This is a genomic window from Photorhabdus asymbiotica, assembly GCF_003634575.1.
GTDB lineage: Bacteria > Pseudomonadota > Gammaproteobacteria > Enterobacterales > Enterobacteriaceae > Photorhabdus > Photorhabdus asymbiotica.
In genome coordinates, this window is sequence record NZ_RBLJ01000001.1 from 230,686 (window position 1) to 288,356 (window position 57,671).

Annotated in this window: 42 protein-coding genes and 2 pseudogenes (2 of these 44 only partly in view); 23 read left to right on the top strand and 21 right to left on the bottom strand. The window is 39.9% G+C overall.

What is annotated here, in order from left to right:
* The 10 genes and pseudogenes from BDD30_RS00920 to BDD30_RS00965 form a co-directional block, all read left to right on the top strand.
* A protein-coding gene (locus BDD30_RS00920; RefSeq protein ID WP_015834239.1) for a baseplate J/gp47 family protein crosses the window boundary here: on the top strand, positions 1–2,738 show its 3' portion. 1,318 nt of this gene lie to the left of the window's left edge; the window shows 2,738 of its 4,056 coding nt (coding positions 1,319–4,056); its start codon lies off the left edge, out of view; it ends in the stop codon at positions 2,736–2,738.
* A gap of 28 nt (positions 2,739–2,766) precedes the next feature.
* Entirely contained in the window at positions 2,767–5,787 is a 3,021-nt protein-coding gene (locus BDD30_RS00925) for a hypothetical protein (RefSeq protein ID WP_015834238.1), read from the top strand.
* Between the two features lie 133 nt (positions 5,788–5,920).
* Positions 5,921–7,342 (top strand): contractile injection system tape measure protein, encoded by a 1,422-nt coding sequence (locus tag BDD30_RS00930; RefSeq protein ID WP_015834237.1) that lies wholly within the window; start codon positions 5,921–5,923, stop codon positions 7,340–7,342.
* 18 nt (positions 7,343–7,360) lie between these two features.
* Complete coding sequence (locus tag BDD30_RS00935) at positions 7,361–9,430, top strand: ATP-binding protein (RefSeq protein ID WP_015834236.1); 2,070 nt, start codon at positions 7,361–7,363, stop codon at positions 9,428–9,430.
* A 148-nt stretch (positions 9,431–9,578) separates the two neighbouring features.
* Complete coding sequence (locus BDD30_RS00940) at positions 9,579–10,469, top strand: Pvc16 family protein (protein ID WP_015834235.1); 891 nt, start codon at positions 9,579–9,581, stop codon at positions 10,467–10,469.
* A gap of 172 nt (positions 10,470–10,641) precedes the next feature.
* Entirely contained in the window at positions 10,642–12,270 is a 1,629-nt protein-coding gene (locus BDD30_RS00945) for a membrane-targeted effector domain-containing toxin (protein WP_015834234.1), read from the top strand.
* A gap of 71 nt (positions 12,271–12,341) precedes the next feature.
* Positions 12,342–13,256 (top strand): hypothetical protein, encoded by a 915-nt coding sequence (locus tag BDD30_RS00950; RefSeq protein ID WP_015834233.1) that lies wholly within the window; start codon positions 12,342–12,344, stop codon positions 13,254–13,256.
* 95 nt (positions 13,257–13,351) lie between these two features.
* Positions 13,352–14,326 carry a YopT-type cysteine protease domain-containing protein gene (locus tag BDD30_RS00955; protein ID WP_015834232.1) on the top strand — a complete coding sequence of 325 codons (975 nt, stop codon included), beginning with the start codon at positions 13,352–13,354 and terminating at the stop codon, positions 14,324–14,326.
* Between the two features lie 99 nt (positions 14,327–14,425).
* Positions 14,426–17,206: an RHS repeat domain-containing protein gene (locus BDD30_RS00960; RefSeq protein WP_015834231.1), complete on the top strand. Its 2,781-nt coding sequence runs from the start codon at positions 14,426–14,428 to the stop codon at positions 17,204–17,206.
* Between the two features lie 269 nt (positions 17,207–17,475).
* Positions 17,476–18,506, top strand: a pseudogene (locus tag BDD30_RS00965) (IS630 family transposase).
* Here BDD30_RS00965 and BDD30_RS23960 read toward each other — a convergent pair.
* Positions 18,503–18,787 (bottom strand): DUF6402 family protein, encoded by a 285-nt coding sequence (locus BDD30_RS23960; RefSeq protein ID WP_041381838.1) that lies wholly within the window; start codon positions 18,785–18,787, stop codon positions 18,503–18,505. The pseudogene BDD30_RS00965 and the gene BDD30_RS23960 overlap by 4 nt on opposite strands.
* Before the next feature lie 481 nt (positions 18,788–19,268).
* Here BDD30_RS23960 and BDD30_RS00975 point away from each other — a divergent pair, with 481 nt between their 5' ends.
* Positions 19,269–20,318, top strand: a complete 1,050-nt coding sequence (locus BDD30_RS00975) for a carbon-nitrogen hydrolase family protein (RefSeq protein ID WP_015834226.1) — start codon at positions 19,269–19,271, stop codon at positions 20,316–20,318.
* A 626-nt stretch (positions 20,319–20,944) separates the two neighbouring features.
* Positions 20,945–25,849 carry a putative adhesin gene (locus tag BDD30_RS00985; RefSeq protein ID WP_015834225.1) on the top strand — a complete coding sequence of 1,635 codons (4,905 nt, stop codon included), beginning with the start codon at positions 20,945–20,947 and terminating at the stop codon, positions 25,847–25,849.
* A 117-nt stretch (positions 25,850–25,966) separates the two neighbouring features.
* On the opposite strand, the gene BDD30_RS00990 is transcribed toward BDD30_RS00985, so the two are convergent.
* A complete protein-coding gene (locus BDD30_RS00990) occupies positions 25,967–27,316 on the bottom strand; it encodes a Fic family protein (protein ID WP_015834224.1) in 1,350 nt (449 codons plus the stop codon).
* A gap of 491 nt (positions 27,317–27,807) precedes the next feature.
* Here BDD30_RS00990 and BDD30_RS00995 point away from each other — a divergent pair, with 491 nt between their 5' ends.
* On the top strand, positions 27,808–28,170 hold the full coding sequence (locus BDD30_RS00995) for a helix-turn-helix domain-containing protein (RefSeq protein ID WP_015834223.1): 363 nt from the start codon (positions 27,808–27,810) through the stop codon (positions 28,168–28,170).
* On the top strand, positions 28,167–29,447 hold the full coding sequence (locus tag BDD30_RS01000) for a type II toxin-antitoxin system HipA family toxin (protein ID WP_015834222.1): 1,281 nt from the start codon (positions 28,167–28,169) through the stop codon (positions 29,445–29,447). The genes BDD30_RS00995 and BDD30_RS01000 overlap by 4 nt, the downstream gene beginning before the upstream one ends.
* A 133-nt stretch (positions 29,448–29,580) precedes the next feature.
* Here BDD30_RS01000 and BDD30_RS01005 read toward each other — a convergent pair whose 3' ends face one another.
* From BDD30_RS01005 to BDD30_RS22975, 7 genes are all read right to left on the bottom strand, one after another.
* Entirely contained in the window at positions 29,581–30,060 is a 480-nt protein-coding gene (locus BDD30_RS01005; protein ID WP_015834221.1) for a nuclear transport factor 2 family protein, read from the bottom strand.
* 24 nt (positions 30,061–30,084) lie between these two features.
* On the bottom strand, positions 30,085–30,690 hold the full coding sequence (locus BDD30_RS01010; protein WP_015834220.1) for a TetR/AcrR family transcriptional regulator: 606 nt from the start codon (positions 30,688–30,690) through the stop codon (positions 30,085–30,087).
* A gap of 385 nt (positions 30,691–31,075) precedes the next feature.
* A complete protein-coding gene (yciH, locus tag BDD30_RS01015; protein ID WP_015834219.1) occupies positions 31,076–31,402 on the bottom strand; it encodes a stress response translation initiation inhibitor YciH in 327 nt (108 codons plus the stop codon).
* A complete protein-coding gene (gene pyrF / locus BDD30_RS01020) occupies positions 31,392–32,138 on the bottom strand; it encodes an orotidine-5'-phosphate decarboxylase (RefSeq protein WP_015834218.1) in 747 nt (248 codons plus the stop codon). The genes yciH and pyrF overlap by 11 nt, the downstream gene beginning before the upstream one ends.
* Before the next feature lie 44 nt (positions 32,139–32,182).
* Positions 32,183–33,352, bottom strand: coding sequence for a lipopolysaccharide assembly protein LapB (gene lapB, locus BDD30_RS01025; protein WP_015834217.1), 1,170 nt, complete (start codon positions 33,350–33,352; stop codon positions 32,183–32,185).
* A gap of 89 nt (positions 33,353–33,441) precedes the next feature.
* Positions 33,442–33,783, bottom strand: coding sequence for a LapA family protein (locus BDD30_RS01030; RefSeq protein ID WP_015834216.1), 342 nt, complete (start codon positions 33,781–33,783; stop codon positions 33,442–33,444).
* Between the two features lie 295 nt (positions 33,784–34,078).
* Positions 34,079–34,354: a phosphatase PAP2 family protein gene (locus BDD30_RS22975; RefSeq protein WP_015834215.1), complete on the bottom strand. Its 276-nt coding sequence runs from the start codon at positions 34,352–34,354 to the stop codon at positions 34,079–34,081.
* A gap of 379 nt (positions 34,355–34,733) precedes the next feature.
* Between BDD30_RS22975 and ribA the strand changes: the two genes are divergently transcribed.
* Complete coding sequence (gene ribA, locus BDD30_RS01040) at positions 34,734–35,333, top strand: GTP cyclohydrolase II (protein WP_041382792.1); 600 nt, start codon at positions 34,734–34,736, stop codon at positions 35,331–35,333.
* 81 nt (positions 35,334–35,414) lie between these two features.
* Here the strand turns inward: ribA and acnA are convergent, their stop codons facing one another.
* Positions 35,415–38,090, bottom strand: a complete 2,676-nt coding sequence (gene acnA, locus BDD30_RS01045) for an aconitate hydratase AcnA (RefSeq protein WP_015834213.1) — start codon at positions 38,088–38,090, stop codon at positions 35,415–35,417.
* A 247-nt stretch (positions 38,091–38,337) separates the two neighbouring features.
* Between acnA and BDD30_RS01050 the strand changes: the two genes are divergently transcribed.
* Entirely contained in the window at positions 38,338–39,165 is an 828-nt protein-coding gene (locus BDD30_RS01050) for a hypothetical protein (RefSeq protein ID WP_015834212.1), read from the top strand.
* 50 nt (positions 39,166–39,215) lie between these two features.
* On the opposite strand, the gene cysB is transcribed toward BDD30_RS01050, so the two are convergent.
* Both cysB and topA read right to left on the bottom strand, forming a co-directional pair.
* On the bottom strand, positions 39,216–40,190 hold the full coding sequence (gene cysB / locus BDD30_RS01055) for an HTH-type transcriptional regulator CysB (RefSeq protein WP_015834211.1): 975 nt from the start codon (positions 40,188–40,190) through the stop codon (positions 39,216–39,218).
* Between the two features lie 304 nt (positions 40,191–40,494).
* Complete coding sequence (topA, locus tag BDD30_RS01060; protein ID WP_015834210.1) at positions 40,495–43,095, bottom strand: type I DNA topoisomerase; 2,601 nt, start codon at positions 43,093–43,095, stop codon at positions 40,495–40,497.
* A 423-nt stretch (positions 43,096–43,518) separates the two neighbouring features.
* Between topA and BDD30_RS24925 the strand changes: the two genes are divergently transcribed.
* Positions 43,519–43,686, top strand: a complete 168-nt coding sequence (locus tag BDD30_RS24925) for a DUF2498 family protein (protein ID WP_387794712.1) — start codon at positions 43,519–43,521, stop codon at positions 43,684–43,686.
* A gap of 190 nt (positions 43,687–43,876) precedes the next feature.
* Here the strand turns inward: BDD30_RS24925 and BDD30_RS01070 are convergent, their stop codons facing one another.
* Together BDD30_RS01070 and sohB are read right to left on the bottom strand one after the other, a co-directional pair.
* Positions 43,877–44,707, bottom strand: a complete 831-nt coding sequence (locus tag BDD30_RS01070; RefSeq protein WP_015834208.1) for an alpha/beta fold hydrolase — start codon at positions 44,705–44,707, stop codon at positions 43,877–43,879.
* Between the two features lie 404 nt (positions 44,708–45,111).
* Positions 45,112–46,158, bottom strand: a complete 1,047-nt coding sequence (sohB, locus tag BDD30_RS01075) for a protease SohB (protein ID WP_015834207.1) — start codon at positions 46,156–46,158, stop codon at positions 45,112–45,114.
* A 711-nt stretch (positions 46,159–46,869) separates the two neighbouring features.
* Between sohB and BDD30_RS01085 the strand changes: the two genes are divergently transcribed.
* A complete protein-coding gene (locus BDD30_RS01085; protein ID WP_015834205.1) occupies positions 46,870–47,241 on the top strand; it encodes a LecA/PA-IL family lectin in 372 nt (123 codons plus the stop codon).
* Positions 47,242–47,246: 5 nt separating this feature from the next.
* On the top strand, positions 47,247–47,399 hold the full coding sequence (locus tag BDD30_RS23345) for a hypothetical protein (RefSeq protein WP_170152932.1): 153 nt from the start codon (positions 47,247–47,249) through the stop codon (positions 47,397–47,399).
* Between the two features lie 70 nt (positions 47,400–47,469).
* Here the strand turns inward: BDD30_RS23345 and BDD30_RS24565 are convergent.
* A pseudogene (locus tag BDD30_RS24565) lies at positions 47,470–47,601 on the bottom strand (tail fiber assembly protein); the annotation flags it as partial.
* A gap of 139 nt (positions 47,602–47,740) precedes the next feature.
* Here BDD30_RS24565 and BDD30_RS01095 point away from each other — a divergent pair.
* The gene (locus BDD30_RS01095) at positions 47,741–48,505 is read left to right on the top strand and encodes a YciK family oxidoreductase (protein ID WP_015834203.1); all 765 of its coding nucleotides are present in this window, start codon (positions 47,741–47,743) and stop codon (positions 48,503–48,505) included.
* Positions 48,505–49,101 (top strand): cob(I)yrinic acid a,c-diamide adenosyltransferase, encoded by a 597-nt coding sequence (gene cobO / locus BDD30_RS01100; RefSeq protein WP_015834202.1) that lies wholly within the window; start codon positions 48,505–48,507, stop codon positions 49,099–49,101. The genes BDD30_RS01095 and cobO overlap by 1 nt, the downstream gene beginning before the upstream one ends.
* Before the next feature lie 42 nt (positions 49,102–49,143).
* On the opposite strand, the gene rluB is transcribed toward cobO, so the two are convergent.
* From rluB to rnm, 3 genes are all read right to left on the bottom strand, one after another.
* Complete coding sequence (gene rluB, locus BDD30_RS01105; protein ID WP_015834201.1) at positions 49,144–50,076, bottom strand: 23S rRNA pseudouridine(2605) synthase RluB; 933 nt, start codon at positions 50,074–50,076, stop codon at positions 49,144–49,146.
* Between the two features lie 455 nt (positions 50,077–50,531).
* Positions 50,532–51,152 (bottom strand): L-threonylcarbamoyladenylate synthase, encoded by a 621-nt coding sequence (locus tag BDD30_RS01110; RefSeq protein WP_015834200.1) that lies wholly within the window; start codon positions 51,150–51,152, stop codon positions 50,532–50,534.
* Positions 51,153–51,179: 27 nt separating this feature from the next.
* Positions 51,180–52,040 carry an RNase RNM gene (gene rnm, locus BDD30_RS01115; RefSeq protein WP_041381834.1) on the bottom strand — a complete coding sequence of 287 codons (861 nt, stop codon included), beginning with the start codon at positions 52,038–52,040 and terminating at the stop codon, positions 51,180–51,182.
* 368 nt (positions 52,041–52,408) lie between these two features.
* On the opposite strand from rnm, the gene BDD30_RS01125 reads away from it, so the two are divergent.
* Entirely contained in the window at positions 52,409–52,915 is a 507-nt protein-coding gene (locus tag BDD30_RS01125) for a helix-turn-helix domain-containing protein (RefSeq protein ID WP_015834198.1), read from the top strand.
* On the top strand, positions 52,915–53,757 hold the full coding sequence (locus BDD30_RS01130) for an IS3 family transposase (RefSeq protein WP_041381832.1): 843 nt from the start codon (positions 52,915–52,917) through the stop codon (positions 53,755–53,757). The genes BDD30_RS01125 and BDD30_RS01130 overlap by 1 nt, the downstream gene beginning before the upstream one ends.
* A gap of 117 nt (positions 53,758–53,874) precedes the next feature.
* Here BDD30_RS01130 and BDD30_RS01135 read toward each other — a convergent pair whose 3' ends face one another.
* From BDD30_RS01135 to BDD30_RS01145, 3 genes are all read right to left on the bottom strand, one after another.
* The gene (locus tag BDD30_RS01135; protein WP_015834197.1) at positions 53,875–54,171 is read right to left on the bottom strand and encodes a gp53-like domain-containing protein; all 297 of its coding nucleotides are present in this window, start codon (positions 54,169–54,171) and stop codon (positions 53,875–53,877) included.
* A 252-nt stretch (positions 54,172–54,423) separates the two neighbouring features.
* A complete protein-coding gene (locus BDD30_RS01140) occupies positions 54,424–56,310 on the bottom strand; it encodes a glycosyl hydrolase family 18 protein (RefSeq protein ID WP_015834196.1) in 1,887 nt (628 codons plus the stop codon).
* Between the two features lie 127 nt (positions 56,311–56,437).
* On the bottom strand, positions 56,438–57,671 hold the end of the coding sequence (locus tag BDD30_RS01145; RefSeq protein WP_015834195.1) for a Tc toxin subunit A-related protein. 2,858 nt of this gene lie beyond the right edge of the window; the window shows 1,234 of its 4,092 coding nt (coding positions 2,859–4,092); the start codon falls outside the window, past its right edge — the gene reads right to left on this strand; its stop codon occupies positions 56,438–56,440.

A 57,671-nucleotide genomic window follows, 5' to 3' on the forward strand; every position in this document is an offset into this window, starting at 1 on the left:
TAACTTTTACCTTACCTGCAATGGATTATTCCTTTGCAAACAGCCCATCATCTAATAACTGGCCCGCATCAATACGCATAGAACTAACCGAACAGGATTTTATGCATGCCCAATATTGGCAAAATCCTACGGGTAAAAAACAGCCCTATACCCCCAAAATGAACACATTACAAATTCAGTTCAGTGCCAAAGTTAAACCCGAACAATTTTCCGTTTATTCTCTCACGCCTTTTGGTTGGGGAAAAACAGGAGAAAATAGAACATCATTAACCCATGATACATTCTATTTAGGTTTTACCGATGTATTACCAGGACAAACTTTATCCCTGTACTGGCAGTTAGAAGGTATTAAAAAGCTCCCTTTATCCTGGTCTTATCTGAATCAAGAAAATACCTGGAGTCCATTGGATAATCAGGTGCATGACCAAACCCACAACCTATTTGATCGAGGAATCTGGCGTACCTCATTGCCACATGATGCTTCAAACCAAGCCTCTCAAATGCCAAAAGGACAATATTGGGTGAAGGCACACATTTTACAAACGAATCAAGCAACCCTGACTGATCTGTATTGGTATCGAAAAGATAATGATGTCTGGAAATCCGCAACACCTCTTAGCCTTTCAAATAACATGAAATTACCCGCAAACGGTATTCAGATTTTTAGCCCAACATCTCATGATGTTCCAGTTCGATACGGCTACCTAATTACTTCATCTTTATTCTCATTCCTCAAGAAAGGACGCAATATCACATTAATTTTAGCAGGAGATAGCTGGGAGGGTAATCCTGAAAACATCACCGCTAAAATCAGTTCAGGAAATCACTGGTTAACACTATCCGTCGAATATCTGAGTAATACTAATAGTCTTAAGTTGCAATTATCAGATAATAATAATGATCCCATCAGCCCCCCTAATGCTCTGGATAATATGACGTTTGACACGCCATTGTTAAAACTAGAAGCCACTCAGGATTTCACTTTGCCCTGGATTTATAAGGTATGCGTTAATAGCAACAATATACTCTCTACCTCTGACAGCTCAGATGCAGCGATTACTCGTTTCCCCTTTGGCCAATCACCATCGTTGGGTTCCAGCTTTAGTCCGAAAATCGTTTTCCCGGAATGGTTTGAATCTGAATACGCATCAGACACCACGATCACGATTACCCCTCAATGGGTTAACCTGCCCACAGAAAACTTTTCATCGTGGTATGACGGATATATTAATAAACCTGCCGATAATAGCGTATTTAAAATAGAGGGTTATTTACTTACTCATTATCAGGGAAAAATCAAACTCACAGAAGCTGAGACAGGAAGCGAAACCCAAGCATTATTCAATGGAAACAATGCACCACAAGGAAAAAGCCTGACTTTCACTTTACCTAATAGGTATAACTTCTATCCGCGCAACCATCAGTCAATGAAGATAGAAATAAAACTCGTTAAACAAGACTTTATGCACACTCAACATAAGAGCAATCCCACAGGCAAAAAACCACCCTATACCCCGCAAATCAGTGCCTTACAGGTGGAATTCAATGCTACAGCTTTCCATCGAAAATTCTCCGTTTATCCTCTCACGCCTTTTGGCTGGGGCAAAACAGGAGAAAATAGCACACCATTAATTCATGATACATTTTATTTAGGCTTGACCGATATATCACCAGAGCAAACTTTTTCTCTGTATTGGCAGCTAAAGGGCCTTAAAGAGCTACCTTTGTCTTGGTTTTATCTAAGTGAAGAAAATAGCTGGAAATCATTAAATAGATCAACTTACAACCAAACCCACAACCTGTTTGAATCAGCAGAACAAAGTATCCTATTACCACGGGATGCTTCAAACCAAGCCTCTCAAATGCCATTAGGACGGTATTGGCTGAAAGCACAGATAGAACAGGAGAAAAAACAGATAAAGATAGCGCTTCCTGATTATTATCCAAGAATCAGGGGGCTGTTGTATAACGCTACCATCGCCACTTTAATCAACGCTGAAGCTGTTGAGCAATCTCACCTTATCAACGGATTGGCTGCTAACAACATTAAACAACCGGTTAACTCATCCGTTGCCATCAACGAAGTTATTCAACCCTGGACATCCTGGAACGGTCGCCCAAAAGAAACCGAGTCAGCATTCCTGGCACGAGTTCCTGCCCGGCTCTCTCATCGTAACCGAGTGCTAAGCTGGGGTAACATTGCCACTTTATTAAAAGAGAATTTTAGTAGCTTATTCGATGTCAAATACCCTTCTGTCAGTGAATTAACCAAAATTCCAGCGCCAGAAAAGCGACAATTAACCATCATCCCCGACAACCGCTATAAAGATAATGATGATTCACTACGCCCAGTATTGAACCAAGCCAGACTGACCGAGATGGTCGAATGGTTAGATCGATTAAGTAGCCCTTGGACAACTATTGAAATTAAAAATCCCACATATGTTAACGTTCTGATCCACTATGAACTGATATTTACCTCGGATGTTAACCCCGATTATGGCCTCCATCAGCTACAACAAGAACTCAGTCGAAAATATATGCCGTGGGGAGAAAATGCAGCTATTGGCGTAACACCCGGTAATCGTATTGACTACTTCCAGTTATTAGCCTCAATTCAACAATCACCGCTGGTTGAACGGGTCACCAACTTAACGTTAAAAAAAGGCAGCCAGCCTACCGTAAGTGAAAGTATAGAAGCCGCCGATGATGAAGTACTGATTTTAGTCTGGTCATAAAAACTTCCCCAACCTAAGGAATTAACAAATGAATAATCGAGATATGCTATTTCCTATCATTAAAGACGATATTACCTTTGATTCTTTATTCGCCCAGGCAAAAGCCGTTATTGAACAACAATCGGGGCAGCTCTGGAATAATACAGGTGAAAATGATCCCGGCATTACTTTATTAGAAGCCTGTTGTTATGGCGCATCCGATCTGGCCTATCGCCACACATTGCCACTGCGAGATTTGCTTACTCCTCAAGAAAATGAACGAATAGATGATGGCATTTTTCCCAAAGAATTTGGTCCACAACAAATACTGACCTGCGGCCCAATTACCGCGGAAGATTACCGTCGAGCTTTGTTAGATTTGCGTAGTGATAACACCGTTGAAGGTTATTTTTTCTTTAATGATGCACAGCTCATTCGTGAACCGGAAAATCAACGCTATTCATATTGGTATAACAAAGAAAAACGCGAATACAGTTTTACTCAAGACCAATACAGCGAACAATTACAGTTAACACTGAGAGGAAACTATTGGCTCTATTTACTTCCCAGTCGGAAAACCCAGCTCGATAACACCCTGGCTGAAGAAAGACTCAACATTTTTCTGAAAGATAACCGAAACTTAGGAGAATCGGTCAGTAAAATTATTTGGCTAGAACCCATTAAACTGTCATTGAAAATTGATATTCAGCTTGATGATGACGCCAAAGATATTGCTGATATATTTGCTAAAGTTTATATGATTGCAGAACAAATGGTGCTTGAAAAACCATTACGTTATACCACTCAAGCGATGAAAGAACTGGGTTACAGTCAGGAACAAATATTTGAAGGCCCTTATTTACACCACGGTTGGATACCGAAATTACCTCAAACCAAAGATTATACTCACCCTACCGTATTAAATCTCAGTCCTTTAATTAATCAGTTACTGGCTATCAAAGGGGTGAAACATATTACCCAATTTACATTGGATAAGCCTGATAAAAAAATTTCTAAGTTACCAAATGATAATTGGTCTTGGGAAATCGCTCCGGGATATTACCCAAAACTATGGGGAGATACTCCATTAGAATTAATTACCTCACCAACAAGCCCACTCACCATCACGGCAAAAGGGGGAATTAAAATTGCTATTACTAAACAACAGATAGAAAAAAACATAATGACAGAACCACTAATTAATACACAGCCAGAATTATTGAACTGGGGTAAACATCGCAAAGTCCTGGATTACTATCCGATAAGCAATAAATTACCCGCTTGCTATGGATTACAAACTAATACCCAACAACAGCTACAGTTGCATCAATTTATGCTGCCTTTTGAACAAATGCTAGCGAATAACTGCGCTGAACTTGCTTTATTGCCAAGACTATTAGCTTTTAAACAACGAGGAAATACGGTACATGGCATTCAATGGCCTTTTAAAGAAAATACGGTTGGTCAACATGTTCATAAGGACATAGTATCTAATTTAAACAATAATGCTACGAAAATCGATAATAATGCCGATGACTACGACAAGGAACTCGTTATTCTAGATTATTTGTTAAGATATTTTGGGGCTCAATGTGCAATCCCACGACTATCACCAGACCCACCACAATCATCATTAACAGAACCTCAGACTAAAAAAGATTTTCTATCTACTCAGCGCGAATATCTGGCTCAACAGCCAAAACTGACTTATCAGCGTAACAATATTCGGATTGATAAAGTATCAGCACTGCAAAAACGTATCGCTGCCCGATTAGGTCTGGGAGGAGAATGTTTCAAAGCAGAGCCTGACTTAGCTCACCTTCCTTTCTACCTCATTGAACATCGTAGGCTCTTACCAGTAAAACCTGATATAAAATTCTATATTGAGCAACAACCTAATTCTCTGGAAATTGAAAATGATAAATTAAAAATCACACAGAAAGATTCAGCGGGTCGGTTACTGCAAGGTCAAGTTATTAACCTGGAATTTCGTGAGGGCTATGATGAATTTACATTGCTAAACTTAATGATAACTGAAGTGACAAGAGATACATTCACCATTAGCATTAATAATAGCCGTGATCTCAGAGACAATCTGGACAAAGTGCAACACGCGTTTGAACAAACGAATAATCTGAGCTGGCACAATAGCTTAATATGGATGGAAGATATGGATTATCAATTGGTTTATGCCAATGGAGAACAACTGGAAAAAGCGGAAAATGAACGATGGATTACCATTAACAATCAAAGTGCTTTCCCTGCTATGATCGGAGAGAATGATGAAATCACACTAAAAATTCAATCCGATTATGAACTTAAAACCAAAGTCGTGCGGCTTGATTATAACAACAAAAAAATTCTGATTATAAAAGATGCGACATCAATAAATAATTTTCCGCCAAAAAGAGAAGCATCATATTATTCTTGCTCTTCTCTAAAAGACAATGGGTACGGATATTCGGATGAATATAAATATGAACTTACTTATATTGATACAGATTCTACAAAAGAAAATGAGTGCTGGATTACTATCAGCGATCCAAATAATTTGTTTTCTCCTGATATCATCGCAGAGAATGACGAAATTATATTGAAAGCTAACCCTAATTATGAGTTTAAAACGCACGTAGTAAAATTTGATCGTATTAATAGACAAATATTACTTAGGAAAAATACAGACCTGGAAAATAATTTTCCATCAGAAAACAACACATCGCACTATCGCTGGCATTTCTCTGGTGAAAAATATGCCCAAACTGACCATTTTTCATTTGTTGTCAGTGCAGTACTGAATCGAGAATTAATTGAGAGGGGCACAGTCGATCTCTATAAATTAGAGTCTTGGGTAAAAACTGAGATTTTATCTGAATTACCCGCGCATATCTCACTCGTTATTCATTGGCTATCATCGGAAGAATTCGAAAAATTTGCCAGTACTTATAAAGTTTGGCAAAATAATGGCGCTCCTTTAGGTGATCACGCATATAAAATTCTAGAAACATTAACACTTGGGAAAAAACCTTCTACTTCAGCAAGAAGGTCCAGCAGCTATATAGAAGCACAGTAATAATTCTTACAGAACATTAACCCATATTTATCTTATAATATCAAACATCATAAAAACAATCTTCAGCTCATTATAATGACATATTTCATACTCAGGTTTCTTCATATCTGTTAATTACAAAGAGAATATTAATATGATCTCAGCACCAAATCTGTTAAATCGGATTATCATTACTATTGAAGCGAATAACGCACAGGCAGCTAAAAAAGTATTGCATGGCTCCCTGCTTAATCAATCCAGTATAAACAAACTCTTTGATTCATACTTTAACCAATATGTTGTTAATCAGACTATCTACCTGAAGACACTCACCCTGAATCTTGGCGAAATACGATTAAATAGTTTTAATTCACAGTTTGTTATTCGGCTTAATACTATTCTGAGTCAAGCATTGAGCCAATATCAGGTAAATAATCAAACTGATATTGAGAAATTTATTTATTACTTATATCGAAAAGATTCTATATTAAACCCAATAGAGGAAATCAATAATCGTGAAATTACTGACATCAATATTAAGCAATTAATTAACCAATTACCCCAGATACAAAACAATTGGACACTATTATTGGCAAAAAGCTGTTTATCCACACATAGCCTGAAAAAACTCCTGGCTATCAAAAAAACAGCTTTATTAACCGCCATTAATCGTAAATTATCTGAAAAGATCAATATATCACCCTATCAGCAGGAATCGGTTTCCACCTGGCAATTGATACTGAATGCGCTGAAATATATACAGCGACATAATACACAGGAAATACCTGAACCCGATGCGAAAGTCATATCACTCATTACAACGGAACTCAATGACAATGCCATTAATACAGCACCAATTATTGCATTATTTCGCCAAGTTATAACCAACCATTCCCCACTGAATAAGTGGCTGGAACAACTGTGGCAAACAAAGCGAATTTCACAGTTATGTAAAAAACAGCTGTCAATTGAAGAATACCAACATCTATCGGAGCGCTTTATTGCCAAACACGGGAATAAAAATAAATCTGATAAAAAATCATCCATGACTTCCGAACCGCTGTTATTACCTGAACACCCTCCACCACGTCAGGTCAATAATGCTGGAATATTAGTTCTGTGGCCGATGTTACCTACTCTATTTAACCAATTCGGCCTGTTTGAAAAACAAAAATTTATTCATCGTCAAGCTCAATTTAGGGCTGTTAATCTACTTGATTATCTCATTTGGGGAAACGAAGAAACACAGACAGAACGAAAAATATTGAATTGCGTTCTGTGTGGGTTAATTGCCGATGAGGACACGGAATCAATCCCTATTGAGCCAGAAAAACAACAGGTAATAGAACAATGGTTAGATGCAGTTATCAGTCAACTTCCTGCCTGGAAAAAATTAAGCCGCAATGATAGCCGCCAATTGTTTTTACAACGCCCGGGGGAATTGCTGACAAATGAGCAGGAAATCAAAATTACGGTACAACCTCAACCATTCGATGCACTGTTAAATAACTGGCCCTGGCCGTTAAATATCGCCAAACTTCCCTGGCTGGATCGCCCTTTATTAATCAACTGGTAAAACATTGACAAGGTTTATATGAAAGAACATCAATATAGAATAGTCGATCTACGCTGGATTTATTCCCATTTGGAGCGCATCGATCTGCTGTTACAACGTCACTATTACCAAAAGAGAGACAAATACGATTCATTGCCAGAAAGTTTTTTGCTTGAAGAAGATGAATTAGAACAACGTCTAGCAAAACCGTTGGGTATTCCTCATTGGCTAACAGCAAATACCGGCGCTGGTGATACAGAAACAGAAAATCATTCTGCTTCCGGCACATTATCACTGCTAGTCACGCGTTTTAAACTCACTGAATTTGAACGTGATGTGTTATTGCTAGGTTTATTACCGCATTTTGACAACCGCTATCATGCGTTATTTGCTACTCTGCACGGTAACAGTAAAAAACAGTGGCCCAGTTTTGATTTAGCGATTGAATTATTTAGCCAACATCAAAGTAACTGGCAATTATTTCAACACCACTTTTTACCGCAAGCTCCATTAATCAATCACCATTTATTACGACTCAATAACCAAGAGGAACCCATTTGGCTACAAACTCAATTTTTAACTCACAATGCAGTCTGGTCTTTTTTATCCGGTCAGCGCGTCATTTTACCTCCCTTAATATCCTGCGCTTACTGGCATATTCCAACCTCACAGACTTGGTATCCACCAATCCTTGGTCATGCATTTGAAAAAATATTGCTGAATGAAACGGACGAAATACGCCCGCTGGTGGTTCTTAAAGGAAAACAGGACAGCGCCAGAGAACTGGCAGTCAGTAATATTATGGGAATTCACGGCATTAACACTTTAACGTTCGATTTATTTCACCTGCCAGATGAAGAGTGCACCACCTCAATACTCAATCTGCTAATAGATGCAATACGAGAAACCCGGCTACATAATGCCTGTTTATTAATCCGTAACTTTTCTTTGCTGGCAGAGGAAAAGAGAATATCGCATAGAGAATTATCAGCTCTACTGAATCAACCCAAATTACGTGTGGTTTGTCTGGCAGAGTCAGAAGAATCATTAGCATGGGTTAAACACCTGCCGATAGTGCAAATTAATATGCCACCGGCGACGCTGGCAGATAAAAAAACGATGCTGGAAGCCAGTTTGCCAGATAATGTCACTAAAGGAATTAATATAACTCAATTATGTCAACGTTTTTCATTTACAGCAGAAACATTACCGTTAATTATCAAGGAAGCTCATCAATACCAAATCCTCCGACAACCGGAAGATCAATTGAAAGAATCTGATCTACGTAAGGCATTAAATTGCCGCGCCCAACAAAATTTCGGTAAATTAGCCCAGCGTATGACACCAAAACGAAGTTTTAATGATTTGGTTATTTCCGCTGACTTAACTCAACAGTTGAAAGAAATCATCGCAGCAATTAATTACCGTGACCAAATTCTGGGCGCAGGTTTTCGGGAAAAAATCAGCTATGGTACTGGTATTAGCGCCCTATTTTACGGTGAATCCGGGACGGGGAAAACCATGGCCGCAGAAGTGATTGCCAGCTATCTTGGTGTTGATCTGATTAAGGTAGATCTTTCTACCGTGGTGAATAAATACATCGGTGAAACCGAAAAAAATATCTCCCGTATTTTCGATCTGGCCGAAGCGGATTCCGGGGTGCTGTTTTTCGATGAAGCCGATGCCTTATTCGGTAAACGCAGTGAAACCAAAGATGCCCAAGATAGACATGCCAATATTGAAGTTTCTTATTTATTACAGCGACTAGAAAATTATCCGGGATTAGTGATTTTAGCGACTAACAATCGCAACCATTTGGATAGTGCGTTTAATCGCCGCTTTACCTTTATTACCCGCTTTACTTATCCCGATGAAGCATTACGCAAAGCAATGTGGCAGGCAATTTGGCCTGAACAACTTAAGTTATCAGATCAACTTGATTTTGAGCATTTGGCTAAACAGGCAAATCTGACCGGTGCTAATATCAGAAATATTGCCTTATTATCATCAATATTAGCTACAGATAATAATAGTGATCAAATTGAAAATAAACATATAGCGCGAGCATTGATACTTGAATTAAATAAAACGGGCCGATTGATTTTTTAATCATTTATACCCAATAAATTTCGAGTTGCAGCGCGGCGGCAAGTGAACGAATCCCCAGGAGCATAGATAACTATGTGACTGGGGTGAGTGAAAGCAGCCAACAAAGCAGCAACTTGAAGGATGAAGGGTATATAGAATTGGAGTGAATATGACAAATATAATTAACCCTAATAATGCGATTCTTGAAGTTAATAACGCATTAAATGATATTTTATCTCAGTATTTAACTAATATTGATATCCGCTTTGATCTACCAGAAATAAATTCAATCCCATCAACCCCTACAGTGAGTATATTTCTTTATGATATACATGAAGACCTACAATTACGTTCTGCTGAACCAAGAAGTTATCATCCTACCACCAGCTCATTATTGCCGGGATGGGTAAATATTAATTATAACTATTTAATTACTTACTGGCATTCAAGTAATCCATCAAGCGACAGTTCTACCCCTGATAGTCAACCCAATAATCAAGCGGCACAAGTCATGACTGCTATTTTAAATGCATTGGTTAACAACCGACAATTACCTAAAATTCCTGGCGCATATACCAGAGTCATTCCACCTCAAGAAAATCTAAATAGCTTAGGTAACTTTTGGCAAGCGCTTGGCAATCGCCCTCGCCTTTCTTTATTATATTCAATTACCGCACCGGTAAAACTGCAAAATATTAAAGATGTCATAAAGCCCATTAGCCAAATTTCCACTTCTGTGGATCAAAAATCAAATCTGGATAATTCGCAAATCAACCAAGCCTTATTTAGCAAATTGGGTGCCGATTTAGGTGGCACACAAGATGTTCGTCTTGCTCTTGCGAAAGTGAATCTGACAACCAAACCTGCTAAAGAAAATAATGAAAATCAAAATAATAAAAATGTAATTATTGAAGTTTCTGGCATTACCCATTTGGATTATTTACCCAGAATAAAAGGTATTCTTTCAACATGGGTAAATAGTCATAGTGCTGTTGTTAGGATAAATGATATTGGTATTATTGTTTCAGAATATAAATATGATAAATTAACAGGCGTTTAAAATCTCTATTGATAAAAAACCATTTCAGTACTAATTAATGTTTTTTATAAAATCACTTTATTTATATATTAAAATACACTTAACTTTATTTTTAAAAAATAAAATGACAAGAATCAATCCATATAGTATTTATTTCCAACATGCCTCTTACTGAAAATTCACAGGTGATAATATGGTATTTGAGCACGATAAAACCGTCGAAAGAAAAAGAAAACCGTCGATACAATTAGGCAATGATAAAGAGAAATCATCTGAACAGGCACTCGAATTGCCTCAAAGTAAGCAGAATAATCCATTACTCCATGACCTCATCACCAGCAATAATTTACGTAAAGAGGCTGCGGTCTTTGCCAAACAAATTGGTCCCTCCTATCAGGGAATTCTGGATGGACTTGAGCATCTCCATAATCTAAGTGGGAATGAGCAATTGACGGCAGGTTTCGAATTGCATCGACGCATTACCCGCTACCTTGAAGAACATCCTGATTCTAAACGTAATGCTGCCCTGAGAAGAACACAGACGCAATTGGGGGATTTGATGTTTACCGGAACGTTGCAGGAAGTACGCCACCCATTATTGGAAATGGCGGAAACCCGTCCTGCAATGGCATCACAGATCTACCAGATTGCCCGTGATGAAGCCAAAGGTAATACACCTGGGCTGACCGATCTGATGGTACGCTGGGTGAAAGAAGATCCCTATCTTGCGGCCAAATCAGGCTATCAGGGGAAAATTCCTAACGATCTACCTTTTGAACCTAAATTCCATGTCGAGCTAGGCGATCAATTTGGTGAATTCAAAACGTGGTTGGATACTGCCCAAAATCAAGGGTTACTGACTCATACCCGGCTTGATGAACAGAATAAACAGGTCCATCTTGGCTACAGCTATAACGAACTGCTAGATATGACCGGAGGAGTTGAAAGCGTGAAGATGGCGGTCTATTTCCTTAAAGAGGCAGCCAAACAAGCCGAACCCGGTTCTGCCAAATCACAAGAGGCAATTTTACTCAACCGATTCGCTAATCCTGCCTATCTGACCCAACTGGAACAAGGCAGATTGGCACAAATGGAAGCAATATATCACAGCTCGCATAACACGGATGTGGCTGCCTGGGATCAGCAATTTTCCCCGGATGCGCTGACGCAATTTAATCATCAACTGGACAACAGCGTGGATCTGAACAGCCAGTTGTCTTTTTTACTTAAAGATCGTCAAGGATTACTGATCGGTGAAAGTCATGGCTCAGATCTGAACGGATTACGTTTTGTCGAAGAGCAGATGGATGCATTAAAAGCGCATGGCGTGACAGTCATTGGTCTGGAGCACTTACGCTCAGATTTAGCTCAACCATTGATAGATAAATTCCTGACAAGTGAGAATGAACCCATGCCGGCTGAATTGGCCGCAATGCTTAAGACCAAACATTTATCTGTGAATTTGTTTGAACAAGCCAGAAGTAAGCAGATGAAAATCATTGCCCTAGATAACAACAGTACAACGCGTCCAGCCGAAGGCGAACACAGCCTGATGTATCGTGCTGGTGCCGCGAATAACGTGGCGGTTGAGCGTTTACAACAATTGCCTGCGGAAGAGAAGTTTGTTGCCATTTATGGTAATGCTCATCTGCAATCCCATGAAGGTATTGATCACTTTTTACCAGGCATTACCCATCGTCTTGGTTTACCGGCTCTCAAGGTAGACGAAAATAATCGCTTTACCGCTCAGGCTGACAATATTAATCAACGCAAATGTTATGATGATGTGGTTGAAGTATCCCGTATTCAATTAACATCTTAGCTACCGTGCAATCGCTAATATAACAAGACCCAAGATGAATACTTCTCACTAAAAACTTATAGGTGCTAATTATGGTGTATGAATACGCTAAAACCAATGATAGAAAAAGAAAACTCTCAACACAGTCAGATAATTATGAAGAAAAATCATTTTCTCCCGTATTAGATTTATCCAGAAACAATCAAAATACGCCTAATATGGAAGATGAATATGAAACACCGCAGAATTTTATTAATAGAACTGGTCGAGAAAAACTATTCCGTGCAATCCGTATGGTAGCCTCGAATAAACGCGATCCCATTACAAAAGATCAAGTATCCGTGCCACCTGATGGTAATCTATTTACCGAACTTAAAGATAAACATCTGGATAGAGCCGCGGAATATAAAAAATTAAAAACATGGCCAACACATGCTTCAATTATAGCAACCTCTCCCAGTGCTAATACCCCTATTGCACAACATGTTTCCGGTGATGATGCATTAAGCCCTTATATCTCTACAGGTGACAAACCAGGGGCCGTGCAAAATACGGTAAGGAATTGGAATGGGATTGGACCCGCATCAGAAAGAAGACTGAGACCAGAAAAAACATGGTCTCCAATAATAGAGATCGACGTTAATAAGCTGCCTGACACCACTAAAATCTTCGATCTGAATAAACCAAATAATACCTTCTTTAGTACCACCAATAGCGACATTGCTCAAAACGCCTTTGCAGACAAAGAAGTGCTAATTTCACCAGAAATTCCAGGCCTCGCTATTACACGTGTAATTAATGATCCAGAAGAGATCAAACAGATTGCTAATCTTAATCCAAGCCAATCGCTTATAGAGAAAAAGAACACCATACCAGAAGAAAAAATAATCTTTGAAGAAAAAAAATCGGTGCCAATACACGACAGTGACGCCGATATACCGTCATCATCATTTGTTTTTCCAAAACGCAAGAAACCAAGAAATATAAGATCTCGTACTGATAGTTGATAATATACTTAAAAGATATTTTTTAACTATCATAATCACATTCAACAATTGGAAAATTAAACTTAATTTTCCAATTATAATCTAAAGGTAATAATATGGAACGTGAATATAATAAGAAAGAAAAACAGAAAAAGTCAGCAATTAAGTTGGATGATGCTGTTGGAAATAATGAGGAAAACATGGATATGACTAGCCCATTGGAACTTAATTCTCAATACACTAATAGAAAAAGGCCGGGGTTACGCGAGCGTTTTTCGGCCACTCTGCAACGTAACCTACCAGGCCATTCTATGCTCGATCGGGAGCTAACCACCGATGGTCAAAAAAACCAAGAGAGTCGATTCTCCCCTGGCATGATAATGGATAGGATCATGCATCTCGGGGTCAGGACCCGATTAGGGAAAGTTCGAAATTCGGCAAGTAAATACGGGGGTCAAGTCACCTTCAAATTTGCCCAAACCAAAGGTACCTTCCTGGACCAAATCATGAAACACAAAGACACCTCAGGCGGTGTCTGTGAGTCTATATCTGCTCACTGGATAAGCGCCCATGCCAAAGGTGAAAGCATCTTCGATCAACTCTATGTCGGGGGCCAAAAAGGAAAATTTCATATCGACACGTTGTTTTCCATTAAGCAGTTACAGATGGACGGCTATCTGGATGATGAACAAAGTACAATGACAGAGTACTGGCTTGGTACACAAGGCATTCAACCAAACAGGCAAAAAAATGACAACATGAACGAACACTCATCCAAGATAGTGGGTGAAACCGGTACCAGAGGTACAAAAGACCTATTACGCGCTATTCTGGATACGGGTGATAAAGGATCAGGCTACAAGAAGATCAGTTTTCTCGGAAAAATGGCTGGACATACTGTCGCTGCCTATGTAGATGACCAGAAAGGTGTCACTTTTTTTGATCCCAACTTCGGTGAATTCAACTTTCCGGATAAAGTCTCATTTTCTCACTGGTTTACTGACGATTTTTGGCCAAAATCTTGGTACAGCCTGGAAATCGGTCTGGGGCAAGAATTTGAAGTCTTCAACTATGAGCCTAAAGAACCCTAATTCACAACTATCCCTAACAACTTCATCGATAGAAATTCGGTCCTGCAAATTCAACATTTCCACTTCTTTTAGGACAATCATCAAATTAAGGAGAATAAAATGATATCCACTTTCGACCCGGCCATATGTGCTGGCACTCCCACCGTCACGGTATTGGATAACCGGAACCTGACTGTGCGGGAGATAGTCTTCCACCGAGCCAAAGCAGGTGGCGATACCGACACACTTATTACCCGTCATCAGTATGATTTACGCGGAAATCTAACCCAAAGCCTTGATCCGCGCCTCTATGACCTGATGCAGAAAGATAATACTGTGCAACCTAATTTCTACTGGCAGCACGATCTGTTAGGCAGAGTGTTGCATACGGTAAGTATCGATGCTGGCGGTACGGTGACACTCAGCGATATTGAAGATCGTCCCGCTTTGAACGTAAACGCCATGGGCGTAGTGAAAACCTGGCAATATGAAGCCAACTCATTGCCTGGCCGCTTGCTATCAGTCAGTGAGCAATCTGCTAATGAAGCAGTACCACGAGTTATCGAGCATTTCATCTGGGCCGGTAATTCTCAAGCGGAGAAAGACCTTAACCTGGCTGGTCAGTATATGCGTCACTACGATACAGCTGGGCTGGATCAGCTCAACAGTTTGTCTCTGACCGGTGCACACTTATCTCAGTCATTGCAATTGCTAAAGGATGATCAAATGCCAGATTGGGCCGGTGATAACGAGTCAGTCTGGCAAAATAAACTAAAAAACGAGGTTCACACTACACAAAGTACAACAGATGCCACCGGTGCACCTCTGACCCAAACCGACGCTAAAGAAAATATGCAGCGTCTGGCATACAACGTAACCGGGCAACTGAAAAGCAGTTGGTTGACACTGAATGGGCAATTGGAACAGATCATCGTCAAATCCCTAGCCTATTCGGAATCAGGTCAAAAGATACGCGAAGAGCATGGTAACGGCGTCGTCACAAAATACTCTTATGAGCCTGATACCCAGCGATTAATCAATATCACTACCCAACGTTCCAAAGGACACGTTTTTAGTGAGAAATTACTCCAAGATTTACTCTATGAATATGATCCGGTAGGTAACATAGTCAGTATTCTCAATCGTGCAGAAGCAACCCATTTCTGGCGCAATCAGAAAGTGTCTCCCAGGAACACTTACACCTATGACTCTCTATATCAACTTATTCAGTCTACCGGTCGCGAAATGGCTGATATTGGTCAACAAAACAACAAAATGCCTACACCACTTGTTCCTCTTTCCTCTGATGACAAGGTATATACCACATACACCCGTACTTACAGTTATGACCGGGGCAATAATCTGACGAAAATTCAGCATCGTGCACCAGCAAGCCACAATATTTACACGACAGAAATAACAGTATCCAACCGCAGTAATCGGGCGGTACTGAGCCATAACGGACTGACGCCAAGAGAAGTGGATGCTCAGTTTGATGCAAGTGGGCATCAGATATCGTTGCCGACAGGACAAAATCTAAGCTGGAATCAGAGAGGCGAGCTACAGCAAGCAACGACAATCAATCGTGATAATAGCGCAACAGACCGGGAATGGTACCGCTACAATGCGGGTTCAGCGCGCATCCTGAAAGTCAGTGAACAGCAGACGGGTAACAGTACGCAGCAGCAGCAAGTCACTTATCTACCTGGGTTGGAACTGCGGACAACGAAATCAGGCACCAACACAACTGAAGATCTGCAAGTTATCACCATGGTGGAAACCGAGCGAACACAAGTGCGAATATTGCATTGGTCGGCAGGAAAACCCAATGACATAGCTAATAATCAAGTACGTTACAGTTACGACAATCTGATTGAGAGTAACGTTATGGAGCTAGACACCAAAGGTAAAATCATCAGTCAGGAAGAATATTATCCATACGGAGGTACCGCAATATGGACCGCAAGAAACCAAATTGAAGCCAGTTACAAAACCGTCAGATATTCAGGTAAAGAACGAGATAAAACGGGGTTGTATTACTACCGACACCGTTACTATCAGCCTTGGTTAGGTAGATGGCTAAGCGCCGATCCAGCGGGAACCGTGGACGGATTGAACTTGTACCGAATGGTCAAGAATAACCCAATTCGTTATCAGGATGAGTCGGGAACCAATGCAAACGATAAAGCTCAAGCAATCTTTAAGGAAGGTAAAAAAATAGCGATTAATCAACTCAAAATAGCCAGTAACTTTTTAAAAGATAGCAAAAATAGTGAAAACGCCCTTGAAATCTACAGAATATTTTTTGGGGGCCACCAAGATATTGAACAACTGCCACAATGGAAAAAACGTATCGACAGCGTTATTTATGGGCTAGACAAGTTGAAAACCACCAAACATGTTCATTATCAACAGGATAAATCAGGTTCATCCAGCACCGTTGCCGATTTAAATGTTGATGAGTATAAAAAATGGTCAGAAGGAAATAAAAGTATCTACGTGAATGTGTATGCTGATGCGCTGAAAAGAGTGTATGAAGATCCCCTATTAGGTCGCGAGCATGTCGCCCATATTGCCATTCACGAATTATCTCATGGCGTATTGCGTACTCAAGATCATAAATATATTGGTGTTTTATCCAGCCCAGGCTCACACGACTTAACCGACTTGCTGAGTATACTTATGCCACCGGCCAATGAGCAGGATAGAACAGAAAAACAGCGCCGTGCCACTGGCGCCAGAAAAGCGCTGGAAAATGCAGATTCATTTACCCTATCAGCACGATATTTGTACTACACTGCACAAGATCCAAATTTCTTATCATCCCTTCGCAAAGCACACAGAGACTTCAATAACAAAAAAACTGATCGGTTGATTATCAGGCCCCCTGAAAGACGGTAGCATTCCTGCGGCACCGGCACTATAAGCGTTCGCTGCTATATCCTTGGTCAGTGAACGCTTTTCGTTTTCTGCCCTGGCAAGAAGGTACGCATCCGGGTGGTTAAATCGGCTCTTTGCAGGCGTAATTCGAGTAGTTTTTTCATGGTGTTTTGTAGTTGTAGTTATATGTAAATACTATTTAACATCATAAAAAATAATAAAAAAGCCTCTATACCTGTGCTCATTGAAACTGCTTGATTTTCGCCCAAATGAGGTTCAGGGTATCCGTCATGAAAATATTCATTACCGATGAATAAAAAGCCGAACTTGAGCACCTCCATCACACCTGCCATGATAAGAGGGAGTGTGACCGCATCAAAGCGGTCCTTCTGGCCTCTGAGGGCTGGAGTTCTGTCATGATCGCTCAGGCCCTGCGCCTGCATGAAACGACCGTTAATCGTCATATCAGCGATTACCTTAATCACCGCAAACTGAAGCCCGAAAATGGCGGCTCTCAGAGCCACCTCAGCGAAACACAGACGCAGGAACTTATCGCTTATCTGACCGCAAATCTTCTGCCCACCACACAGGCGGTTATCCGCCTTGTCAAAGAAGCGTGGAATATCCGTTACACCGTTCCCGGCATGAATAAATGGCTGCACCACAAGGGATTCAGTTATAAAAAACCGACCGGCGTGCCACACAAGTTCAACGCGGAACAGCAGCGGGCCTTTATAGAAACCTACGGGAAACTCAAGCAGGAAGCCGGAAACCATGAACCCATCCTGTTCATTGATGGCGTCCATCCCACGCAGGGGACGAAACTGGCTTATGGCTGGATGCGTAAAGGCCAGAAAATATAGTGAAAACCACGGGAAGCCGTCCCCGTCTGAACCTGATGGGGGCCCTTAATCTGGCTGATATTAGTCAAACGGTAGTACGCGAGTATGACCGTATCGACAGTTATCACATCGCCGAGTTTTTCATTGCTCTGCGTGAAACCTATCCGGTCAGTCAGAAGGTTCATATTATCCTTGACGGAGCCGGTTACCACCGAAGCAGGCTGGTGAAAGACTGGGCTTATGTGATGAATATTGAGCTTCATTACCTGCCACCGTACAGCCCGAATCTGAACCCGATAGAAAGGCTGTGGAAGGTGATGAATGAACAAGTCAGGAATAACCATTATTTCGCCTCGACGACCTTGTTCAAGCAGGCAATACATCGCTTTTTTACGGAAATATTACCGGAACTGGCCGGGAACCTGTCGTGCCGTATTAATGACAACTTCCAGGTTATGAATCCTGCATCTTCAAGTTAAGCGGGTATATCTTTTGGCAAAGGAGAAACCCATAAAACATCTGAAAATACAATAAAATCTCCTCCTTTATTGTATTTTCTTTGCCATTCTCTAAAATTTACATTATATACAGGGACGTATTTTGAATATTCTCCTGTCGCCAACTCTCTCCACATATTATCTTTATAAAAACCCAGGTATACAACTGTTTTCACTTTACTTAAAACTCCATCTCTACTCCAAACTCCAAGAAATTCATCAGGGTTAACAAAGTCATAGCTATCTTTTAAGTAAATCCCCAAACTCTCTGTAAGTTAGGCAGATGGTTAAGCGCTGATCCAACGGGAATCGTGGACGAATTGAACTTGTACCAAATGGTCAAGAATAAGCAATGGATTCATGAACTCAGAAAGCAAGAACGAATATCCATTAATCAAACACAAAAATAGTATTTTATAAAAAAATCTCTGGCAAATATTGTCAGGGATTTTTTTGATCTCAATGAGCATAAAAACATCATCGCAATCCCGGTTCAGTTCGATATGCGATCGATATCAAATTAACACCATCAGATCGATCTGTTAAATTTCACATGTCAATAAGTTTTTTATATGAATAAATGACAAATATTTCACAGAAAAATAGCACAATATAAAAAAGGTATTTTTTACTAAAAAAATGTGGCCACAGTTATATATTCTAAAATAAAGCGCAAATTCTATACCATTTGGTTTAAAATCCACATTATGATAGTTGTCCCTACACCAAAGAGAAAAACTAATCATGTCAACAAATACAACATATCGTGTTGCCGCCGTTCAAGCAGCACCTGTTTTTCTTGATCTTGAAGCTACCGTTGCAAAAACTATCACATTAATTGAATCAGCGGCCAATAATGGCGCTAAGTTGATTGCTTTCTCTGAAACCTGGATACCGGGCTATCCATGGTTTATCTGGTTAGATTCCCCTCTCTGGGGCATGCAATTCCTTAAACAGTATCACAACAATTCATTGGTTATAGATAGCAAGCAATACCAACGTATTGAACAGGCGGCCGCAGATAATAATATTATGGTGGTACTTGGTTTCAGTGAAAAAGATAAAGGCAGTCTTTATATGTCTCAATCTATCATTGACCAAACTGGCAAGACATTGTTAACAAGAAGAAAATTAAAGCCCACTCATGTAGAAAGAACAATTTTTGGTGAGGGTGATGGTAGCGATCTGAGCATTGTTAAAACACCTCTCGGTAAGGTTGGCGCCCTAAATTGCTGGGAACATATTCAACCTTTATCAAAATACGCTATGTTTGCTCAAGATGAACAAGTACATGTTGGTGCCTGGCCAAGCTTTTCCATTTATAAAGGGAAAGTTCATGGCCTGACAGGCGAAATGAATACCGCTGTCAGTAGTGTATATGCACTGGAAGGCCAATGTTTCTTCATTGGTGCCTGCGCTCTGGTTTCTCAAGAAATGATTGATATGATGTGCCAAACTGAAGAACACAAAGCTCTACTAGAGACAGGTGGAGGTTATGCCTGTATTTACGGACCAGATGGTAAACAGATTGCCAAACCATTACCCCCTAATGAAGAGGGGTTATTGTATGCAGATATCGATCTCAGTGCGATTACCTTAGCAAAAGGGGTTGCAGACCCCGTCGGACATTATTCACGGCCAGATGTCACCGGCCTACTTTTAGATAAAACCCGACGTCAACCCGTTATTATGAAACAAGACTATTGCTGTAGTAGCGAAATTGGCACCGAAAAAGAGAATATTAGAGGAAAATCAGAAAAAGAATCTGATACTATTAATATCCACGTCAAATAGAAAAGTATAAAGTAATTTTATAAATTCATTTTCAATTGCGCAATCGTGATTTATTTGTGTAATTCCCTAAGTACAAGGGGGCGTTAACCATCACGCACCCTTTACTTAACCCTCTTCCCCTTCTTGAGTAAGAACATCTCCTCTTTCATCCGTTTACAAATATTTACTATTTCCCCTGTTTACAACTTATCACAAGGAGTCTTCACCAAAACACCTATCACCCATGAATACCCTGCTATTCTATTTCTCAACTGCTGTACTGATTTGCTGCCATCCGTATATCCCCTTCATCTTTCAAGCTGCTGCTTTGTTGGCTGCCTTCTCTCACCCCAGTCACATAGTTATCTATGCTCCTGGGGATTCATTCACTTGCCGCCGCGCTGCAACTCGAAATCTATTGGGTATAAAAAATAATAGATAAATATTTATATATAATTGAACCAATTAATAGTTTTTTATTGTTATTAATTGATATTTGATATTACATCAGTTTAATTATAATCACTCTGCCTTACGATTATGACTAGAAATTACAACAAAATATTTTGGTACAAATAGTCATTTCTGTGAATTAACTGAACATGATAACCATATAAATAATAAAATTAATCAACTTGGAGGATTATATGTCAAATTCCGAATACGATATCATAGATAAAAACGATACTTATCAGGTAAAAAACAAGGAATATACTGTAGTCAATGGAAAATATTGGCAATATGAGCGAGAAGGTAATGAAAATAACAATAAAACTTTTATTTCCTTAATGAAAGGCAATCAAAATGACCCAATCTGGATAACATCTGATATTAAAGAAATGAGTCTATATATAATAGAAAACTTATTTTCTTATCAAAAATTTTCAGCCGAATTACAACATACTTTAAAAAATGCAGTGAATGCTGTTTTCAATGAATACTCTGAAATAAAATATTCTGAATTATTACATAATATTAATAATATATTCAACCTATTTTTTATAAAAAATTATAATACCAGCGATATCGATACAGCAATAAATATTTTAACAGCAAAAATAGAAATTTATGACAAACTGGAAAAAATCAATCAGGACAAAAAAGACTCAAATAATACCAAAGTGGATATATGGGAAGAACTTGGTATCAATGCCGAAGAACCTTTACTAAAAATATATCGTCAGGCATTCTCCACCGGAGATATCGATGATGAAATCTATTCAGATGCATTACTCACTTTCATGTCAAATGGCAATATAGAGTTAGGTGATAAAGAAAAATCAGATTATAACCAACGAATTAAGGATAAAGCAGATCTTTTCAAATCCTATAAAAAAGGGATTGAAAAAGTAGCGAGTTTAGTTACCTCAAATAATATTAATCCAGGCATACCTATTACTCATTCAGAAACAGAACAAAGTATTAACATTGGTGATGATATACTATTAGCCCAATTAGCCAAAGAAGAGATAACACTAAAAAAACAAAATCGTACCGAATATAGCCAGAAAGATATATTTGAACTGCAAACACTGCAAGCTGCTAAATATCATTTATTAATCTTATCTTCATTAGGTGCTCTACTTTATCAAATTGCGCCTAAAGTCGAAAAAATAACTAAAGGTCATGGTGATTATCGCGATATTATTTTTGCTCAAGATCAGGCTGAGGTATTATTTAAAAAACATAATATTCAATATGATACTAATCATGTTCTTTCTCAAGAATCAAAACATATTGAAATGGAAGGCTGTATTATTTTAACCGCAGCGATCATTTATCGAATGAGAAAAGAGAATGCTAATACAGAACAAGCACTTAATTATTCCACATTAGAAACAATAAAATTATTTGAAAATGACAAGCAAAAACTCAATCCCTTCAACAAAAATAATGTAAAGCCAGTCGGATATTTCTCTTTTATTGATTTCAAAAAAAGAGATAAATTTGACTCACAATACAATTTTAATGAACAATTTAATGTTTATAAGAATAAATATAGTCATTATGAATCCATTTCACTCAGTAAATTAATATTGTCATCTCCCGCAGCGCAATTAACTGTCAAAGAGATTATTAACCCACCAGAAGAAGCTTTTCTCTATTCAGTCGAACAGGGTATGGGAAATGTCGCCATGATAAAAATGTATCAAGGCAATTGGTTGGTTATCTCAACGATACAAGGCGGCGTGAAAGCAAAAAAATATTCCCCGCAGCAAGTTGATAGCCATCCTATCTTACGTGCCATGTCCAAACCCAATGCACTATTTTTGATTGAGCGAAAAATGGAAATAGGCATGGGAATATTGATGCCAAATATGATGGTCAACACCGGAAAAAGACTTCTCCCGACTGGTTATGAACGGGCTAAGACCTTGAGTGGCTTCGCACAAACCAGCAGATATAAATATTCTTACGACGCGTTCTGGAATGATTATTATGGTATCACTTCAGGAATGAATGTAGGAATTAGCTTCACGGGTTCACCTAAATTTAATTTTTATAAAGAAGAGAACTTACTTTCTGTAACAGCAACAGTAATACAGCAAGGTTTAAACGATATCGCAATAAAAAGTAAACAGGCGCTGGATATTACCTCTGGTTGGCATATAGCAGCAACTATTCTTATTCCTTTCTATAATGTTATCTATAAATCAACAACCGATAGTGAATATACATTAACGGGAGAAGATATTGGTTCAATTGTCTTTGATACCGCAAATGTGCTGTTGGTTGTTGCTACTCTGGGTATGTCATTGACTGAATCAATGGCCGCAAAAGTCACACAAACTACATTGCGCCTAAGACAAGCTGGTCTGACTGGCAGAGCTTTAATTACAGCAGTGGTCAGGACACTACCTGAGCATGGAATAATAACCTTACGTCAATCCTCTGGAATTATACTCAGTGGATTAATTGATTTAATCGAACCTTTACCTATCAGATCGACACTAACCTTAACTTACCGGGGCGTAATCAGCGCAGTCGGTGCAATGAGAAATAGCATTAAACTTGAGAAAAGTTTCGCTGATATTTTCGGCAAAAGTACCAGAGGATTAGGTAAACTTAAAAATGAATGGAAAGTCAATAATCTTCCACTCGACGGGATAGTACCTCATTCAAATGGCGGAGAAATATATAAAGGAATTTATTCAATACGCCCCACTAATGTAGAATCAGCAATTAAACAAAACTACTATATAAAGGAGTCTGGTGCTAACTATCAAGTTAAATGGGATGATGCCAATCACACCTGGCGCGTCGTCAATCCAACCTATCCTGAACAATTTAGTTACTGGCCCGCGGTTAAATTAGATAAAGATGGACATTGGATTACTCATGCCGATGTATCTAATAAGTTTCTTATCCTGGAGCAGAGTAAAAGAATAGAGCAGGAACTTGAAGCGGCACGCAGCAATATTAATAACAATAATATATTGGATGCATTTATTCATATCAATACCGCATTCAAAGATTATGAAAGATATGATGTTGATAAACTATCAGATATTACGGACACATTAACCCATTTCTTCGAAAAATCGATAAAACTTGGAGATAAAAAAGCGATACTTAGCGCAGAAATAATGAGTATTCAACAAGCCTGGATACGTGATGTCGTATTACCATTACAAAACAATCTGAGTATTTCGGTTGAAAAAATCAATGCTATAAAAACTGAACTTCCTTATTTATTGAGAAAAGTCTTCCCAGTTGAAAATCAATTATCCAACCAATTAGCAGCAAATAAAATTGCACTTGCCATCGAGGAAATACCTACTGCATTAATGCCACAATATACTTCAGGCAATATCTCAAAAACGGTACAATATACATCGTTAGAGAGTAATTATATAAATATCCCTCCTGTCGGGATCACAATAACAGGTAATGATGAATTCATTAATCAAGTTACTCACGCACTCAATGAAATAGATGAAATACCATCCGGCAATATTGTTATTCAGGAACTTAAAAAACAGGGTTTAAATATACGGCCTCCGACGATGAGCGCCATTATCCGCGAAAAAGATGGGAAATTTTATGCCAGTAACAGCGCTGGCAGCAGCATCGCCTTTGATCCAGAGAATCATCTTATTGGCACAGAAGAAAAACTTATTGACGAACCCTGGCGCGCTCGTGACCCCGCTATCGCTTTATATCACGAGATGTTACATATCTACTATAATCGCTATCCAACATGGTTTACTTCTATTGATAATAAAGCGATTGACCAGAAAGTCAGTGGTGGTTTTTCTTTACTGGAAGAGTCGCGGATTGTGGGAACAAAATATTATGCCAACGATAAAAATACATTATTTGATTTCAGTGATCCCAATTATTTACTAGAAAATAATTCCGCTTTATTGACAGAAAATAGATTCAGAGCAGAATATGCCATATTTAAAGGCAAAAGTGAGTATGTTATCCGACCTTATTCTGGTAAAGGTGATAGTCAAATCCCACTGACCAATACCAAAATAAACCTCAATGAATCACACAGAAATGTAATGGGCGTGGGTAATGGAAAACCTGAAAAAATGCCAAACGAATCAGCAACTGATTACCGAAATAGAGTGAGAGAATGGCGGAAAGCGAATAAGCAACCTGAAACAGATATTGGCATTGGTGATATGAGGAAAACAAAAGCGGAAGCCAGGGTTAAACTTTTAAAAGAAAGCTATCCTCAATTTGAACCACAAAAAATTGAACTTGGTGGTGCATTTCAATTATGGACGGTACCGAATGAACCTGCAAATAAATTGATGTTGAGTTCGCATGGATATTTTTTCTCTGATAGTGCCGCAACACAAGTCCCAGCAGGAAAAACAATCCAATTCCTTGGCCCTCACGGCAAGACATTATTGGAAGCACCAGAAAATCCATTGAATTCCCCTTTTGATGTCACATTGGGTAATAGTGATTTTACTGTGCAACCTTATGCAACCATTGAATCAGGTAGCAAAAGCAAAGTAAGTTCAAGCAGTGTAAAAATAGGTGATAAGACGTTTACCGTAAACGATATTCAGAATATGACTACTGATGATGTTGAAAACTATTTACTTGCTACCGGAGTCGAAGCTAATACATCAAACCATGGTAAGGTTAGAAATTACGGTATCAAATATTACGAAAAAATGCCGGATGAAGAAGTTAAGGCGGCAATATGGAAAAATAGAGCAGACGAAACTGTTACCAGTAAATATGATGCCTTATTAGTTAGTCCAGAAGCAGGAAACCGTAAAAAATTATCCGATATTTTTGCCCTGATGAAAACAGACGAAAGGATGTCAAAGTACGACGAAATAACCTTTGTTGCTTGTCGTGAGGAATTGAACAGAATAAACATGAAATCAGTTCATGATACCGGTCTTGGCGGTGGTTATGAACCCAAGCTGGAACCAACTGTCATTCTTTCACGTCGGCGACGGGAAGCGGCACTCACGCCTGACGGAGCAATAATTTATTCGGTTATTGCGGTAAATCTGCATCATCATTACGTTACAGAAAAAATCGTCAGCATCGCCCCTTTTCTGTTGATTGATAATTAAAAGGTCTTTTTGTATTACCTGAAACACTAAATTAAGGCGAGGAATGTTTTCTCGCCTTATTAATTTTAAACTGTACTAGAATCCAGCCTCACGCCGTGAAGAGTAAGAAAAAACATTCTACGATTTTGATATCTTATTTAGCCGCCTACGTAGATCTGCGGGGGCAATATAATGAGTTGTTCGTTTTATTTTTATAGGAAGAAATATATTCATTGTCTCAAGCTCTCTAAGTAATTTTCTGGCTGTATTTTCACTAACATCATATATATTTTGAACCGATTTCACTTTAAACAATCTTCCGGGCTCTTTTACACCTTTTTTGATTAAATCTTTTTGAATGAAGTTTAGTTTACTTTTATACTTTGAATTTTCCAACACATCGACAATTTCATAAAATTCTTTTGTTTTTACTTTTAAATACTCTTGTAATTCATCAAATGCGTTTAGAATAATATTAACATTAAAATTGATAAAATAAGTTAAATCCCCATAATCCTTTTGAACATAAAGATATGACATACCATAGTCTTTAGCGTGCTCCTTGATAACCTTGCTTATTGAAATATATTCAAAAATATCATATCCATTCTTTAGCATATACCAATAAAATATTGCCCTTGCAGTTCTGCCATTCCCATCTCTAAATGCGTGTTCATACCCCATCATAAAATGAAGAATAATCGCTTTTATTACTGGTGGTATAAATTTCCTGCCATCCTCTCCATTATGATTTTCGTTAGCAAAAGCACACAATTCTTCTAACCTATTTTCTAACTCCTTATAGTTTGGCGGGTAAAATAATGGATTGTCATCATTTCCAATGTAGATATCATTACTGCATCTAAATTCCCCCGGTATATTTTCGTTTTCAGATACACCATTAGTCGCTATTCTGTGAAATTCAAGCATCAGATCCCTTGTGAGAGGTTCTTGTTTTCTTTTATCCGCTAGCTTTAATAACATATAATTATTCAGAATCATTCTCTCATCAGGAGTGCTGGGCGCTAATTCTTCCTCTAGCATTTTTTTTGCGTCAGCTCGGGTAGTTGCTGCACCTTCCAATTGAGCGCTGGTGATGGCTTCTTCCATCAGTAAAGATGATACTAAGTAATTCTGTTGAATATTATCTGATACTTGAGATCCTGCAATTGCAGCTACTTTGCCTGCACCAAGTTGTACAATTTTGTGCAACTTTGGTTCTAGTGAATCATGTATACAAAAACTAAACTCATTCCCGCTTTTATCAAATAAGCCCGTACTTTTTTTTACCTGATCTCTACAAAACTTTACCGCATACCAGATGTGTTCAGCTTCTTTACTAGGAACTCGCCACTTAAGCTGGCTCCAATGAAGGTATCTTCCTTGTTCATCAACAATACTATATTCACTGAGGTATTCCCTGAATTTAACAAAATCTAAATTTGAGAAATCAAGTCTAGGTGATTGTTCTACAGGATGTTTTGCCATATTACCTCACATTTCAAAATTTGATGTATAGGTAAGTATGACAATAAATCCTTAAGGAGATCAACACGAATAAATCCGATTCATGAACGGTTTTAAACGGAGGCAGTGAAAATGAAGTCCAAGGGATTTATATTGAGATTAAAGCGCCCTCAATCTCAGAGGCTACCCTCTTTAAGAGAGGTGATTAAAAAACGATCATCGCGTTTAACGTACCAAGCACTAGCCTAGGCCCCCATTTGGCTCGTCACTCAGCAAATTTTTTTGCTCAGTTCCGATCGGCTGAAAATTTAGCTGATGGACCTACCAGCAGGCTGGTATATCGCTGACATTTCTTCAATAAAAGACTTATATAAAACTTTAAATAATCTTAAATACCTTTATAAGCTTCAAATGAAACTCTTAAATCCTTCTCATCTCATATCAAATTTTAGTAAAATAAAAGATGTGATAAAGTCTCTTAACTATCAAATTTGAACTTATGAGGTGTGTTTATGGCTCTAATTCTTTATACTGAATCGGAATTACTGGCAGAACTTGGGCATCGCCTCCGGGAACATCGGCTACGACGTAACATGCTCCAGACAGAGCTGGCATCCAGAAGCGGTATTTCTGTTTCAGCGCTCAAAAAAATTGAAGGCAGCGGGCGGGGCACACTTGAGAATTTAATGAAGGTCGTCTTTGCTCTACGGCTGGAAAACGAAATTAAGTCACTGTTTATGCTACAACCGGTCAGCATTGCTCAACTCGAAGCCATGAAAGCGCCGGTCCGCCAACGCGCCCGGCGAACCCAACGTTCATCTCGGAAACCCTCCGGTAATGACCGCGCTCATCAATCAGGGGAGTCAAAAAAATGACAACGAGAAACTTTCAGTACCGGTCACTGGACCGACTACAGGTAATCTACAACGGTCGAGGAGAACAGTGGGTATTGGGTCATCTGGCCGAAAGTACCGTGCATGGCCGCTATTTATTTGAATACACCCACAAAGCGCTTGATAGCGGCATCGAATTCTCGCCTCTGCTACTACCACTTTCCACTGATACTTACGCGAATTTTGAATACTTTCAGGACTGGCTCCCTGGCTTCATCGCAGATTCCCTGCCGGATGGATGGGGACGGCTGCTGATGGACCGGTTCCTTCGCCGTAATCATGTCGATCCTGGGCGGATTTCCGTTCTAGAACGCCTTGCGTTGCTAGGCGATAACACGATGGGAGCTCTGACCTACCAACCTGCTCTGCCTTTACCAGACGACCAGGAAGACAAATATAGTATTCTGAACTTGACCGGGCTGGCCAAGCAAATCCGTAAGGAAGTCACCGGTCAAGACTCGGAAGCACTGCGTGAACTTTTCCTGCTTGGCGGCTCGCCTCACGGAGCCAGACCAAAAGCACAGGTAGAATATAATTCATCCACCGGCCAGATGAAAACGACGGCGTTCCCAGGGAGCAAGCCTTGGTTGGTCAAATTCCCCGCAGCAGAGGAAAATCCTTGGGTTTGTGCCCTTGAAGAAGCGTATGCCTGTGCTGCCAGAATGGCGGGCATTAATTTCCCCACAAGTCGCTATTTCCGCCTTGAAGGCGGACTCGCTGCATTCGGGGTCCAGCGATTTGATCGTGAGAATGGAATGAGAATGCCAGTACTGAGTATGGCCGGAGCCCTACATGCCGATTTCCGCTTACCCTGTATGGATTACATAGATATCTTACGGGCGACAGGCTCCATCACGCGCTCTGTTGTTGAACGAGAAATCCAAGCCCGACGTATGGTGTTCAATGTGTTGATGCATAATCGTGATGATCATGTGAAGAATTTCTCCTTCATTTTGAATGAAAGCAATGAGTGGGTAGTGTCCCCCGCCTATGATCTGACCTTTGCGGACGGCCCCGGCGGACAACATCAGACCTCGGTGGCCGGTCACGGAACGGATATTACCCGCACCATGTTGTTGAAGGTTGCCAATAATGCAGGCATCGCACCGGCCAGAATGAACCGCATTATTGATGAAGTAGCGGATGTCGCCGCCAACTTCGCTCATACTACACAGAATGTCACTGATGATATTCCCGCCGACGAACTTCATCAGGTCACGATCTGCATTAACCGCAATCTGTCCTGCCTCAAACGATAAATTCAGGGTACGAACCTTCTTGATTCTTCTGTTAATCAGAATCCGACGACAGAGAGTACTGCACATCAGCAGCATTCCGGCCGTCACCTGAAAAGAGTGGCGGCCAAATCTACAGCTTTATACTACGATTAAATTACAACCCTAATTCAGATAATCCGGGATGATCATCAGGACGACGACCCAAAGGCCAATGAAATTTTCGTTCAGATTCTTTTATTGGAAGATCATTAATGCAAGCATAGCGGTTGTACATCAAACCCTCTTCATTAAATTCCCAGTTCTCATTACCATATGAGCGAAACCAATTGCCGGAATCATCACACCATTCATAAGCATAACGAACCGCGATTCTATTATCAGTAAAAGCCCATAGCTCTTTGATCAGCCGATATTCGTGCTCTTTTTCCCATTTTCTGGTTAAAAATTCCTGAGCCTCCTTACGACTGTAAACAAATTCAGAACGATTACGCCAATGGGTATCCAATGAATAAGCTAATGATACTTTCTCAGGGTCACGGCTATTCCATCCATCTTCAGCCAAACGGATTTTTTGAATAGCAGTTTCCCGGGTAAACGGGGGTACCGGCTGACGAATTTCTTTTATATCAGACATGTTGTCTCCTAATTAAATTTTCCGTTAATTTACATCGCATTCACTTATTAATACTTTCGCAATATTCATCGCATCTAAAACACAATGCTTATCACTCATGACATGAGCCATGGTAATAGCACCTTCTATCAAAAGTAGAAATTTCCTCGCCAAATCTACCGATGAATCTGGTGATATTTCTTCACAAATAGAGAGAACATAAGTAAAAACTTTCTCTTTATGCTCTTTAGCAATTATTCTCACCGGATCATCAGGATTAAGGCGTTCACCAGAGGTATTGATAAATGCACATCCTCTGAAATCATCACTGTCGAACCATGTTTGTAATACCAGAAAAATATTTAATAATTTTTCTTTAGGCGTTTTATATTCGGCAATTGATGAGGTAAACCACCGCATCCAGCGTTCATCTCGCCGGCGAAGAACCTCTTCGACCAACCCATCTTTCGTACCAAAATAACGATAAATTGTCTTACGTGAAGAACCTGTGGTGCGCGTTATAAGATCAATACCTGTAGCAGCAATCCCCCTTGTATAAATCAGTTCCTCTACAGCATCCAACATGTTTTCCCTGATGCTGGGCACCTGCTCACCTTCCATGTTTTTCATGGTAGAACGATCATTCTCCATAGTCAACCTCTTTACTAAAAAAATAGATTTAAATTGTTATCTCTATGATTTAAAAACAATTATAATACTTATTGCCTTTTTCATCAAAGGTATTCATTTCCATATAATAATGACTTGAAATAAAAACAAATTAAAAAAATAATATTAAATTTCATATTGCTATTCCTTACTAAAATAGCAATGAAAAATAGAAACTTGTTTTTTAAAGAATAGAGAAATAATATCATCAAATTATTCTCATAGAAAATTCATAATAATTTATTGAGTCTCTTTATTGTAAATAATTTTTAATTTAAATATTTAGTAATATTATTAATGAATATCTTGAAATGCTATCAACAATCAAACTGAGAAATAAAATGAAGGGCGAATATCCGCCCTTCTATCAGCCACCAGCCAATTTAACTGTCATACCTTTGGCTTCAAGTAATTGTTTCAATAATTCTCTTTTATCGCCTTGAATTTCTACTTCACCATCCTTTACTGAACCACCACAGCCACATTTTTTCTTTAATTCAGCCGCCAGTTTGATCAGTGTCTGATCATCCGCGTCAATGCCAGTAATTACACAGACCCCCTTTCCTTTTCGACCACTGGTTTGGCGTTGAATACGTACAATACCATCACCTTTTGGGCGCTGAGGTTTAACCACCTCTTCCTGAATACGGCCTCTATCTGTGGAATAGACCAGACGCGAATTATTATCTTGCATTACAAGCTCCTGCAATAGATTGATTAATCTGACGCAATGCTGCCGCAGGATCAGCTGCACGAGTAATTGGACGTCCGATCACCATATAATCAACACCAGCCAATACCGCGTGTTCTGGCGTCATTATACGACGCTGATCACCGGCATCACTGCCTGACGGACGAATTCCCGGGGTGACTAATTGGAAGTCCTGACCGCAAACCTTTTTCAATTGTTGTGCTTCATGGGCAGAACAAACTACACCATTCAACCCGCATTCCTGAGTGAGTTTTGCCAACCTTTCAGCCTGTTGCGCAAGCGTAATATGAATACCAATGTCTTGAAGATCCGATTGTTCCATGCTGGTTAATACAGTGACCGCAATTAATAACGGAGCATCATTGCCATAAGATAGCAGCGCTTCTTTCGCAGCAACCATCATTCTGGCACCACCACTGGCATGTACATTCACCATCCAAACCCCCATTTCAGCCGCAGCAGCCACTGCTCTGGCTGTCGTATTAGGAATATCATGGAATTTTAAGTCCAGAAATACTTCAAAACCACGTTGGTGTAGCGATTTAACAAACTGAGGACCATTAAGGGTAAACATCTCTTTACCCACTTTCAAACGGCAATCCTGTGGATCAATTTTGTCGGCAAAAGCCAGTGCAGAATCTTGGTTGTCGTAGTCTAAAGCAACAATTACAGGCGAGCTAATCGGTTTACCGAATGATGTTAAGGTATGCGATGTCATTTTTTAACCTTTTTGACCAACAAAGAAATATTACTGTGACACTGTCACTGACCATCCAACCCACGAATAGGTTTAATAGAATCCCACAAACGACATGATGGACAGTGCCAATAAAGTGAATGAGAAGTAAAACCGCATTTGCGGCAACGATAATCAGGTTTGGTACGAATTTGTTCACCAACCATGTCCCGGAGCAAAACAATACTTTCTTTCGCCCGGCCTTCTTCTGCTTCAGCCAAATGATAATCCATCAGACGACAAAACAAGCGCATTGTCGGGTGACGTTTCAGTTGATGGTTGATATAGATCTGCGCAACTTCATGCCCTTCTTTCTGTTCAATAATATCAGCCAGCATAAGCTCAGCCGTTGCGCCACCATTCTCTTCCACACAACGTCTCAGGAAATTCTCCCATTCATCACCCTGATTTAAGTGCTGATAACATTCCTGGAGCATGGGCAACGATTCACTGACGAGTTCTTTATCCTGCTCAAGAACAGATTTCAAAGCATCTGCCGCTTTGATGTACTCCTGTCGAGCCATAAACAAACGTCCCAACATAATAGAAACTCTGGCGCAATTTTTATCTGCCTGAACCGCTTTATTGAGATAACCAATAGCCTCATCAAGATCATCACCGCTCATTTCTTGCAAAGCCAGTTCACAATAAAAATGGGCAATTTTTTGCCGTAACTCATGTTTACCTGATTTAACTAGTTTTTCAGCAACATCAATCGCTTTTTTCCAGTCACTGGTTGACTGATAAATAACCAGTAACGATTGAAAGGCATTTTGCCGAAATTCTTTTTCATTCACTAACTGAGCAAACATATTTTCAGCGCGATCATATAAACCCGCTGACATGTAATCACGGCCTAATTGTTGGACTGCAAGCAAGCGCTGATCAAATGTCAAAGAAGCACTTTCTATAAGAGATTGGTGAATACGAATAGCCCGCTCCACTTCCCCTCTGGAACGGAACAGATTCCCCAACGTCAAGTGAGCTTCAAAAGCAGAGCTGTCCTCTTTAAGCATTTCAAGGAACAAATCCACTGCTTTATCCTGCTGGTTTGAAAGGAGAAAGTTAACCCCAGCGACATATTCTCGTGATAAGCGATCAGCATTTTGTTGCTTATCCTGTTGAGCACTTCTGCGCCCCATATACCAACCATAAGCAGCGGCCACGGGAAGCAACAGAAACAGCAGCTCTAACATAGGAGTTCATTCCCTATTAAGTATATACCCGTCATCTTTCAAGTTGCCTCTTTGTTGGCTGCACTCACTCACCCCGGTCACAGAGTTCTCTATGCTACCGGGGATTCGCTCCCTGGCTGTCGCGATGCATCTTGAAATCCATTGGGTATAGGCGATGAATGATCAACCGGAAGCTCCAGTTGTGCTTCCAGTCTCTTAATCTTGCGTTCTGCCCTTCTTAATGACAAACGAACACGAAGATAGAATAATCCACAGATAACCCAGCCTATCACTAAACCACTCGCAAACAATACGGCCAAAAGTGCAGATACAGAATAATCCCCTTTAGCAATCAGATAGTTAAAAGTAACAACCTGATCATTATTTGCCCCAAGAGTCACAGAGATGACAAAGATCACCAATACCAGTAATAAAATCAGAAAATATTTCACGTTTTTTCCTGTTATCTATCGTTGCGTGGATATTATGCCAAATAACCGGCATAACGACCCGTTAAATTAGCATTTCCAGTCTGGACAAAGGAAGTAATTTATCACGATAAATGCGCCTTTTAGCTTTTTCTTCATGTCTTCTCATTAACGTAGTGTAAATCAGGAAGCAATTACATATTAACACCTTATTTGAAGTGAGAACGTTGTATACCCGTTATCTTTCAAGTTGCCTCTTTGTTGACCACTTTCACTTACCCCAGTCACAGAGTTATCTATGAGACTGGGGATGCGTTCACTAGCTGCCGCGCTGTAACTCGAAATCTATTTCCGCCGTTTCATTTTTCCAGTGAATGAGTTGCCATTGAGGAATACGATGATCAATTCTCAGATATTGTTCCAGTAACTTAGCTCGCTGTTTTCGCTTTTCGCTGATACTGATAAAATCCACCCGCTGGTACTTGGTAATTTTTTGCTGACCAGACGATATAGGGACGAGGCTCCTTAACAGTATTTTTAATTGATCTCTTTTTCCCTGTCCGACTAAAAGCCTCGCTGTAACAATCGCAACCAAATATTACCCAGTATTTCAAACCACAGGCTCTCCTTCATAGGTTGCCATTTGCCACCCTTCTACCAATGCTGCTATAAATGGAAGTAATAAAATCAGTGTTACTACAACAATAGGCTTGATGAATTTATTCATATCTGATACCAAATACTTTTATGTACATTTTAGAAATCTACTTATAACTTAACACACTGATGTTATAACGATTATTTACATATAATTATTTAAAAATTTTCACAGATAATTTGTTACAAATATGGCAAAATATATACACGTTATAACCAGAGAAAATCTCTTATGCAGTTTCAGCTGATTTCCCAGACCGGTATTGTTTCTTTTATCTATTCTTATAATGAGTCTGAATCAACATATGAAAAATAAAATGCAATTAAAACGAGTAGCTGAGGCTAAATTACCTACACCATGGGGCGACTTTTTAATGGTCGGTTTTGAAGAAATTTCTACCGGACGAGATCATGTCGCATTGGTGTACGGTAATATTTCTGATAATGAACCCGTTCTCTCCAGGATACACTCAGAATGTCTGACAGGTGACGCCTTATTCAGTTTACGTTGTGACTGTGGCTTTCAACTTGAATCAGCCCTTGACCAGATCGCTAAAGAAGGGAAAGGTATATTACTTTATCATCGACAGGAAGGCCGTAATATTGGCTTGATAAACAAAATTCGGGCCTATGCGCTACAGGATAAAGGCATAGATACAGTGGAAGCTAATCATCAGCTGGGTTTCGCCGCCGATGAACGTGATTTCACTTTATGCGCAGACATGTATAAGTTGTTGGGGGTTAATGCTATTCGTTTGCTGACAAACAACCCTAAAAAAGTAGAAATTATGAACGAAGCAGGGATTAACATTGTGGAACGCGTTCCGCTAATTGCCGGGCGCAATCCTAAAAATGCTTATTATCTAGATACCAAGGCCAACAAATTGGGGCATTTATTACCTAAAGATATTACCTAAGAACTTTAAATTATTTTTTAACTCAACTTAAGCAAACAAAGACGACGCTGATATTAGCGCCGTCTTTATGCCGTGTAAAAATTATTTCAACATATGACGAATAACGTAATGCAAAATACCGCCATTACGGAAATAATCTAGTTCAGTCTTGGTATCAATACGACACCGAGCGTCAATAATTTCTTTGCGTCCATCAGCATAAGTCATTTTTACCGGCACCGTTTGACCAGGCTTGAGATTATTCATCCCTTCAATATCAATCGTCTCATCACCCCTCAGATTCAACGTCTTACGGTTTATGTCCTGAGGAAACTCTAGCGGTAATACACCCATACCAATCAGGTTCGAACGGTGAATACGTTCAAATGACTCTGCAATAACCACCCGAACGCCCAATAATCGGGTTCCCTTCGCGGCCCAATCTCTACTCGAACCAGAACCATATTCTTTACCCGCAATCACAGCTAACGGTATTTTTTGTTGCTGATAACGCATGGCCGCATCATAAATCGCTAATTGTGTCTGTGATGGTATATGACAGGTATATCCTCCTTCTACGCCAGGAATCATCTCATTACGGATACGAATATTAGCGAAAGTACCACGCATCATAACCTCATGATTACCACGCCTTGAGCCATAAGAATTAAAATCCTTAGGAGCAACACCATGTTCTTGAAGATAGCGCCCTGCCGGGCTGTCAGCCTTGATATTTCCCGCAGGGGAAATATGGTCTGTCGTTACAGAATCACCAAGAATAGCCAATATATTGGCGCCATGAATATCCGTTATAACTTCCGGCTCTACTGTCATATCACTAAAGAATGGCGGGTGACGAATATAAGTAGATTCGGGCTGAAAGTCATAAGTTGCAGAACTTGCGACTTCTAGTAACTGCCATGTCTCATCACCATCAAATACTTCGGCATACTCTTTGTGAAACATATCGGTTTTAACTTTATCAACCGCTTCGGCAATTTCTTTGCTGTTAGGCCATATGTCTCTCAAATAGATATCATTACCTTGCTGATCCTGACCAATAGGTTTTTTAGTCAGGTCCTTTTTCATACTGCCGGATAAAGCATAGGCCACAACTAATGGCGGTGATGCCAGCCAGTTAGTTTTTATCAAAGGATGAATACGGCCTTCAAAGTTCCGGTTGCCAGACAGGACAGCTCCGACGGTAAGATCGGCTTGTTTAATCGCTGCTTCAATAGGTTCAGGCAATGGCCCAGAGTTACCAATGCAGGTTGTACAGCCATAACCGACCAGATTAAAGCCAAGTTTCTCCAAATATGGCATAAAACCAGCAAGTTCAAGGTAATCAGTCACCACTTTCGAACCGGGCGCCAGTGAGGTTTTTACCCATGGCTGGCATTTGAGCCCCTTTTCAACCGCTTTCTTCGCCAGCAAACCTGCTGCCATCAGAACACTCGGATTAGATGTGTTGGTACAGGATGTAATCGCTGCAATCACGACAGCACCATCTTCTAACTCATAAGTGCGGTTATCCAGATTTATCAGTGCTGAAGCGACTTTTCCCTGAGTTTTATTCATTTCCAAGTCAATAGCTGACTGAAATGCCTGTGGTACCCGAGCTAAAGCAACTCGATCCTGTGGACGTTTCGGTCCTGCAAGACTCGCTTCCACTATAGACATATCCAGCTCGAGGCTACTGGTGAATATCGGTTCATCACCTGGATTTCTCCATAACCCTTGGATTTTAGAATATGCTTCAACCAACACTATCTGCTCTTCTGTACGCCCCGTTAACCGCATGTAATTCAGGGTAATATCATCTACCGGAAAGAAACCACAAGTTGCCCCATATTCTGGTGACATATTGGCAATTGTTGCCCTGTCAGCCAATGGCAGCCCAGCTAATCCATCACCATAAAATTCGACAAATTTCCCAACTACACCATGTTTACGTAACATCTGAGTCACTGTCAGCACCAAGTCTGTCGCCGTAATACCTTCGCGTAACTTGCCAGTGAGTTTGAAACCAACGACATCAGGGATAAGCATGGAAACAGGTTGCCCTAACATAGCCGCTTCAGCTTCAATACCACCCACACCCCATCCCAAGATACCAAGACCATTGATCATGGTGGTATGAGAATCAGTACCAACCAAAGTATCAGGATAGGCCAGCTCTCTCCCATTATGCATTTCATGCCAAATTGTTTTACCCAAATATTCTAAATTTACCTGATGGCAAATCCCGGTTCCTGGCGGGACAACACGAAAACGATTAAACGCTTTTTGCCCCCAACGCAGAAATAGATAACGTTCATAATTACGTTCCATTTCTAATTGAACATTTTGTTCAAACGCATTTTCCGTGCCAAATTTATCCACCATGACTGAATGGTCAATGACTAAATCAACGGGTGACAGTGGATTGACCCGTTCAACATCTCCTCCAAGTCGTAGAACCGCTGCCCTCATCGCCGCTAAATCAACGACAGCAGGTACACCAGTAAAATCTTGCATTAATACACGAGCTGGCCGGTAAGCAATTTCCCTGTCTGCATGACCGGTATTTTGCCAATCAACAATAGCCTTTAAATCATCAACCACAACAGAGTTGCCATCAATATTGCGAAGAAGATTTTCCAGAAGAACTTTCATTGATTTAGGCAATCGGGAAATATCGCCTAAATGTTTCGCCACCAGTGGTAAACTGTAATAATCATACTCTTTACTTGTAGTGGAAAGTGTTGAAACACAAACCTTTTTTAAATCAAACGACATAACTCCTCCTTCTTATTATCCTGGCATAACTTAAAACCATCTTAATAATAATGGCACAAATTAAACATAACATATAAGCAGGTATTTGTTTTTTATTGCCACACAATTTGCTAATTCAGTGTATCCATCAGAATTTCAGTAATAAATTTTGATAATTTAGTCGGGTAAACAATCGAATGATAATCGGATAGAATTAGTTTGCCATCAATTGGATTTAAATGATTAATCAAAAGAATAAGGATAAATTATGGATATGAAAAACTCAATTATGAATCACCAGGAACATATCGAGAAAATCAATGAAGCCAATAAGTTCTTTCACGTCGATGACGCTTATTTTAATATAGAAAATACAAATAAATACAATGAGAAAGATGGTTTAGTACAATTTATTGTAGCAAAACAATTATCTGATCAAAAAGATGTCTTAGAAAAAACCAATAGCTTAAGTCAGACATTGATTGCCCTGTCCTCCATCGTCACTAATTATGTAAATAAATATGCAGAAAAGCATGGAGAGCAATATAAAACAGATATGGAATTCTGGAGTAAGGCAGTAAGCAAGCTACCTTTAATGGGAACTAGCAAAGTTGAGTCTAAAAACTACACAGATTCATTAAATGGTCTCAGTATCTCAAAAAGTTTTCTTCATTTTATTATGAATGTTGTTGTGTTTGAAAATACAGATATGCTGACAGATTTCTCCCATTTTCTTACAAAACAAGGAGAAACGATTCGTTTAGGTATACGGAAAAACAAAGGCTTCTATTCTACTGTCACATTGGCTATTGCCATAGATACCTTAGTTGTAGGAGAGAAGACCGTGTATATTCCTAAACTGAAGCTTTATCAAGTTAATTTTGATAGCAATAACTCAAACTTTTTATCAAGTTGTGCGTCTAATGAAAATGTCAATATTGATTTCAGATATTCATCTTTAATATCGGTCTTTGACTATGAAGCTCTCGAACATCCCGATGTTAAAGCCAGCTTTGATAATTTCATTAATAAGCAGAGAAAAACATCAATAGAAGATTCAGATAATTTCTTCAGTGGTGAATTTGACTCGCTCTGATAAATAAATTCCGGGAGATAATGGCAATCATTATCTCCCTCACTATTTTATTACACAATTGGCAACTTGATATCTTTAAACATTGCTTCAATATCTTCATTCGAACGTAAAGCAACTGCCTGATCAACGACATCACGTGTCAAGTGAGGCGCAAAGCGCCACATAAAATCATACATATAGCTGCGCAAGAAACTACTGCGACGAAAACCTATCTTAGTTGTGCTGTAGCCAAATTTATCACGCATATCAATGCAAATAAGATCTTTATCCTGTACCGGATCAACTGCCATGCTAGCTATAACCCCCACGCCTAATCCCAATCGGACATAAGTTTTAATGACGTCAGCATCAGTAGCAGTAAAAACAATTTTAGGCTTTAAGCACACTTTATCGAATGCAACATCTAACTCAGAACGACCAGTAAAACCAAAGGTATAAGTGACCAATTGATATTCAGCCAATTCTTCAATTGAAACATTCTCTTTACCCGCCAACGGATGATCCGGGGTAACAACTAATGTCCTATTCCAATGGTAGCAGGGCAACATTATCAGATCTTCGTACAAATGCAGTGCTTCAGTTGCAATAGCGAAATCAGCACTACCTTTGCACACAGCTTCAGCAATTTGCGTTGGAGATCCCTGATGCATATGCAAAGAAACCTGCGGATAACGTTCAATAAAGCCTTTAATCACAGGAGGTAATGCATAACGAGCCTGTGTATGGGTGGTAGCAATATATAGAGAGCCACGATTCGGATAAGTATGTTCACTAGCAACTGACCGTATTGCATCAATTTTGGACAATACTTCACGGGAAATTCGGACAACCTCTTCACCTGCGGGAGTAACATGCGTCAGGTGCTTACCACTACGGGAAAAAATCTGAATACCTAATTCATCTTCAAGCATCCTAACTTGTTTGCTGATCCCTGGTTGAGACGTATACAGCCCTTCAGCTGTAGATGAAACATTAAGGTTGTGGTTTACCACCTCCACAATATAACGAAGTTGTTGTAATTTCATATAAGTACCATCCCAGAATAAACGCTGTGAACAATTATGACTTAAAACTTAGCCTGATATTGCTGTTTGCTATTTATTATAACTAATAGAAATAATTTTATCGTCGCATATAACCACTATAACACGATTATATATTTATATAACGAATAATTGAAAAATCATAATGAAAGTTATACCCGTATTTCAATTCAAACATTTTAAAATTTTGTAGATAGATGAAAAAAGCCAACCTAATAAGGTTGGCTAATAGAAGAAAATGACTTCTTTTTGAGAAAAAAGAGAGTGTTAATTCTCTCAATAATTATTACTTTTTATCTTTCTCAATCCATTTTCCATCAACATAGAACACGCTCCACCCCGTTGCCTTGCCATTTTTTTCTGAAGCAGCATATTGCTGTTTAGTTTTACGGCTGAAACGGATAACAGTCTTGTTACCTTCAGCATCTGCCACAGGCGCGTCGGCCAGATAACGTAATTTTTCCGGCAAGCGGTCTTTAAAACGAGCCAACTCTTCTACCAACGGTGCTCTCGTTTCCCTGGATTTAGGGAAAGTATTAGCGGCTAAAAATACGCCAGCCGCACCATCACGCAATACAAAATATGCGTCAGACTTTTCACAAGGCAGCTCTGGTAATGGAACTGGATCTTCTTTTGGTGGAGCAACTTCTCCACTACGCAGGATCTTACGGGTATTTTTACAAGTTTCGTTGGTACAACCCATGTATTTACCAAAACGCCCCATTTTCAGGTGCATTTCAGAACTACATTTATCACATTCAATAACTGGGCCGTCATACCCTTTAATGCGAAACTCACCTTCTTCCACTTCGTAACTATCACAAGCAGGGTTATTACCACAGACATGTAATTTACGTTGGTTATCGATGAGATAACTGTCCATTGCTGTACCGCATTTTTTACAACGGCGACGAGCACGCAGCGCATTTGTTTCCGCCTCATCCCCTTCCAGAATATTGAGAATTTCATTTTCAGGAATCAGGTTGATCGTCTGTTTGCAACGTTCTTTTGGTGATAGGGCATAACCAGAACAGCCCAAGAAAACCCCCGTAGTTGCAGTTCGAATTCCCATAGGACGATCGCAGGTCGGACACGCAATGGAAGTTATTACCATAGGATTAGGCCGCATCCCCCCATCTTCTGGGTCTTTATTGGCGACTTCCAGCTGTTCACTGAAATCAGTGAAAAACTCATCCAGAACCCCTTTCCATTCAGCTTTATTACTTGCAACCTGATCAAGCTGGTCTTCCATCCGTGCGGTAAAATCATAACTCATCAGCTCGTTGAAGTTTTCTTCCAGCCGATCAGTAACAATCTCACCCATTTTCTCCGAATAAAAGCGACGGCTTTCTACCCGAACATAACCACGATCTTGAATCGTAGAGATAATGGAAGCATAGGTAGATGGACGACCAATACCACGTTTTTCCAACTCCTTAACCAAAGATGCCTCACTGTAACGTGCTGGTGGTTTAGTAAAGTGCTGGCTTGGGATCAGTTGTTGTAAGTCAAGTTCAGTACCAACCTCAACAACCGGCAACGTGTGATCTTCATCACCTTTACGCAGCGCAGGCATCACTTTTGTCCAACCGTCAAAACGTAATGTACGGCCTTTAGCTCGCAATTCAAAATCGCCAGCCTGTACAGTCAGCGTTGTGGAATCATATTTTGCCGGTGTCATTTGACAAGCAACAAACTGACGCCAGATAAGCTGATAGAGCTTTTGTGCATCTGCATCCATGTCTTTCAGTTGCTCAGCCATGACATCAACACTGGAAGGACGAATCGCTTCATGCGCTTCTTGTGAATTTTCTTTACTGCTGTAGGTATTCGCTGTTTTCGGTAGGTATTTGTCACCAAAGTTATCACTGATATAGCCACGAACCATATCCAGCGCATCCTGACTCAGATTAGTTGAGTCAGTACGCATATAGGTAATATATCCAGCCTCATACAAACGCTGAGCCATCATCATGGTCTTTTTAACACCGAACCCTAAACGCGTACTGGCCGCTTGCTGCAATGTGGATGTGATAAACGGTGCGCCTGGTTTACTGGATGTAGGGCGATCTTCACGATCAACCACCTTATAGCGGGCTTTTTCCAGTAAAGATACAGCAGCCTGAGTTTGTTCACTATTAACTGGCTTAAACGGTTTACCCCGTTTATGCGTCACTTCCATATGCAGTGAAATTTCACCTTTCGCCAGCAAATCAGCATGTAACTGCCAATATTCTTCTGGTACAAACGCTTTAATTTCTCGCTCTCTTTCGACAACAAGACGCACTGCTACGGATTGCACACGACCAGCAGAAAGCCCCCTTGCAACCTTCTTCCACAGCAGCGGCGAAACCATATAACCCACCACCCGATCCATAAAACGACGGGCTTGTTGGGCATTTATCCGGTCAATATTTAATTCACCCGGTTTATCAAATGCCTGTTTGATGGCGTTTTTAGTAATTTCGTTAAAAACAACCCGGCTAAAACGATCACTATCACCACCAATCACCTCCCGCAAGTGCCATGCAATGGCTTCTCCTTCACGGTCAAGATCCGTTGCGAGATAAACATGATCTGCTTTTTCAGCCAGTGATTTCAGTTCTGCCACAACCTTTTCTTTGCCTGGCAAAATCTGATAATTAGCTTCCCAACCGCGGTACGGATCAACCCCCATACGGCTGACTAATGCCGCTTTCTCATCTTTTTTGACCTTCTTCTTAGACTTATCGGTAGATGAGCTTGAGCTCTTTTGACTGGCTGAACCGCTGGTCGGCAAATCACGGATATGACCAACGCTGGACTTCACCACGTAGTCACTTCCCAGATATTTATTGATTGTTTTGGCTTTTGCCGGGGACTCCACTATTACAAGAGCTTTACCCATAGTTATCTTTACCTAAATTGTCTTTTCAGATGGCGGAATTCACAGCGCCATATCACGGTATTTAAAACCTCTTTTTATATTGCGATAGATTCTCAATATATCAACTTATTTTTATTCAGCTGATTTGCCTGAACTCAAAACACATTGAATTATCTAAGGTATTTTAGATACCGCACATGGACTATGCAAATGAATGAAGCGATCGTCGTAAACAAAATCTTCCATCTGCATTACGAAAAGTCCACACTCTACCTGATAAAAAATGATGCGCAACAAATTATTTTTAACAAAGGCAGATAAACACAAAACAAACGACACCGATTAAACACGAACAATTATTAGAAGAAACCAACTATCATTATCCACTAACATGAGGATTTGATGCATGGTATGAATGCGAACAGTGCGGAGTAAAAAGGGGAAATATTCGTATTCGGTAGTAAATTTTTTCTAAATGAAAATGGTTTTCCTACAACCAAAAACACCACTATTTTTAATATGTTCAAACACCTGATACAAATCCCGCCAAGACAATATCATCTCGAAATTAATAATAAAAACTTATCGAGCAACAAACAGGCAGATATATGAAAGTGATATAAGAGTATATCTGCCGGGTATATATACCCAATGGATTTCAAGATGCATCGCGACGGCAAGGGAGCGAATCCCCGGGAGCATAGATAACTCTGTGACCGGGGTGAGTGAGTGCAGCCAACAAAGAGGCAACTTGAAAGATAACGGGTATAAAACACGTTAGACCAGAAATCTCAGGTATTTCTTACTCTTCCAGAGTGAGATCCGAGAAAAAACCCGCCATCAGGGGATTAAACAACCCAGGCGCTTCCCAAAATGGTCCGTGGCCAAGATTGAGCAAATTATATACTCGACCAGTCCAGAGATTTTTGTAAGTTATTCCATTGATGTAGTCGATATTAACAAACAAATCTTCTACACCATTGACAATAGCCAGTGGAGTTGGGTTGGTCTCAACTAATAAACGTTGATCCATGACATCCGGTGAAACAGATGCTTCAGACATATATTGCCGAGCTAAACCATCAGTCCGAGCAACTGCGGCTCTAAGAAATGGTTCACAAAGCGCATCTTTTCCATACAACGCGAGGGTATAATCGGTAATCTCCTCTTCAGTCAGTGAAGCTTTACCTGACATTGCCATAAACCGGCTTGGTTTAAATCCAAGAGCGACATTCTCTGCACCAGGACTAACCGGAGGCGTACCACAAATCATCAATCCCACAATACCCGGGAATCTCGAGATTATTTCCAAACCAATATGACCACCCAGCGACCAACCAAAAACAGCAACTTTGTTGATGCCTAATTTCTCCAATACTTCAATAATGCAAAGAGCATAACCTGGTATCGAATAAGTCCGGCGTGGGTCCACTGCATTTGATGAAGCACCATGCCCCGGTAAATCAATAGCCAAAATTCGGTATTCGTCACCAAAACAGTTAATTTGGTGGTGAAAAACGTCTTTACAACTTGAATTACCATGTATAAGGAGCACCGGTAATCCGTCACCGCCAGTATCAGCAACAGAGATGACAGCATGACTGGTATGAATATCGTATTGTGAAATAGCCATAATACTTTATTTCCTTATGAAATTTATTATATTCTCGGAATTATATAGCGCTATGTAAAAGTAATTTGCACTTGTTTTGAAGATTCACAAATAAAACACATAAATACGAAATCAGAGTATCAATGTTTGATGTAGAAAAGCCTGCTACTCATCACACAGGAGAAGGGGGACGTGAAACAAATTATGTCATACCTGTAATATTTTGAAAGGAGCAAACTATCTGATTCTTCAGGGAAATGACTGCATAATAATGAATAGAAAATGAAGATCGACCCGTTCAATGAAAACATTAATCAGGCAAGTTATTGGAAATAATATCAAGGCGCCTTTCCTTTAAGCGTTGAGATAAAACGCTATTTGAAGTACGCCAAGATACTATTATTCATCAAAACAGCGGTATTTTATCAAAACAGAGGTTTTTCCCCTCTTTGCCACCAGCGTAATAACAACTTATCAATACTTTCCATTGTACTGCTGGTAAAACGCTCTACTATGCGCTTACGGCGTGAATAGCTGACACCAATCACTTCACAATTATCTATTTGAGCAATTAACAGATCATCACTGACACCAACTTCATCAATCAATCCCTTCTCTTTCGCCTGAGTGCCATACCAATATTCGCCTGTAGCCACATTTTCCACATCAAGTAATGGACGGTGTATATGAATAAACTCTTTGAACAATTGGTGAGTCTGGTTAAGATCTTCCTGGAATTTTTTCCGGCCTTGCTCTGTATTTTCACCCAAAAAAGTCAGAGTCCGTTTATATTCTCCTGCCGTATGCAGTTCTACATCGATATCATTCTTTTTCAACAACTTGTGAATATTGGGGATCTGAGCGACTACCCCAATAGAACCAATAATGGCAAATGGTGCAGCAATAATACGATCAGCAACACAAGCCATCATATAACCACCACTGGCAGCAACTTTATCCACCGCAACAGTTAAACGAATCCCCTTCTGACGCAAACGAGCAAGCTGGGAGGCCGCAAGCCCATAGCCATGAACCATTCCGCCGGGACTTTCAAGACGCAATAATACTTCATCTTTTGCATCAGCAACTGCCAAAATCGCACTAATCTCTTCACGTAATGAATCGACCTCGTGTGCATCTATACTACCTTTAAAATCCAGTACATAAAGACAAGGTTTCTGTAATCCTTTCTGACCTGCTTTAGCTTCACTCTTCTTCTGCTTAGATTCGATCTTTTGCTGCTTATTAAACTCTTTCTGCCATATTTTCCTCTCAGCTTCTGTCATACGAGCTCGCTGCATTTGACGCTGTTTATCCCGGTACGTCTCACCAAGGTCTGTTAGTTTCAACTCTCCTTTTGGCGAAGATTTACGCATCCCTATGCCAATACCAAATATAGCCAGAACAATCACAGCCAACACCAGCGTTACCACTTTGGCTAAAAACAACCCATAAAGAGATAAATACTCCACAAATCCACCTTTTTCTTCACAACATATGATAATCAATATTACTTATTCACTAAGAATAAGCATATATAATTTTTTTCAATTAAAAACAATATCTAAAGCAGATATGAACACAATTATGTACAAATAAAAACGTCCAATATATCGGGATCAATAGCTGATTCTACACCATTAGACAGGAAATATGGGGATCAATTCAGAAATGAGAGATAGGTTACAAAATCACAAAAAACCAAGAGCCTCTTCCAAGCACGATGACCGCTACGACTATCTGAAAGAAAAGCGGGAGCTCATTGAACTGTGGGAAAGCAAGCTATTGTTACTATAAATTTATAAAAATTTCACAATTCCAATTTTCTGTCATAATTAAATTAAATCATGAAGTTAAATCTCCCTCTTTGATTCTCACGGTTCGTTATAATTATTTAAAATCAAAAAAACATAAGGTTTATTATTAAACATAAGATTAATATTATATACCCAATAGATTTCAAATTGCAGCGCAGCGGCAAGAAGAGGCAACTTGAAAGATGACGGGCATATAAAAAACAAAAATAAAAAAATAATTATTGTTATTAACGCAGATCACAATCTTTGATTTTTTTCATTTCTCATCCGGTCATAAAAATATAAATTCTCTTTCAGTCAAATATGTAAATATCTTTGACAAAAACAAAACTATTTCCATAAAAAAATAATCTCAAAGGCAATACTATGTATAATTGGTCAGGTAGTGTTCCAGCTAATGCTGAGAATGGTCAACGCACAGGACTTACGCTCAAACAAGGAGACATCATATCCATTGTTGCTAAAGGATGGATAAGATATGGCAAAGAAAGTAATATGTTAGCCGCACCTCAAGGCAGCATCACGTTCTCCACGAATCCAGAATACAATCTCGTTGCAAAAATTGGTGGAAAAACCTATAGAATTGGTAATGGTGTACTTCATAAAACGGTTCCAGTAGATGGAGAATTGATACTTCTGTTCTCTGATACGCCAGGTGTGTATTACGATAACTCTGGTGAGTTTCAGGTCGATGTTATAATAGAGTCTCGGTATTCCCCTCTTGATGAAAAAAAATAAAAATTGTGTATACCCTATGGATTTCAAGATGCAGCGCGGCGGCAAGTAAACGAATCCCCAGGAGCATAGATAACTATGTGACTGGGGTGAGTGAAAGCAGCCAACAAAGCAGCAACTTGAAGGATGAAGGGTATAAATATGTATTATCAATAAAGTAGTAATAATGCCAAGTGAAAAATCATATTATTTCACTTGGCAGATGGAGCCCAATTCATATAATTTTCTGAATCAATGAATTAGTTGTAACAAAGGCTGTAATAGCCCAGTTTTTAACTTAGGTTGTTCTGGCCATTCGACATCAGGCGCTTGTAAAATATTTACACAAGTTAGTAATACTCTATATATTTTCAATTCAAGTAGGACTGCTTTTTCGTTTCATCGTTTATCTCCTGAACAATCAACTTTGGTGAATTTGACTCAGCATATAAGTTTCTGTTTTGATAGCCAGAGTTACCTCTGACGGCAATAAACCGCCCCATCAATAACAGGAAATCTTCAAATGTTACATTACCAACCCAAACATGACCTCCTACATCAGCGTATTATTCTGGTTACAGGCGCTGGAGATGGTATTGGCCGTGAAGTGGCTTTGACTTATGCCCGTTATGGCGCGCAAGTGATTTTGCTTGGCAAGACTACACATAAACTGGAAGCCGTCAAAAAAGAGATCGAACAAGCAGGCGGAACCACCGCGACTATCTACACCTTAGATCTACTTACCATCACAGCCGAAGAATGCAAGGAATTTGCTGACGATTTAGCAAAATATTATCCGCGTCTGGATGGTGTTTTACATAATGCCGGATTACTGGGCGCTGTCGCACCAATGGTAGAACAGCCAGTTCAGCTATGGCACGATGTTATGCAAGTCAATGTCAATGCAACTTTCATGTTGACTCAAGCGTTGCTTCCACTGCTACTGAAATCCCCTGACGGCTCACTCATCTTTACCAGTTCCAGTGTTGGCCGAGAAGGCCGCAGTGGCTGGGGGGCTTATTCCGCATCTAAATTTGCAACTGAAGGCATGATGCAAGTTCTGGCAGCAGAATATAAAAACAGTTCCCTACGCGTTAACTGTATCAATCCTGGGGGAACACGCACAAATATGCGCGCCAAAGCATTCCCTAACGAAAACTCTGCTAAACTGAAAACTCCAGCAGAAATTATGCCTCTGTACCTTTATTTAATGGGCAGTGACAGTCTGCATAAAACAGGCATCAGTTTTGATGCGCAACCCGGACGCAAAGCAGGACCAGCCGAATAATGACAATAAACGACGACCAGCACCAAAAAAGGCAACAACGCCTGAAAGAAAAAGTAGATTCCCGCATTGAAGCCGCACAGTTGGAACGGGGACTTCTCATCATTTTTACCGGCAACGGTAAAGGTAAAACCACCGCGGCTTTTGGCACTGTCACCCGTGCCGTCGGCCATGGACTGCATGCCGGTGTTATCCAATTTATAAAAGGTAAATGGGAGAATGGTGAAAAAAATCTACTGGAACAGCATGGTGTAAATTTTCATGTTATGGCAACCGGTTTTACCTGGGAGACTCAAAGCCGGGAAACGGATACTACCGCCTGCCATCAGGTATGGCAGCACGCGCTGGAGATGTTATCTGATCCTAATTTGGATCTGGTTGTACTGGATGAGCTAACTTATATGGTGAGTTATGGCTATCTTCCTCTCGAAGATGTTATAACCGCGCTAAACCACCGACCAGAGCACCAATCCGTCATTATTACTGGCCGCGGTTGTCATCGTGAATTATTGGAAATGGCAGATACCGTCACAGAAATGCGCCCGGTAAAACATGCTTTTGATGCCGGTATTAAGGCACAAAAAGGCATTGACTGGTAAGAAAAAGGCCCCGTTATTACACGAGGCCCACAAGGATAGCAATTAACGACCTTTTTGTGCCGTTGTACGACCTGCATTCTGGCGGGAACTACCCGGACGTTTTCCTGCCGATGGGCGAGATGCCACTTGAGCATGACGTTTAACTGCACGGCGAATCTGGTTAGCTTTCATACGGCGTTGATCACGTTCAACGGCCACTTTGGAAACCGTCTCTTCGTGCAAACCAACTAATTGACGCAGATAGTTAGTCTGTTCCAAACCAAGCTCAGCCCAACCTCCACGTGGTAAACCTTTTGGCAAACCAATATCACCATAACGCACACGAATAAGACGGCTTACCTGCACACCAACAGCTTCCCAAAGACGACGAACCTCGCGGTTACGCCCTTCTGTCAGCGTCACGTTATACCATTGGTTGATCCCTTCACCGCCTTTAAAAGCAACGGTGCGGAATGCTGCCGGGCCATCTTCCAGTTGGATACCTTTAGCGAGCTGTTTCAATTTAGCATCATCAACTTCACCAAAAACACGGACGGCATATTCGCGCTCCACTTCACGGCTTGGATGCATTAAACGATTAGCTAACTCTCCATCCGTGGTAAATAGCAACAAACCACAGGTGTTTACATCCAAGCGCCCCACAGCTATCCAACGGGAACCCAGTAACTTAGGCAAGCGATCAAAAACGGTTGGCCGTCCTTCTGGATCATGACGGGTACAAAGTTCACCTTCTGGTTTGTAATAAGCCAGAACACGGCAAATCGCTTTTTGTGATTCTTTGATACTTAATATCCGACCATCAAGGCGGATTTTTGTCGCGGGCTGCACTTCAATGCGATCACCTAAAGTCGCAATCTTACCGTCAACACTGACGCGCCCTTGTTGAATATAACCTTCGATTTCGCGACGGGAACCGTGACCGGAACGCGCGAGAATTTTCTGTAACTTTTCGGATTTTTGTGTCTTACCGCTCATTGAGCAACCTCTGCTGTCGCCTTCCCAGGCGTCGTGTTATATATCAATCAATACGTCACGACAAAATATTCTCATAACAAACTGATTTTAATACATTTTATAACATAGAATGTCAGAAAACAGGTCATACACTCTAGTTCGAGTCGAGCATTCTACACTAATTTTACAGTCAATGATTCCAATAAATCACTCAGTCAGTTAAATACACGGTAAGAACACCAACATAGTATTGTGACAATCGGTTGAAACATGATTACCTAACAATATAAATACCCATATATTCAAAAGACAAGAAAATTCCTAAATGCGATCAAATATCAAAACCAAGATAAAAGTGGCCATGGAGTATTAATAATTTAAAACAATAACCATTTCGATTAAATCAAAAATATAAAGCCTGTGTATAATACACAGGCTTTATATAAACTAAACTCTGAAAATAATTACTACTTAACTTATAAAAATGGAGTGATATCCCCGACACCTTTACGTATTACAACCGGCGTATCATCAGTTAAATCAATTACCGTTGTAGGTTGCTGTCCTAAATAACCACCATGAATAATCAGATCAACCAATTTACCCAAATTATCTTTAATTTCTTCAGGATCAGATTCTGCAAAATCGTTACCCGGTAAAATCAGACTGGTGGACATCAATGGTTCACCCACTTGTTCAAGCAGAGCCAAAGCAATGGGATTGGATGGAACGCGTAACCCTATTGTTTTCCGTTTATCATTCATCAAACGACGAGGAACTTCTTTAGTCGCCCGCAAAATAAAGGTGTAATTGCCCGGCGTATTATTCTTAATCAAACGAAAAGCTGAATTATCGACATAAGCATAAGTTGATATCTCTGATAAATCCCGGCACATCAAGGTAAAATTATGATGATTATCCAACTGACGGATACGACATATCCGTGTCATTGCATCTTTATCTTCCAAATGGCAACCAATCGCATAACCAGAATCAGTTGGGTAAACAACTACCCCTCCGTTCTTAAACACATCCACACTTTGCCCTATTAAGCGTGGCTGCGGATTATCAGGATGAATATAAAAAAACTGGCTCATAAATTACCTCTTAATTTTATGTCGCCCCTACAGTGACCAGTTGCGCCATATTGGTACCACATCACCGGGTAACCACAATTTACGCCCTAACTCTATCCATGCACAAGGCTGGTGAAAATCAGAACCTAACGAAGCCATCAAATCATATTCCCGTGACAATTGACCGAGATATTGCCGCTCGTTAGGTGCCTGCTGGCACTGTGCAACTTCCATCGCATCACCACCATGTTGCTTAAACCAGACAATCAAACGTTTCAACCACTTAGTAGATAAATTATACCGCCCCGGATGCGCAATGACTGCCTGCCCGCCTGATTGATGAATGGCATCAATAGCTTGTTCAATTGTACACCATTGCGGTGGAACGTATCCGATTTTTCCCTTTGCCAGATATTTCTTAAATACTTTCGCAATCGTTGGCTCTCTACCAATTTCGATTAAATAGCGGGCAAAATGGCCCCGTGTCACTTGTCCACCATTCGCTAATTGGCTTGCCCCTGCCCAAGTATCGGGAATACCTACCTTTGCCAATCTGCGGCCTATTTCAATGCCTCGTTCCTTTCTGAGTTCAGATTGTCTATTAAGTAATTCAATCATTGCATCTGACTGAATATCAATATTCAACCCCACAATGTGAATCTCTATATTTTGCCACAGAGTTGATATCTCAACGCCTGATATGAGTTTCAATGGCAAATTGTGTTGGCTGATATATTCATGAGCTAACGGAATAGCGTCCGTCGTATCATGATCAGTCACAGCCAATACATTAACGCCCATTGCCACTGCTCGTTCGACCAACTCCGATGGTGAAAGTAAACCATCCGATACAGTCGTATGGCTATGCAGATCATAAATTGTTACTAACTCAGTGGCTGAATTTGTCATTATCTCTTTCTCTGCCTGAATAGATTTGGAACATTAGAGCGGATAGCTTAACGATAAATAGAGATATTTTACATCAAAAACAAATAAATCTATTTAAAATCAATCAAATAATCAAAAATAAGAATTAAATCTGCACAATAAGACACTAAATTTCACGCTAAATAGATCAATAATATACCCAATAGATTTCAAGTTGCAGCGCGGCGGCAAGTGAACGCAGCCAACAAAGCAGCAGCTTGAAAGATGAAGGGTATAACAGATAAGCCTACAGAGACAGGGAGAATGCTGATGGGTTTCAATGCTGAAAGTAAGCCGGAGTTGTGAAGTGACCCCCAATAGTTGGACAACCACTTACTGGGGGTTTTTTTATGTCTAAATATAGTCGTGAACTAAAAATCATTATTGCTAAACGATGTCTAGCAGGTAACACATCGGATAAGCTATCAGCGGAATATTCAATCTCTTCTCGACAAATTCGATACTGGGCTCAAGTTGTTGCCATTCATGGCGATAACGCCTTTTTGCCAACGTCTCACTCTCTTTGTGCTGTAACAAAACTCCAAGCTTTAAAATTAATGTGGACACATGATTGGTCTCTCACTCACACTAGTGCAGTTCTCAATTTAACGACTCCAGGTACCTTATCAGTCTGGCTTGATAAGTATAATGAAACCGGTATCAAAGGACTCGAAAGTCATCAGCGAGGAAGACCCCCAATGAAATCCCGACCTAAAACCCCGCCGAAGTCTGATGACGAAATGACAGTTGAGGAACTTAAAGAAGAATTAGCTTATTTGCGTGCAGAAAATGCTGTCCTAAAAAAGTTAGAAGAGCTGGAACAGAAGAAACGCCCACTAGCAAAGAAAAAGCGTTAATTGTTTTAGCTCTTAAAAAGAAATATCCATTAAAGCACTTACTTTGTGCCATTAATCTTGCAAGAAGCATGTTTTACTATCAATGCCAAGCGCTTAAAAAAACGCGTGCTTATGAACAAGAAATAGAGATGATTAAAACTATCTATCATGAGCATAAAGGTCGTTATGGCTATCGCCGCATTCATTTAGCATTGAGAAAAAATGGCTTTAAAATCAATCATAAAACAGTCCAACGATTAATGGGGCAATTAAACCTAAAATCCACGGTAAGGCCGAAGAAATATCGTTCTTATCGTGGGGAAGTTGGAAAAACAGCACCGAATTGGTTGGCAAGAGATTTTCGCGCGACAAAACCTAATGAGAAATGGGTAACGGATGTGACGGAATTTAAAGTGAATGAACAAAAAGTCTATCTATCACCTATTATTGACTTATTTAATCAAGAAGTTATCGCTTACAACGTGGCGAAAAAGGCGAGTCTGCCTTTAGTGACAGAGATGCTAAAAGGGGCATTAGATGGGCTAGATGCTCACTCTAAGCCACTCATTCACAGTGATCAAGGTTGGCAATATCGGCATAGGGCTTATCAAAAGCAACTTGCTGATAAAGATATTAAACAAAGTATGTCGAGGAAAGGGAACTGTTTGGATAATGCGATGGCAGAAAACTTTTTTGCCTTACTCAAAACAGAAATGTATCACCAGCAGCACTTTAAAAGTGCGGATGAACTGATTGAAAAAATAGAAGAATACATTGAATATTACAATACAAAACGGATCAAGGTGAAATTAAAAGGCCTAACTCCGATAGAATATCGAAACCAGGCCTTACACGCCGTTTAACTAAAATGTCCAACTTTCTGGGGTCAGTTCATTTGATTCCGGCTTTCAATATAATTTTGATTCAGTTCTAAGGGTAGAATGAATTATTTTTTACTGTAGTAATATCATATTCTTATATTAACTACCTATAGCAAACCAGAAAGCTACTGTTTCACCTTCTCCAGCACAATATGTAAACCCTGATGCTGATACATTCTCCGCCCTTACAGGAGCCACATCATACCCACCATCATCAACTGCATTCAATGTAAGTTGCACATTGTAACAGGCATTAGGAAATGGCCTGGGAAAAAGAACTGAAGTTTTATCTGCTACTCTGGTTACTACTCCCCATTGTTGAATTATTGTAGGATCGTGATCCTTTTTCCAACCAGCTATGGCTGATAACTCTTCTTCATCTCTATTATTATTCATATACTTTCCTCGAGGTAAATAATTAACATTTCTCGGAAAAACCTGATGATCAAATTATTTTATAAAAAATTTAACCACATGAATTAAGCATTGATAAATAATCTCAAAGTCGAAAATATACCAAGCTATTCATACACAATATCAGAGAAATATCTATCCATCTACTCCTGTACTCATATTTTTACAGCAAAGAATAGTGCTCAGACCTAAAACATCAGGCTGAGCATTATCATTTTAAGCGTTAAAGAAAGGCTAATCAGAACTCTTCTTCATTTCACCGATAGATTTCAAATAATAGGGCTTGCCCGGATTATAAAGTGGCCCCATATCGATAGTCTCATCATTAGACTTAGCAATATACCCCATCCCTTCTCTGGCCGCATTCGCCAATAAACCACAATCCTGATCGCCTGACCAAGAAAATATCCCACCCAGTTTATTCTTAGCGACGTATTCCGCTTTCTGCTTCACCGTGCGCGGCGTATCTAATGAAATAAAGTGCCCTTCTTTTTCACTAAATAAGAAATCGGCATCGGCATTGGTATCCGTCATTAACACAAAGCCACTTTTTCCGGTAGCAAGAGTATGTTCAGTATCCAGATAATTATTAACAATATCAAAGAACTCAGGCGAACCTTTTTCCATTGTTCCTAATGCATCACCCGCCTTATTATATTCGCGTGTTTCAAGATTTGCTCCTTTGCCGGCTCGTCCATAGTTAGCATAGCCTAAATGAATCTTTTCCAAAGGTATGCCAAGATCCTGATGCAAATAATTGATAGCGACTTCCGCAGATAAATCGGTTTCGGCTAATGGATCAGGATCTTTTGGCGAATAAAGATTAGTATGATGGCCAATATAAGGCGCCCATCCAGTACCGAAATAGTCATAACTCATTAAGTAAATGTTATCCAGACCATTCTTGACTAATTCTGCAATATTAGATGTTGCTAATTTCGCTTTTACACCACTACAGGCAATAGAAATCTCTTTTCTTTCCTCTCGCCCAAATCTTCTATCCAAAGATTCACGCAATTCTTTAATTAACAGAGCATAATTCTCTCCGTCTTTATCGCTAATCACATTACCAACCTCGCCAGCGCTTCCTGGATATTCCCAATCAATATCAACACAACTGAACATAGGAAAACGCTCGAAAAAATCAACAATGCTGCCAACAAAAACGCTACGCAATGCCACATCAGCCGCCATCACGGAGAAATAACCAGACATACTCCAGCCACCAATACTAAAAGCCAGTTCAAGTTTATGGCCTGCTAAACGAGCGGTCTTTTGTAACTCGCGCAGTCCACCTAATAAGCCTGACGCTCTTTTTTGCTGATAATAAGGTAAAAATGTTCCTGGACCGATATCAGTATTAGCGCTTTCTTCAGGTAATCCCACATTACGAGCAGTACCTAAATCACCATAGGGATCAAGAGGAACAATATGGCCTTCTGTAATATTGCCACCCTGATCTTTCCAGCCCTGCCAAACTTCATTGATTTTGTCTTTTTTAACCCCAACATCCCCACAAATACCTAAGAAGCTGAATATTAACTTATCATAGGCAATAACATTGATGGTGCTTAAATCAAATCCTCTTCCCCGATCATCAGCCTTTTCATCATGACCATCTAAACGTGCATCATATTGGCACCAATCAGTAATATAAGCAGAAAGTTTAGGTTTAGACTTATCTGTTTCGTATTCATTATACATTGGACGACAAACACGAGTGGCAGTATAAGCAAGATTGCCGCCTGAACCATCCGGTTTAAAATTAATCTCCGGTCGTTGATAAGTTTTCTCTGTAATTTCATCCGACTGCAAAACCGGTGAAGGAATATCTTCAGTTGGATTAACACTCCCATCTGTAGGATTTCCGTGTTGCTTTATTTCGTCTGCCGTTGCCGGACGAAGATATTTCCAGGCATTATGCGGCGTTCCATCTTTAGATGATGGTTCGGGAACATGCCAGCGCTCAACCCAATATGTATTGGTGTAAACACCACTATCAAAAATAACATTAAAAACTTGTCCACCTGCCTGATTTTTCCATGCAGTTAATGGTTCACCAATAATATCACTTACGTCGGACATGGATTTCGATGAAGTATAAGTATATTTATTTACCATTTATAAACTCCAATGCGATTTATATTTAGCCTCCCTATCAGTAAAAGAGGCTAATTTAAATGTTAAAGATAACGAGTCAAAACTTTAAATTCAGATGACTAATTGATTTAATTCCTAATTCCCGCCATTATGCATCCAAGTTTTCCTTTCTTAATAATTCCTTAACAGCCATACCAAATGATGCTGATCCTTCTTTCGCTGTATAGCGAATATGAAGAATAACATCTGTCAGGCTCTCTAAATCCTGAGATGTATTGGTAAATTGGAAGTTCCAACTCGATCCTACCCCAACCCCCTCAAAAGGTAAGAAACGTTCATCATCGAAATTCAGTGTGAACATCCCACTATCATTAATACCGGTAGATAAAACGATTTGTTGGTTAGGCTGTATGCTGCGGACAGTATAAGGGGTTTCTGCACGAACACCTTCTTTCAGCATTTTTTCAACGGTTTTAAGATCGGCTTTTGTTGTATAACTACTCACACCCGACAAACTTAATTTGGCACAGATATCTTCATAAGGCCCAATTAACATAGGCAACGTAACTGAAACCGATTTAATCCGCCGATTAAACAAACCTGGATAATCCCCCCCAAATTGCTTTAATTCATCCAGATTAAAAGTAATGGGATTATGCGATTTCAAGGTCTGAAGTTTTGTCTCCCACTCTTCACCCAATAAAGATTTAAGTGAGATCGTTTTGATAATTTCTAATCTACGTGAATTTTGCTCAACATAAACACGCTCCATACGTTGCAGAGCCAATTTCAGATTTTCGCCGACTAACAGCCCTTGGTAGAAATCGTTCCAACTCCCACCGTCAACAAAATTTTGCTCATCCAAACCAAGCTCATATTGTAAGGAGGCTTGCGCAGACAAACATAATGATGAAACAGCATCATAAGCCTGCAAATAAAGACTTGAAATCTGGCTAATCATCCAAGTATATAAACTTTCATTAGTAAAACGGCTGGAAAAATAAGCCAACAGTGCCTGAGATTGTTGTTGTTGAGCTTCAACCTGTGCCAAGCGCTTACGTGCTGCACTGACCTGCAGCTGTTGAATATCGATTTGTTGCTCAATAGACTTAACTTCCCATTCAGCTTGCTTATATTGCAGTTCCCACTCCTGACGGCGACGGCGATAAGATTCAGAAACACTGAGGCTTTCAGCCTTGGTATTATCAGACTGGTATTTCAAAGTCGCTATTTCAGCAACTGCATTCAAAGCCGCCCCCCAGCGCGAACCACCAACAGCCAATCCATAAATATTGGGAACTAAATCCAGTGCCGCCGCCGCCGTCCTTGATACCTGTGACGCTAACAATGCAGAAGATGCCTGCGATTGCAGTTCAATTACC

Excerpts from the sequence above, each read along its gene's own strand:
- BDD30_RS00925 (WP_015834238.1), top strand. The coding sequence starts at position 2,767 with ATGAATAATCGAGATATGCTATTTCCTATCATTAAAGACGATATTACC.
- BDD30_RS00930 (WP_015834237.1), top strand. The coding sequence starts at position 5,921 with ATGATCTCAGCACCAAATCTGTTAAATCGGATTATCATTACTATTGAA.
- BDD30_RS00935 (WP_015834236.1), top strand. The coding sequence starts at position 7,361 with ATGAAAGAACATCAATATAGAATAGTCGATCTACGCTGGATTTATTCC.
- BDD30_RS00940 (WP_015834235.1), top strand. The coding sequence starts at position 9,579 with ATGACAAATATAATTAACCCTAATAATGCGATTCTTGAAGTTAATAAC.
- BDD30_RS00945 (WP_015834234.1), top strand. The coding sequence starts at position 10,642 with ATGGTATTTGAGCACGATAAAACCGTCGAAAGAAAAAGAAAACCGTCG.
- BDD30_RS00950 (WP_015834233.1), top strand. The coding sequence starts at position 12,342 with ATGGTGTATGAATACGCTAAAACCAATGATAGAAAAAGAAAACTCTCA.
- BDD30_RS00955 (WP_015834232.1), top strand. The coding sequence starts at position 13,352 with ATGGAACGTGAATATAATAAGAAAGAAAAACAGAAAAAGTCAGCAATT.
- BDD30_RS00960 (WP_015834231.1), top strand. The coding sequence starts at position 14,426 with ATGATATCCACTTTCGACCCGGCCATATGTGCTGGCACTCCCACCGTC.
- BDD30_RS00975 (WP_015834226.1), top strand. The coding sequence starts at position 19,269 with ATGTCAACAAATACAACATATCGTGTTGCCGCCGTTCAAGCAGCACCT.
- BDD30_RS00985 (WP_015834225.1), top strand. The coding sequence starts at position 20,945 with ATGTCAAATTCCGAATACGATATCATAGATAAAAACGATACTTATCAG.
- BDD30_RS00990 (WP_015834224.1), bottom strand. The coding sequence starts at position 27,316 with ATGGCAAAACATCCTGTAGAACAATCACCTAGACTTGATTTCTCAAAT.
- BDD30_RS00995 (WP_015834223.1), top strand. The coding sequence starts at position 27,808 with ATGGCTCTAATTCTTTATACTGAATCGGAATTACTGGCAGAACTTGGG.
- BDD30_RS01000 (WP_015834222.1), top strand. The coding sequence starts at position 28,167 with ATGACAACGAGAAACTTTCAGTACCGGTCACTGGACCGACTACAGGTA.
- BDD30_RS01005 (WP_015834221.1), bottom strand. The coding sequence starts at position 30,060 with ATGTCTGATATAAAAGAAATTCGTCAGCCGGTACCCCCGTTTACCCGG.
- BDD30_RS01010 (WP_015834220.1), bottom strand. The coding sequence starts at position 30,690 with ATGGAGAATGATCGTTCTACCATGAAAAACATGGAAGGTGAGCAGGTG.
- yciH (WP_015834219.1), bottom strand. The coding sequence starts at position 31,402 with ATGCAAGATAATAATTCGCGTCTGGTCTATTCCACAGATAGAGGCCGT.
- pyrF (WP_015834218.1), bottom strand. The coding sequence starts at position 32,138 with ATGACATCGCATACCTTAACATCATTCGGTAAACCGATTAGCTCGCCT.
- lapB (WP_015834217.1), bottom strand. The coding sequence starts at position 33,352 with ATGTTAGAGCTGCTGTTTCTGTTGCTTCCCGTGGCCGCTGCTTATGGT.
- ribA (WP_041382792.1), top strand. The coding sequence starts at position 34,734 with ATGCAATTAAAACGAGTAGCTGAGGCTAAATTACCTACACCATGGGGC.
- acnA (WP_015834213.1), bottom strand. The coding sequence starts at position 38,090 with ATGTCGTTTGATTTAAAAAAGGTTTGTGTTTCAACACTTTCCACTACA.
- BDD30_RS01050 (WP_015834212.1), top strand. The coding sequence starts at position 38,338 with ATGGATATGAAAAACTCAATTATGAATCACCAGGAACATATCGAGAAA.
- cysB (WP_015834211.1), bottom strand. The coding sequence starts at position 40,190 with ATGAAATTACAACAACTTCGTTATATTGTGGAGGTGGTAAACCACAAC.
- topA (WP_015834210.1), bottom strand. The coding sequence starts at position 43,095 with ATGGGTAAAGCTCTTGTAATAGTGGAGTCCCCGGCAAAAGCCAAAACA.
- BDD30_RS01070 (WP_015834208.1), bottom strand. The coding sequence starts at position 44,707 with ATGGCTATTTCACAATACGATATTCATACCAGTCATGCTGTCATCTCT.
- BDD30_RS01085 (WP_015834205.1), top strand. The coding sequence starts at position 46,870 with ATGTATAATTGGTCAGGTAGTGTTCCAGCTAATGCTGAGAATGGTCAA.
- BDD30_RS01095 (WP_015834203.1), top strand. The coding sequence starts at position 47,741 with ATGTTACATTACCAACCCAAACATGACCTCCTACATCAGCGTATTATT.
- cobO (WP_015834202.1), top strand. The coding sequence starts at position 48,505 with ATGACAATAAACGACGACCAGCACCAAAAAAGGCAACAACGCCTGAAA.
- rluB (WP_015834201.1), bottom strand. The coding sequence starts at position 50,076 with ATGAGCGGTAAGACACAAAAATCCGAAAAGTTACAGAAAATTCTCGCG.
- BDD30_RS01110 (WP_015834200.1), bottom strand. The coding sequence starts at position 51,152 with ATGAGCCAGTTTTTTTATATTCATCCTGATAATCCGCAGCCACGCTTA.
- rnm (WP_041381834.1), bottom strand. The coding sequence starts at position 52,040 with ATGACAAATTCAGCCACTGAGTTAGTAACAATTTATGATCTGCATAGC.
- BDD30_RS01125 (WP_015834198.1), top strand. The coding sequence starts at position 52,409 with ATGTCTAAATATAGTCGTGAACTAAAAATCATTATTGCTAAACGATGT.
- BDD30_RS01135 (WP_015834197.1), bottom strand. The coding sequence starts at position 54,171 with ATGAATAATAATAGAGATGAAGAAGAGTTATCAGCCATAGCTGGTTGG.
- BDD30_RS01140 (WP_015834196.1), bottom strand. The coding sequence starts at position 56,310 with ATGGTAAATAAATATACTTATACTTCATCGAAATCCATGTCCGACGTA.